Here is a 55,973-nt window from a genome sequence, read left to right as displayed (position 1 = left end):
CTCGGGCGTGAGGCGGCGGTGCATCGCGCCATCGTGGCAGGCGAGCCGCAGCGCCATCGAGTCCGCGTGCCCGCGCATCACCGCCACGTCCTGCGACGAGGCCTTGCGCGGGGGCTCGGGCAGGCGCGCCCGGTCCGACGTGAGGAGCGGCCGGTCGGAGGCGTAGGTCACCTCGAGCTCGGGCGTGCGCGCGATGGCGCGCAGGCAGGCGGCCACCGAGCGCTTGATGCCCTCGTTGGGCGCTTCCCGCTTCTCGCCGGGCTTGCGGTTGGAGATGGCCATGCGGACCCTGTCGCTGCTAGCTGCCGTGCCTCAGGAGAGCGCGACGTTCGCGGCGCTCTCCGGCAGCTCCTTGCCGAACGAGCGCTGGTAGAACTCGGCGACCAGGTTGCGCTCGAGCTCGTCGCACTTGTTGAGGAAGGTGAGGCGGAAGGCGAAGCCGACGTCGCCGAAGATCGCGGCGTTCTCCGCCCAGGTGATGACCGTGCGCGGGCTCATCACGGTGGAGAGGTCGCCGTTGACGAAGGCGTTGCGGGTGAGGTCGGCGACGCGCACCATCTTGTTCACCGTGTCGCGGCCCTTGTCCGTGCCCTGCCAGGACTTGACCTTCGAGAGCACGATCTCGACCTCGCGATCGTGCTCGAGATAGTTCAGCGTCGTGACGATCGACCAGCGGTCCATCTGCGCCTGGTTGATCTGCTGGGTGCCGTGGTAGAGCCCCGACGTGTCCCCGAGACCGATCGTGTTCGCCGTCGCGAACAGGCGGAACGACGGGTGCGGGCGGATGACGCGGCTCTGGTCGAGCAGCGTGAGGCGGCCCGAGCTCTCCAGCACGCGCTGGATCACGAACATCACGTCCGGGCGCCCCGCGTCGTACTCGTCGAAGACGAGGGCGACGTTGTGCTGGTAGGCCCAGGGCAGGATGCCGTCGCGGAACTCGGTGATCTGCTTGCCTTCCTTGAGCACGATCGCGTCCTTGCCGACGAGGTCGATGCGCGAGACGTGGCTGTCGAGGTTGACGCGCACGCACGGCCAGTTCAGCCGCGCCGCCACCTGCTCGATGTGCGTCGACTTGCCGGTGCCGTGATAGCCCGTGACCATCACGCGGCGGTTGAAGGCGAAGCCCGCGATGATGGCGAGCGTCGTCTCGCGGTCGAAGATGTAGTCCGGATCGAGCTCCGGCACGTGCTCCTCGCCCGCGGAGAAGGCCGGCACCTCGAGATCGCTGTCGATGCCGAAGGTCTGGCGCACGGACAGCTTCAGGTCCGGGATGCCGCTCGTCGTCTCGGCTCGGGTGTCGGTCGTCGCCTGCATGAACGCCTCTCTCTCGCGGACCGGTGCGCCGGCGCGCTCCTCGCGCCGCCCGCGTCTCGCGCTCGCGGTCCTGGTTACGCCCCGTCGCTGCGCCATGCAACGCCGGGGCCGGTTTCGACGCCGGTGCGTCGGCTCATGATATGGGTCGGTCTCCTAGCACAGGCCGGCTGCCTTGAGCGTGTCGTGGGCGCGGATGATGTCGCGCAGCCGCTCCTCGTAGGCGCGGTCGCCGCCGTGGGCGTCCGGGTGGAAGCGCTTCACCAGCGACTTGTAGGCCGCCTTGATGGTCGCCGCGTCCGCGCCCTCCTCGAGCCCGAGAACGTCGAGCGCCTGGCGCACGGGGCCGGAATAGCGCGGCCGCGGCGGCTCGGGCGCGCGGCGGGTCTCGCCGACGCCGCCCTCGCGCAGCACGTCGAACGGGTCGTGATAGGCCCAGTCCCGCTTGTAGCCGCCGGCGCGCGCGCCCTCGGCCGCCCGCTCGCGGGCGGCGGGGTTCACGCCCATCGACCAGGTGGGGCGATGGCCGATGATCGACTCCTTCTGGTACGCGGCGACGGCCTCGTCGGGCATGTCCTTGAAGTAATTGTACGACGCGTTGTAGGCGCGCACGTGGTCCATGCAGAAGCGCCAGTACTTGCCTTCCTGCCCGCGGCCCTTGGGCGCGCGGTAGAGGCCCTGGCCGTCGCAGCCGGGATGCTCGCAGGTCGGCGCCTGCGCGGTCTTGGCATCGTCGTCGACCTTCTCGGCCTTCGGCTTGATGCGGATGCGGTCGAACAGGGGCGAGTTCAAGTCCATGGTCCGATGATTATGAGCCATGACCGCGCGCGGGCAAGGGCCGTGAGATGCGCGAGCGTCGCAAAGAAAGCTTGACGCGGCGGCGCGAGGCGGCGACGCAGGGCAGGCATTCCCCGCGCGCGGAGAGCCGGCCCGGCATGAGCGATACGACGCCCACGATGAAGAGCCTGATCGAGACGCGGCTTTCCGACGCGTTCGCGCCGGTGCGCCTCTCGGTCGTCGACGAATCCCACCTCCACGCCGGCCATGCCGGCTGGCGCGAGGGCGGCGAGACCCATTTCAGGCTAGAGGTGGTCTCCGACGCCTTCGCCGGCAAGAGCCGGGTCGAGCGCCACCGCATGGTCAACGCCGCACTGCAGGAGGCGTTCGACCGGGGGCTCCACGCGCTCGCCATCAAGGCCGACGCGCCCGCTCCCTGAACGCCGCCGTCACCATCCCCTCGGGGAGGCAGGCCGAGCGCGGCCGCGACCCGAGGGGTCGCGGGACCGATCCGGCCGACCGCGGCTCGCCACCGCACGCCCGTCCCGCGGACCGGCGAGATCGGCTGCGGCGCGGTGGTGCGTCACTGCACGAGGCGCGGGCCGCCCATCGGGACGCCGTCGGTCTCGGCGAGGATGCCGAGCCGGCGCGCCACTTCCGTGTAGGCCTCGATCAGGCCGCCGAGGTCCTTGCGGAAGCGGTCCTTGTCGAGCTTCTCGGCGGACTTCATGTCCCACAGCCGGCACGAATCGGGTGAGATCTCGTCGGCGACGACGATGCGCATCATGTCGCCTTCCCACAGCCGGCCGCACTCGATCTTGAAGTCGACGAGGCGGATGCCGACGCCGAGGAACAGGCCGGACAGGAAGTCGTTGACCCGGATGGCGAGCGCCATGATGTCGTCGATCTCCTGCGGCGTCGCCCAGCCGAAGGCGGTGATGTGCTCCTCGGAGACCATCGGGTCGTCGAGCTTGTCGTTCTTGTAGTAGAACTCGATGATCGAGCGGGGCAGCTGCGTGCCCTCCTCGAGCCCCAGGCGCTTCGCCAGCGAGCCGGCGGCGACGTTGCGCACCACGACCTCGAGCGGGATGATCTCCACCTCGCGGATCAGCTGCTCGCGCATGTTCAGCCGGCGGATGAAGTGCGTCGGCACGCCGATGTCGTTGAGGTGCTGGAAGACGAACTCGCTGATGCGGTTGTTCAGCACGCCCTTCCCGTCGATCACTTCGTGCTTCTTGGCGTTGAAGGCGGTCGCGTCGTCCTTGAAGTGCTGGATGAGCGTCCCGGGCTCCGGCCCCTCGAAAAGGACCTTCGCCTTGCCCTCGTAGATCCGACGGCGGCGATTCATGGGCGTGTACCGTGGCTTGTTGAAATCCATGGGAAGGCCTGAGGCTCCTGGCTCTCGAACGGCCCGCCGCCGGGGGAACAGGAGGTGGCGGGCACGGTCGAGCGGCAATGAGGGCCGCCCGTTCGCGGGCGACCCTATCCGAAGAGATGGGGATGCACAACGCGCCTTTCACGCCCGGGTAAACGCCCGCGGGAAGGCCCCGCGTGGCGTCCTACGCAGCATGCCGGGTGGCGCGCGCGGGACGGGGGCGATATACGAACCTCGCGGGCACGGGCCCGCGTGTCGCAACGCGCATCGGATCGGACCATGACCACCTTCGACGACCGCGAATCCGCCTTCGAGAACAAGTTCGCGCACGACGAGGAGCTCCGCTTCAAGGCGATCGCCCGCCGCGACCGGCTCGTGGGGCTGTGGGCGGCCGAGAAGCTCGGCAAGACGGGCGCCGACGCCGACGCCTACGCCCGCGACGTGGTCTCCGCCGACCTCAAGAAGCCGGGCGACGCGGACGTCTTCGAGAAGCTGCGCGCCGACCTGCCGGCCGACGTCGGCGATGCCGAGATCCGCCAGCAGATGCTGGATCTGCTGGCGCGCGCGGTGCAGGAGATCGAGACGCAGTGAGGGGCAGGCGCGGCGCGCGCTCCCCCTTCCCGGCCGGGTGAGGGGAGTTCGCGCCGGGTTGCGCTCGATCAAGGCGCCGCCTCCCCGCGGCTCCCATGCTCCGTATCGTCACCAACCGGGAGACGAAGCGATGAAGAGCATGATCGACGGCCTGCGCGGCGCCGCCGGGCGCCCCCGCCTGATGGGGGAGATGATGCGCCGGCTCGAGCTCGAGCCGGACATCCTCGCGGCGCGCGGCCTCGACGTCGCGCTCGCCCAGGCCGCGCGGCGCTGCGCCGGCTGCGAGCACGAGGGGGCCTGCCGCTCCTGGCTCGCCGAGCACGAGCGCGCGGAGCACGCCCCCTCCTTCTGCGCCAACGACCGCTTCTTCGAGAGCGTCAAGGCCGGCGGCTGAGCGGCATCCGGCCACCCACCGCCGGCAACCGGCTCGCCGGTCAGCGGATGTCCGAGAGCAGCGGCGACCAGGTCGGGTCGGAGGCGTAGCCCGGCGTCGGGATCGGCACCTCCACCCGGCCGGTGATGTCGACCATGTAGAGCTGCCCGCCCGACTGCCCGCCGGGGTCGCGGAAGAAGACGATGTACTGCCCGTTCGGCGCCCAGGCCGGGCTCTCGTTGTGGAAGCCCTCCGTGAGGATGCGCTCGCCCGAGCCGTCGGGACGCATCACGCCGATCGAGAACTGTCCGCCGCGCATCTTCGTGAACGCGATCCAGTCGCCGCGAGGCGACCAGACCGGCTGCGAGTAGGTGCCCTCGCCGAAGGAGATGCGCTGCGGGTTCGAGCCGTCGGCGCCCATCGTGTAGAGCTGCTGCGAGCCGCCGCGGTCGCTCTCGAACACGATCTGGGTCCCGTCCGGCGAGAAGGACGGCGAGGTGTCGATGGCGAGCGTCGAGGTGAGCCGGGTCATCGTGCGGGAGACGAGGTCGATCAGGTAGAGGTTGGCGTTGCCGCCCTGCTGGAGCGTCATCACGATCGAGCGCCCGTTGGGCGAGAAGCGCGGGCTCGACGTCATGTCGGGGAAGTTGCCCACCGCCTGGCGCGCGCCGGTCTCGAGGTTGAGCACCTGGACGCGGGGCTGCTCGCCGGAGACCTGCGCCATGAAGGCGATCTCCTGGGTCCGCGGCGAGAAGCGCGGCGTCACCACGGAGTTGTCGCCGGGCGTCAGGTAGCGCACGTTGGCGCCGTCCTGGTCCATGATGGCGAGGCGCTTCAGGCGGTTCTCCTTGGGCCCGGTCTCGTCGACGAAGACGATGCGCGTGTCGAAGAAGCCGGCGAGGCCCGTGATGCGGGTGAAGACCGCGTCGGAGATGATGTGGCCCACCCGGCGCCAGTTGTTCGGATCGGTGAAGAATTGCTGGCCGGTGATCTGCTGGCCGGTCTGGACGTCCCAGAGCCGGAACTCGGTGCGCAGCCGCCCCTGGCCGTCGCGGGTGACGCGGCCGGTAACGAGGCCCTGGACGCCCGCCTGGCGCCACAGGTCGAACTGCGGCGCGGCGTCGAAGGCCGGCGTGCGCTCGGGGAAGCGGCTGCCCTCCAGCGGCGCGAAGTAGCCCGAGCGGGCGAGGTTCGCCGCGACGATGCCGGAGATCTGCGGGCCGAGATTACCCTCGCCGACGAACTCGGCGATGGCGATCGGCATGGGCTGGAACTGGCCGCCCTGGATGTCGATCACGAGCTCCGCGCGCGCGGGCGTCGGCGCGAGCGCCGGAATGAGGCCCGCGGTGGCGGCGACGCCGACGGCGAGGAGGCCGATCCGCAGGGCGTTCAGGACGAGGCGCATGGTCGGATGTCCGAGGTTCGCGGCCGGGAGGGGCCGCCTGTCGAGGGGTCTGTGGTCGGGAAGCCCGTGGCCGGGAAGCCCCCGGCCGGGAAGTCCCTGGCCGAGAGCGCGCGGGCGCCGGTCTCGCCGGCGTCGTCACGAGAACAGTGGATTGAAGTTCACCGTCAGGTTCCTCCAGTCCTCGTAGTAGGGGGCGAATTGGGCCGGAATCTGGAGCGGCGCGCACCGCCGCGTGGCACGCAGCGCGGAATCCGCCACCGACCTGAACAGCGGGTCCGGGGAGGTGTTCGTCACCTGCGGCTCCGTCACCAGGCTGCCGTCCTGGCCGAGCGCCATGCGCACGGCGGCGACCGGCGGGTTCTGCATCGCCTGCGCGGCGATCGGCACGTCCCAGCACGCCCGCAGCTGCGCCGTGATCAGCCCGACGAGCTGGTCGCGCATGCTCGGGTTGAGCCGCGGCGCGGTGCCGGTGTCGGTGCCCAGCGACGCGGTCCGGTTGATCTGCGCGGCGGCGGCGCCGGTCGAGGCGGCCTCCTCCGTCGAGCGCAGGATCGAGGCGATGTCGGACGGATCGAACCGGTCCGCCTCCTCGGCGACGCGGCTCGCGCGCGCCTCCTCGTCGTCGCGCCGGCGCGCCTCGGCGAGGCGGGCGGTGTCCGCCCGCTCGCGCGCCTCGCGCTCGCGGCTCTCGGCCTCGGCGACCCTCCGACGCTCCGCTTCGGCGGCGACCCGCCGGGCCGCCTCGGCCTGCGCCTGCTGGCGCGCGGCGCGCGAGGGCGGGAGCGGCGGGGGAACGGGGGCGGGCGCATCGGCCACGACCGGCGCGGGCGCAGCCGGCGTCGGCGGAGCCGGGTCGGGCGGCGGCGGGGGCGCCGGCGGCACGGGGGCCGGCTCGGCCACCGGCGTCGGGACCGGCGGCGCGGGGGGCGGCGGCGGGGGTGGGGGCGGCTCGCTCGCCGCGGCGACGGGCCGGTCGGCGACCTCCATGTCCGCGGGGCGGGTCGCCGGCGTCTGCGTATCGCGCGCGTCCTCGCCGGCGGGCCGCAGCTCCTGCTCGTCCGCGACACGCTCCGCGCGCGGCGCCGGCACCGGCTGCACCTCGGCCGCGTCCCGCTCGCCGCGGGTGATCTCGGAGAACTGGCTCTCCGTGATCATCTCGACGGCGATGCCCTCCTCCACCGACGGCAGCTCGGCCACGTCCGACACGACGACGAGCCCCGCCACGATCAGCGCGACGTGCGCCACGCCCGACAAGAGGAGACCCGGCTCGCGAAGGGAGGGGAGGCGGCGCAACGCCATGGCGTCAGGGACCGTCCGGCAGGGTGACGAGGGCGACGCGCTCGAAGCCGGCCTCGGTCACGAGCGCCATGATCTGGGCGACGCGGCCGTAATCCACCGAGCGGTCGCCCCGCACGAAGACCCGCGGCTCGGCCCCCTCCTCGATCCGCCCGGCGATCGCCGAGGCGATCTCGCCGTCCGCGATCGCGACGTCGTCGAGGTAGACGCGGCCCTCCGCGTCGATCGAGAGCGCGACGGGCTTCGCGTCGACGTTGAGCTGGCCCGCGCTCGCCTGCGGCAGGTCGAGGGGCACCCCCGCGGACAGGAGCGGCGCGGAGACCATGAACACGATGAGCAGCACCAGCATGACGTCGATGAACGGCGTCATGTTGATCTCGTTGATGGCGCGCGCGCGCCCGCGGCGCCTGCGCCGCCCGCCGCCGCCCGTCCCGGGTCCGCCGTGGGAGAACATGGCTGCCTCTTCCCCTTACGCCGCCGTGGCCAGGCGCTCGTCGACCTGGCGCGCCAGGATCGCCGAGAACTCGTCGGCGAAGCCCTCGAGCCGGATCTGCGCCTTGGCCACCTCGGCCTGGAACTTGTTGTAGGCGATGACCGCCGGGATCGCCGCGACGAGGCCGATCGCGGTGGCGAACAGCGCCTCGGCGATGCCCGGCGCGACGACCGCGAGCGAGGTGTTCTGCGAAGCCGCGATGGCGACGAAGGAGGTCATCACGCCCCACACGGTGCCGAACAGGCCGAGATACGGCCCGGCCGAGCCCACCGAGGCGAGGAAGATCAGCCGCGATTCGAGCCGCTCGACCTCGCGCTGGATGGTGACGTCGAGCACCTTGTCGATGCGCGCCGGCAGGCTCGCGACCGAGCGGCCCGAGCCGCCGAAGGAGCGCTTCCACTCGCGCATCGCCGCCACGAAGACCGAGGCGAGGCCCGTCGTCGGGCGCTCCTCGAGCGAGCGGTAGAGCTCCTCCAGCGAACGGCCCGACCAGAACACCTCCTCGAACCGATCCATCGCCCGGTGCAGGCGGCGGAACAGCAGCGTCTTGTCGATGATGATGGCCCAGCAGTAGACGGAGGCGACGACGAGCCCGATCATCACGAGCTTGACGACGATGTGCGCCTGCCAGAACAGGCCCCAGAGCGAGAGATCGGTCGTCATCCGCGATTGTCCTCGAGGTCGTCCGGGCGCGGGATCGCGCCGCCGGGGCGGGGTTGGTTCCGAATGAGGCTTGGTGGGTCCGAACGCGCCCGGGACACGTGGTTCGCGCCGCAACATGTCGAAAATATGAGCGTTTTCCCGCGCCGCCGCGACGCCCCGGCGCTGTTGCGATGAGGACACGATCAGGGTTAACGGACGCTTACGGGGCACGCGCGCGGGGGTGCGACGCAGGGGCGCCCCGGGCGCCCCGGGCGCCCCGGGCGCCCCGGGCGCCCCGGGGGGCGGCGCGTCCCCGGTCGTGACCTCGTCCGGATGGCGGTGGCGTTCCGGGCGCCCCTCGCGCACGATGGGCCCGCGGTTCGGGGGACCGCGCGAAGGGGGAACGAGGATGACGACTTCCGAGCTGATCGCGCTCGCCGGCTTCGCCGGCGCGGCCATCGCCATGCTGCTCGTGACGCAGACCAAGGAACGGGTCGCCTGGCCCGCATGGCTCGTGCCCGCCGGCGCGGCGATCCTCGTCGCCGCCGGAACCGGCGTCGCCGTCGCGAAGGACGGCCTGTTCGGGTTCTGGGAGGTCGTGGTCGCCTCGCCGTGGGGCGTGCAGATCTGGCTCGACCGCCTGGCGAGCACGACGGCGGCCTTCTTCCTCCTTCAGAACCGGGCGCGCGCCATCGGCATGAAGTCGGAGGTCTGGGTGCTCGTCGTCGTCTTCACCGGCTCCATCGGCCTTCTCGCGATGCTGGCGCGGACGGTCCACCTGGAGCGCCGCAAGGCGGCGTGAGGCCGCCCTCAGCCGCCGAGCCGCGCCCGCAGGCCCTCCGGAATGCGCGCCGGGCGCCCGTCCCGGATGGCCGCCACCTGGACGGAGGCGCTCACCAGCACCTCCTCGCCGCGCAGGATGCGCTGGGCGATCTCGATCGAGGCGCCCTTGACCGCGAGCGTGCGCGTCTCGACGGTGAGGATGTCGTCCATCCGCGCGGGCCGCGCCCAGTCGATCGCCATGCGCCGCACGGCGAAGGCGAGCCCGCCACCCTCCGCGTGCAGCGCCGACTGCGCCACCCCGGCGAGCCGCAGCTGGTCCGTGCGGCCGCGCTCGAGGTATTTCAGGTAGTTGGCGTGGTAGACGATGCCGGAGAAATCCGTGTCCTCGTAGTAGACGCGCACCACGAGCAGGTGCGCACCGTCCTCGAACCGGCCGGAGATCGGGATCAACGGGTCACGCATGGTGTCGCTCATGGCGCGGCGTCGTCCCCGCTCGGGAACAGCCCGAACTGCGTTCGGCCCGGGTCCCGGGACGGCTCCGGGAGCCCCAGGTGCCGGAAGGCGTGGGGGGTGAGCAGGCGCCCGCGCGGCGTGCGCTGCACGAAGCCCTTCTGGATCAGGTAGGGCTCGATGATCTCCTCGATCGCGTCGCGCGGCTCGGAGAGCGCGGCGGCGATGGTCTCGATGCCGACCGGCCCGCCGCCGAAATTGGTCGCGACCATGGTCAGGTACTTGCGGTCCATCACGTCGAGGCCGACCGGGTCGACGTCGAGGAGGCCGAGCGCCTTGTCGGCCAGCGCGCGTTCCACCGTCTCGGTGCCCTCGACGACCGCGAAGTCGCGCACCCGCCGCAGCAGGCGCCCGGCGATGCGCGGGGTGCCGCGCGCGCGCTTGGCGATCTCGTTCGCGCCGGCGTCCGACATGCCGAGCCCGAGCACGCGGGCTCCGCGCTTGACGATGAGCTCGAGCTCGCCGACCTCGTAGAACTCGAGCCGGACCGGGATGCCGAAGCGATCGCGCAGCGGCGTCGTGAGCAGGCCGGCACGGGTCGTCGCGCCCACGAGCGTGAAGCGCGGCAGCTCGATCTTGACCGAGCGCGCGGCGGGCCCCTCGCCGATGATGAGGTCGAGCTGGAAATCCTCCATGGCGGGGTAGAGGATCTCCTCGACCGCCGGGTTGAGGCGGTGGATCTCGTCGATGAAGAGCACGTCGCGCTCCTCGAGATTGGTGAGCTGCGCGGCGAGATCGCCCGCCTTGGCGATCACCGGCCCGGAGGTGGAGCGGAAGTTCACGCCGAGCTCGCGCGCGATGATCTGCGCGAGCGTGGTCTTGCCGAGCCCCGGCGGGCCGACGAAGAGCACGTGATCGAGGGCGTCGCCGCGCGCCTTCGCCGCGTCGATGAAGACCTGGAGGTTGGCGCGCGCCGCCTTCTGCCCGGTGAAGTCGGCGAGCGAGAGCGGACGCAGGGACGTGTCGAGGTCGTCCTCGCGCTTGATCGGGGAGACGAGTCGGTTCGGCTCGGTCACGGGCGTCTCGGTCTCCGGCGGGCAACGCGTGGCGCGGCTCGGCCGCGTCGCAGATCTCGTCTTTTACAGGCTCGCGCGCCGCGAGCCACCCCCCGCGCGTTTCCCGCGCCGGCCCTCGAGGGCGCAAACAGGGATGATCCCGGCTTTCCTCCCCAAGGCCAAGCCTTTGGAAGCACGACCGTTTTCACGTGCGAGCCGTTCGTGCGCCCCAATTTTCCGGGCCGAAAGGAAGCAATTCTCGGAACACGAATCCCGTCGTGTCGTTGGTGGGGCATTCCGGCGCCGCGCTCTGCCGTGGCGCTCCCGATATCGATGGAGGACATCCATGAAGTACATCCTCATGACCACCGCCGCCGCCCTGATGTTCGTCGCGCCGGCGAGCGCCCAGACGACCGCGCCCGAGCCCGTGGTCGATTCGGCCCCGGCCGTTCCGCAGACCGCGATCGGCGTGCAGGAGCGTCGCCGCCTGCTGACCGACGACGATGCGACGGCCGCCCCGGCCGGCATGCTGATCGGCGAGGAGACCAGCTCCTGGTACGTGGACTGCACGGATCCGGGCGTGGTGTGCGAGAACTACGAGAACCTCGCCACCGGTTCCGTCGGCACGATGGGCGCGCCCGAGCCGGTCGTCGATTCGGCCCCGGCCGTTCCGGAGACCGCGATCGGCGTGCAGGAGCGCCGCCGCCTCAACACGTCGGACGACGATACCGCGGCCCCGGCGGGCCAGCTGATCGAGCGTCAGTGACGCGCGACGCGCCGCCCCTCGGGGCGAGTGACGCGAGACGGAGAAGCCCCGGCGCGAGCCGGGGCTTTTTCGTGCGCGCGGGCTGCGATCCGGGTGCAGTGGCACGGATCGGCTGCGGACGCATCGCCAAAGAAAAAGAGCCCCGGCTTTCGCCGGGGCTCCTCTCGAACCGTGCGGGACGGATCAGAAGTCGCGCTGGATGCGCAGACGGCCGGCCCAACGCGAGCCGTCGTCGTTCGTGGCCGTGACGGACTGGACGCCGTTGTTGTAGACCCACACGCGGTTCTCGGTGTCGATCTCGGTGTAGGCGACGTCGGCCGAGAAGGTCAGGCCGGACACCGGACGCCAGTTCAGGCGGGTGCCGAGCTGCCACCAGGTGTAGTCCTGCACCGTGCCGGTGACGACGATCGCGCCCGGAGCGGCCTGGAACGCGGCGGTGGTCGGAACGTCGACCTCGCCGTACGCACCCTGGATGTCCTGCCAGATGGTGGGGGTCCAGTAGTGACGGAAGGCGGCCGCGAGCGACCAGGCCTCGGTCGTGACCAGCGAGGTGCCGAGCACGTTGACGTAGGCGTCGTTCAGGCCGACCGAGAACTCCGACACGAGGTTCGGGGCATCGGCGTAGGAGACCGCACCGTCGGCGTAGACCGCCTGCAGCCACAGGGCGTCGCCGGCCGCGATCATCGGCAGGCGGATGTTGATGCCGGCGCCGATCGCCCAGCCCAGCTCGTCGTCGATCGCGACGTTCGGGACGTTGTGACGGACCTGATGCAGGGCACCCATGACCTGCGCCGAGCCCCACGCCTGAGCGACGTTCAGGTTGGCGACGAGGTCCGGCAGCTCCTGGCCGCCGTAGATGTTCACGCCCGCAGCGTTGAGGATGTTCGTGCGACGCGCACGGCCGTCCTCGACGGCCACGGTGGCCGAGAAGCCCGACCCGAAGGTCGCGGTGTAGGCGAGGACCTCGACGGACGGATCCGAGAGACCCTCGGACGCGGTCATCAGGTTGCCGCCGAAGAACGAGAAGAACGACGTGATGCGACCGGCGGTCAGACCAGCGAACTGGATGAAGCCCTGGTCGAGCACGGCGTTGCCGGCGCCGTCCGTACGGTCGGCGTTGATGCGGATGAACGAGCGCAGCGTGCCCATCTCGGTCGCCGTGCGGGCGTCGAACGCGATCGAGCCGCGGGCGAAGAAGTTGATGTCGTCCTGCGTGCGGTTGACGGCCGTGTCGAGGTTCTCGGCGAAGCGATACTCGGCGCGGACGTAGCCGGAGATCTGCAGGCAGGTCTCCGTGCCGGGGATCACGAAGAAGCCCGTGCCGCCGATCGGGGCGTTCGGGCAGGTGCGGACGTAGTCGACCGGCGCCGCGGCGCGGACCGGAAGATCGGCAGCTTGAGCCCCGGCGACCGCGACGAGACCGGCGGCAGACCCGAGGAGAAGGCTCTTGGCGAGCTTCATTAGATGACCTCCAAAGTTTCGAGACCCTGGGGGGCCGGGTGTTTCGCCACGAGAACTCTTCGAGACTCGGAAGCTGTCCCTTTTCCCCTGTGACCCGCCGCCGAGCCGTTGGCGCCGACGACGAGCTGCGACCGAGGACCCCCCGTCGCGAGAAGAGGTTTGCCGTGCACCCCGCGCCGGATCAAGCGCGATTGCGCCCCCGCGCCGGCCGAAGGGCCTCTTCGGAGGGCTGTGTTGCACAAAGGCCACGAGAATGGCCGCTTCCAGGCAGGAAAACGGCGGTGTCGGGCGGCGGAACGGCCCGCCGCCACGGCTCGGGCGGCGATCCCGAGCCGTCGCGGAGCACGGCGCGGCCTTCGGCGCCTCGCGGGTGTGCGCGCGTGCGGGCGCGTTCGTTCGCTGCTCTGTCTCGCCGGCTTCGCGGAAGGATCGTCGCCGAAGTATCGCCGCGACGTAGCGTCTCCGCACGTGGACGCGGGCCCGCATCCCGCGAATCACCCGCGATACGGCGTGCGGGCGCGACGGCGCAGCCATCGAATGCGCAGAGAGCCGCGTCGAGCCACGGCGCGCCAAGGATTACCGAAGCTTGTCCACCGGGCCTTATTCTTGCCGTGAGCGGCGTGGCACCGTTGCCGCAAGCGTCCCCGGGATGAGCGGCCGGGCCTTACCGTGAGATGAACTGTTTTTGATTCGCAGAGGACTTGTCGCGAGGATGAAACTCACGTACCTGAAAGACCTGACGTCATAGACGACGCGTGAGCGGGATCGCGATTCGGTGTTCGGTGACACGCCGCATGCAGCTCCGCTCGCTCTCGATCCCTTGTCACGAGATTAGGACCGGCTCAATGAGCGACACGACTCAACCGAACAACTACATCGAGCTCGCCGCGGAGATCGTCTCGGCCTACGTGAGCAACAACTCGCTGCCGACGGCGGAGCTGCCCGGCCTGATCGATGCCGTGCACGGCGCGCTGACCAAGGTCGCCACCGGTGCGACGGAGCAGCCGGTCGAGGCGCCCGTCCCCGCCGTGCCGATCAAGAAGTCGATCACGCCGGACTACATCATCTGCCTGGAGGACGGGAAGAAGTTCAAGTCGCTCAAGCGCCACCTGCGCACGAAGTACGACATGACTCCCGACCAGTACCGCGCGAAGTGGGGCCTGCCGGCGGACTACCCGATGGTCGCGCCGAACTACGCCAGCGCCCGTTCCGAGCTCGCCAAGGCGATGGGCCTCGGCGCGCAGCGCCGCAAGGCGGAGCCCGAGGCCGCCCCGGCGCCGGCCCGCGGCCGCGGCCGCAAGAAGGTCGCCTGAGCGAGGCTCGCGCGCACGATCTCCGCCGTTTCGGCGACGCATGTGGGAAGGCCGCCTCCGGGCGGCCTTCTCGCGTTCGGAGACCTCACATCCCGCGTCGGGATCTGGCCGCCTGCAGCGTGTTCGCGAGCAGGCAGGCGATCGTCATCGGGCCGACGCCGCCCGGCACCGGCGTGATCGCGCCCGCCACCGCGGCGGCCTCGGCGAAGGCGACGTCGCCCACGAGGCGCGTCTTGCCCGCGCCCGCCTCCGGGTTCGCCACCCGGTTGATGCCGACGTCGACGACGATCGCGCCCGGCTTGATCCAGTCCCCGCGCACCATCTCCGGACGCCCGACCGCGGCGACGAGGACGTCCGCGCGCCGGCAGACGGCGGCGAGATCGCGGGTGCGCGAATGGGCGATCGTCACCGTCGCGGAGCGCTGGAGCAGGAGCTGCGCCATGGGCTTGCCGACGATGTTCGAGCGCCCGATCACCACCGCCTCGAGGCCGGCGATGTCGGTGCGCACGGACGAGATCAGCATCGCGGCGCCGAGCGGCGTGCACGGCACGAGGCCCGGCATGCCGGTGGCGAGGCGCCCGACGTTGACCGGGTGGAAGCCGTCCACGTCCTTCTCCGGCACGATCGCCTCGATCACCGCCTGCGCGTCGATCTGCGGCGGCAGCGGCAGCTGCACCAGGATGCCGTCGACGGCCGGGTCGGCGTTGAGCGTGGCGACGAGCGCGAGCAGTTCGGCCTGGCCCGTCGAGGCCGGCAGGCGGTGCTGGAAGGAGCGCATCCCCGCCTCCACCGTCTGCGCCGCCTTGTTGCGCACGTAGACCTGGCTCGCCGCGTCCTCGCCCACGAGCACCACCGCGAGGCCGGGCACGACGCCCCGCGTCGCGAGGCCGCGGACGTCCTCCGCCACGCGGGCGCGCAGGCCGGCGGCGTAGGCCTTGCCGTCGATGAGGGTGGCGGTCATGAGGCTCTCCCGGCGTGGGCGACGCGGCCCCTCCGGGCGGCGCACGCCGCCTCCAATGACCCGTTCGCGGTGTGGTTTCAAGCCCTCGCGCCGAGGCGAACTCCGCCCGGCGGAAGCCGTCGCCGGAGGCGCCGACGACTGCCGATCTTCCGGTCCGCGCCGCGGCGCCGGTCGACTACGTCCGCACCTGCCCGAACGCCCCGATCGGCGGCACGGGCTTCTTCGTGATCCCCGGCACGGAGACCTGCCTGCAGATCTCCGGGTATGTTCGGGTGGACTATCGCTTCCAGGAGCAGGACGAACGCACGATCGATCGTCGTGAGGACGACGTCGAGTTCTTCGCGCGCGGCTCGATCGCGTTCGACGCCCGCACCCCGACCGAGTACGGCACGCTGCGCTCTTTCATCCGCATCAATGCCGATAGCTCGCTGACGCGTGGCTCCGCCGGGTGGGCGGCTAACTCCGCGACCACCAACGAGCGGACCTGGACCGCTTCCTCGCAGGGGCAGGGCGCCGCGCTCGACCAGGCATTCATCCAGTTCGCTGGTCTGACCGCAGGCCGCATCACGTCGTTCTTCTCCTTCTGGGGTGGGAACATGATGTCGGTCAACAACGGTGTGTCCGATCCGTCGACCGAGGTTCTGGCCTATACTGCGACCTTCGGCTCGGGCTTCTCGGCTACCGTGTCGATCGAGAACGGCGTCACCCGTCGTGAGGGCATCGGCGACAATACGGCTCTGATTCCGGCCGGTCAGGTGCCGCTCGGCTATGGCGGCCAGGAGCTGCCGGACCTTGTCGCCAACCTGAACGTGGCCCAGGCTTGGGGCTCTGCCCAGGTCATGGGTGCCCTGCACCAGGTTCGTCACAACCAGCCGGTCGCCGTCGACGACGAGATGGGTTGGGCGATCGGCGCCGGCGTCAACATTCGCCTGCCGATGATCGCCGCTGGCGACGCTCTCTGGCTGCAGGCGACATACGCCGACGGCGCGGTCGACTATGTCAATCCGCCGACGACCGTGTCCGAGTTCGGGCTGCGGGCGCGTGACGCGAATGCGAACACCGTGAACGGCGTGACGTCGCTCGACACCACGCAAGCCTGGTCGGTCGCGGCTGGCTTCCGCCACTTCTGGACCCCGGCCTTCTGGCAGGACATCCAGGGCGCTTACGGCGAGGTCGAGAACGAGTGGTTCCGTGCCGCTGTTCCGGCGAGCGTCGCCAACAACAGCACTCAGGATTACACCTGGTGGCAGCTCGGCACCGCTCTCAACTGGCGCCCGGTTACCGGCCTCTTGTTCCGCGCCGACGTCGTCTACACTCAGGTCGACACCGACATCCCGGTCCAGCTGAACAACTGGACCGCCGCGAACAACCTCATCGATGACGAGGGTTCCCGTTGGGTCGGCCGTCTGCGCATCCAGCGCGACTTCTGATCGGTACCCGCAGATCTTTCGAAGCCCCGGCCTGATGCCGGGGCTTCTCTCGTTTCCGAGACGCCCAGCCCGCCTGCCAATACTCCAGCGTCACCCCCGCCGCCCCTCCACCTTCCGCATCTCCTCGTGGAGATCGTCGGTCCGCAGGTGCCCATATCGCGCGCTCATCTGCAGCGTGCGGTGCCCCAGCACGCGGCTGAGCTTGTACAGGTCCCCGCCGGATTGCACCCACCACGATGCGAACGTGTGGCGCAGGTCGTGGAAGCGGAAATCGGCGATGGCGGCGCGCTCGCAGGCGGCGCGAAAGCCCTTCTTGTTGCAGAGGATGCGCGTCCCGTCGGGCTTGCAGAACAGGAAGCGCGACGACGGCCGCCCGGGCCTCGCGATCAAATCCGAGATCGTCGCGATCGCCGCATCCGAGAGCGGCACCCGGCGCGGCGAGTTGGTCTTCGTCTCCTGGAGGTGGATCTCGCGCCGGCGCAGGTCGATCGCGTCGAGCGTCAGTGAGAGCAGCTCCTCCTTGCGCATCCCCGTCTCGACAGCCAGGACGAGCTGCGGCTTGAGCGTCTCCGACGCCGCCGCATGCAGCCGCTCGAACTCGCGGCGCGTCAGGAAGCGCGTGCGCGGTGGCGCCTCCTTCAAGAACTTCTTGCTCAGCGCCGTGATCGGGTTCGCCTCGAGCCATCCCCACGAGATCGCCATCGAGCAGACCGTCCCGAGAAAGGCGATATCGCGGCGGATGGTCGTGTCGCAGACACCCTGATCCTTGCGTCGCGACACGAAGAGCGCGAGCGTCGACCTGTCGATCTCGTGGAGGCGCAGGAGCGGAAAAGCAGACAGCCAGTTCTTCGCGTTGGAGCGATAGGTCCGGCGCGTACCCTTCTTCACGGTCGCCTCGCGAAAGAAGCGATCGATCGTCTCGGCGAGCGACTTCGCGTGGGAGCGCGACGCCCGCGAAAGGCGTCCGGTCTTGACCGGAGCCGACGGCAGAAGAGAAGGACTCGACGTTTTGAGAGAAGATCGCAGTCCATGCGATCTTCTACTCTTAGTTTTTATTGTCGTCGCGGACATTCTTTTTCCCTTATTGCGCTCCTGGCGATGTCGGACACTAGCTCCCTTGCGTTCGTACTTCGAGATCGGCGGCCGATTCCCTGCGGTCGGCCGCTCTGCAATTCGTTCGCGTCTACGGCGAGATAATCGGCCCTGCGGAAGGACGGCAAGTAGCGGAATACACGAGGAACGTGTGTGGATACGGCTTCCTCCGCCTGCATCCTCCGGGATGTCTCGACGTGGGCGCGCGTCGGACGGAAATCTATATATATGTGGATTACAATTAAAAGTAGCTTTCGCCACAAACGTAAAAAGACGTGGAGGAATGTAAGCGACACAAGCCGCGACGTTCTGTCGCAGTAATAACACCGCGTTCTACACGCACACGGAGGCAGTGTGCTGAAATAGCAACAGCATAAATCGGTGTGAACGCCAGGATCGAATCGGAATGGCGTGCGCCAACGTGATTTGATGCAAGCTCGAGCGTGACGCTCGGCCCGTCGTCCATGCAGCCGGAATCCGCGTTGGCCATCCGGTGCCACGCTTGCGAGGGGAGCGGATGCCGCCACTGCGGGTCGGCGCCGCGTCGGCCTCGCACGCGTCGTCCGCCGCCGTTGGCCGGCGGCGCGCCGCGACCCGTCGACGAGGTGCACGAGCCGGCGTGCCGTCCGTGCTGCACGAGCCCCAGCGCCGCTCTTCCTGCGGCCGCTCGACGACGCTTCGACGACGGGACGGCATGCGCGTACGCGAGTTTTCCTTCCGGCGTCGGGCGTGTATTGCGGGGGAGCCCGCGTCAGGCGCGGGCGGTCGGCTCGAGCCAGGAAAGGGACGGGGGATGGCAGCGCGCGCGAGGAAGACGCCGGCCCCGGCGGATGCGGCGCCCGCGCCCGCCGCCGAGGCGCAGGACGCGGCGGCCAGGCCGGCGCGCAAGCGCCCCTACGTCCTCGAGTCTCAGATCGGCTTCCTCATCCGCAAGGCCCATCAGCGCCACCTCAGCATCTTCGCCGCGCACATGCCCGAAAGCCTCACGGCGCAGCAATTCGCGGTGATGGCGAAGCTCAACGAGGTCGGCCCCGCCTCGCAGAACTCGCTGGGGCGGCAGGCGGCGATGGACAATTCCACGATCAACGGCGTCGTCGTGCGGCTCGTCGAGCGCGGGCTCGTCGAGAAGGTGCCCGCGCCGGAGGATCGGCGCATGCACCTCGTCCAGCTCACGGCGGAGGGCCGTCGCACGATCGGGCGCGTGCTGCCGATGGCGAGCGAGATCACCCGGATGACGCTGGCGCCGCTCTCGCGCACGGAGCAGGCGACGCTGGTGCGGTTGCTCAAGCGGCTGGGCTAGCCTGGATCGGGGGCCGCGATCAGAGCAGCGCCAGCGACAGCCAAGGGAACAGCGCGAGCAGCACGAGCGCGACGCAGCTCACGAGGAAGAAGGGGATCGTCACGGCGAAGACGCGCATCGCGCTCACCCCCGAGACGCTCGCGGCGACGTAGAGACCGATGCCGACGGGGGGCGAGAGCAGGCCGAGGATCAGGTTGACCGAGACGAAGACGCCGAAGTGCAGCGGGTCGATGCCGTAGACCTCGGTCGCGATCGGCAGGAGGATCGGCACGACCATGATCAGGCCCGGGATGCCGTCGATGACGGTGCCGATCACCAGGAGCGCGACCAGCACGAGGAGCATGAACGCCGTCGGCGTCGTCGCGATGTCCTGGATGTACCCGGCCGCGGTCTGCGGCACCTGGCCGAAGACGAGCACCCAGGAGAACACGCCCGCCGCCGCCACGAGGAAGAGGACCAGCGCGGTGTTGAGCCCCGTGCGGACCAGGATCTTCGGGAAGTCGGCAAGCCGCAGCTTGCGGGTGTAGAGGAGCCCGATCAGCGTCGCGAGCACCGCGCCGATGGCGGCGCTCTCGGTGGGCGAGGCCACGCCGCCGACGATGGTGCCGACGATGACGCCGGGGATGGCGAGCATCGGCAGGGCCTCGAGCACGGCGCGCAGGCGGGCGCTCCAGGGCAGCGCCTCACCGCGCGGGTAGGCGTACTTGCGCCCCAGGAAGGCGATCGTGCCCAGGAACAGGCCAGACAGCATCAGGCCGGGGATGATCCCCGCCACCAGCATGTCGCGCACCGCGACCTGCGCCAGCACGGCGTAGACGACGAAGACGATCGAGGGCGGGATGATCGGCCCGAGCAGGCCGCCGAAGGCGGTGATGCCGACGGCCAGCCCCTTGTCGTAGCCCGCCTTCGTCATCTCGGGCACCATCACCTGGCTCATCATGGCGATCTGCGCCGTGGCGGAGCCGAGGATCGAGGCGACCAGCATGTTGGCGAGAAGGTTGACGTAGGCGAGCCCGCCCTTCACCGCGCCGACGAAGGCGGCGGCCAGCCGCACGAGCCGGGTCGTGATGCCCGCCGCGTTCATGATCTCGCCGATCAGGATGAAGAGCGGGATGGCGAGCAGGCCGAAATTGTCGAGGCTCTGGAACAGCTGGAGCGGGTAGGAATCGAGGAGGACGGCGTTCCCCGAGCCGTAGATGAACGCCACCGCGGCCCAGCACAGGACGAGGCCGATCGGCACGCCCAGCACGAGCAGGACGAGGAAGACGGCGGCGGTCATGGGCGTGTCGCGGTCATGGAGGGATACGCGCTCCTCGGGGTCTTCAGCCTTCGCCGACGATCGCGTCCTCGCCGCCGACGAGGGGCTCGACGAGGCCGAGCTCCTCCATCAGGTTCGTCGCGGCGTGGACGGTCGCGGTGAGGGCGAACCAGGGGACGATGAGGAAGAAGACCGCCTTGGGCATGCCCAGCACCGGCGTCACCTCGGTGTAGATGAAGTTGAACGTCGCGCCCTCGAAGGCGGAGACGTCGAAGCCGGCGGCGGCGAGGCGCGGCAGGTCGAACCAGCGCCAGCAGGTCCAGAACAGGAAGACGCCGAAGGCGAGGGCGACGATCGCGACGACGATCCGCAGGAGCCGGGCGGCACCGGGCGAGACCACCTCCTGGAGGAGGTTCACCGACGGGTCGCTGCGCGCGCGCAGCATCAGCGAGGCGCCCACGAACCCGGTCATGATCATCATGTAGACGGCGATCTCGTCCGCCCAGGCCAGGACGACGCCGCCGAGACGAAGCGCCACGTTCGCGGAGACGAGGAGCGCCATGCCCGCGACGAGGCCGATCAGGAACAGCCTGTCGAGGCGCGCCAGGAGATCGGACAGGCGGCGCACGGCGGTCGCGGTCGGCACGGGCGGCTCCTCCTCGGCTCCGTCGGGGCGATCGCCCGCCGCGGGGCGGGCGATCCGATCCGTGACTGGCTCAGAGCCCGGCGGCGAGCTCGCGCAGGCGCGCGACGTAGGGCGTCTGCTCGGCCCACATCGCATCCCAGCGCGCGACGACGTCGCCGAAGAACTCGGGGCCGACGTCCTTGACGATGGTCAGCCCGTCGACGTCCTCGAGCCGCGCGAGCTTGTCGTCCTCCTCGGCGACGAAGCGGTCGATGATGCGGTCGCAATGCGTCTGCACCGCCTCGCGCACGATCGCCTGGTCCTCCGGCGGGAGGCCGGCCCAGACGCGGCCGGAGACGAGCGCCACCATGCCGAACATGTGGTGGTTCGTCACCATCATGAACGGGGCATGCTCGTAGTAGCGGAAGTTGATGATCGACTCGAAGTCCATGTCGATCGCGTCGATCTGCCCGTTGGCGAGCGCGTCGTAGACCTGGGTGAGCGGCATCGGCGCCGGGGCGGCGTCGAGCAGCTCGAAGAAGGTGCGGATCGCGGGCGCCGGCGTGATGCGGAAGCGCTTGCCGGCGAGGTCGCCGACATCCTCGATCGGCTGGCGGGTGAGGAGCTGGCGCATGCCGGTCATGGCGAAGCACGGCCCGACCGTGCCGGTCGCGGCGGGGAGCTTCTCCAGCATCTCCTGCGCGGGCTCGCTGCGCAGGATCGCGGCCGCGCCCTCGATGTCCTCGACGAGGAACGGCGCATGCAGCGCGGCGATGTCCGGCACGCGGGTCGTCACCTCGGCGGTGGTGAGCCAGGCCATGTCGAGGGCGCCGGTCTGGAGCTGCTGGAGCATGGTCGATTCGTTGCCGAGCTGCCCCGAGGGGAAGACCGCGATCGAGAATCGCCCGTCCGAGAGCTCGGAGAGCGTCTCGCCGAGGGCCGCCGCCTCCTGGTTCCAGACGTGCGCCGGCGGTGTGATCATGCCGATTCGGAACTCGCGCTGCGCCTGCGCCTGCGCGCCCCCGGCGAGGCCGACCGTCGCGAGGACGACGGCGATCGCCGTGCTGGTGAGATGCTTCATGGTCCTGCTCCCGTTCTCGTCTCGATGCCGCTGTTCTCTTCGCGGGTTCCTCTGCCGACACGCCGCGCTGCGGAGGCGTCGTCGATCAGCGTTGGCCGTCGCGCACCGTGATGCCCTCGGGCGTCAGCCCGCCGATGCGGGCGTGGACGCGCCCGCCGGTGGTCATCACGAGCACGTAGGCGAGCTCGTCCGGACGTGGCGCGTCCGGCACGCCGACCTCCATCGCGTCGAAATGCGAGCGCACGTAGGAGGCGTCGACATGGGTGATCGGCACGTCGAGCCGCGCCCCGGCGGCGCCGACCTTCTTCGTCGACGGCACGATGGCGAGCGCGCCGCCCAGCGCCTCGCGCATGGCGTAGCCGCCCGGCACGTGCCAGAGCGCGCCGTGCTCGATCTCGCCGGCGACGCCGACGATGGCGCCCTTGCCGTAGCCCTGGATCGCCTTCGGGTCGCCGCCGAGCGCGTCGATGAGCTTCATCGCCATGGCGACGCCCAGCGGCTTCAGGTCGTCCATGAAGCCCGCGATGTCCGGCGCATAGGCGCCCGCGAAGGGGTTCGCGATCACGGTGAGGATCGCGCCCTTCTTCAGCGGCTGCGAGGCGGGCGGGCCGCCCTCGTGCCGGATCTCCTCGATGATCAGGACGTCCTTGCGGACGGCGATCTCGGCCATGGCGGCATCCCCCTGTTCGTCTTCTCGTTGTCGATCCACCGGAGCGGCGGGTGTCCCACCACGCGCACGACGCCGCCCAGCACGACGAGCGCGCCCGCGATCAGCCCCGCCGCGACGTAGTCATCGGCCATTCGCTCGCCCGCGTCGAGGGCCGATTCGACCTCTTTCGACGACAGAGGCCCGACGCCGACGGTGACGAGCCGCTCGCCGAGGTCGGAATCCGGCGAAAGCGTCGAGGCGGGTGCGCGCCGCACCGCGGGGTGGCCGGGCAGGTCGACGGCGTTGGCGACGAGCGTCGCGGCGACGTCGGCGACGGCCGCGGACGACGCCACCACGGTGACGCTGTCGGCGATGCCGAGGGAATGGCTGCGCCCGTGCCGGCCGCTGGTGGCGATGCCGCGGATGGGCGAGCCGGCGGCGACGACGAGATCGCCCGGGCTCCGCGGCGCGGCGGGATCGACGGCGATGTGGGCGCCGAGCGGCTCGGCCTCCGGCGCGAGGTGGAGCGCGATGTCCCCGCCGTCGTTGACGTAGGCGCGGGCGATCGCCGGGTCCGCGGTCGTCGCCGCGAGCACCGTCTCGGCGACGGCGCCCGCGACGCCCGCCATCGGCGTGACGAAGGCCGGGCGGAAGCGCGCGGCCGCGCACCACATGATCCGGGCGGTTTCCCCGGTCACCGGTGCGTCGCCTCCGACGACCGGGCGGCGCAGCAGGGGCAATTCCGCGACGAGCTCGTCCAGCACCGTCTCGAAGCGGGCGACGGCTCGCGCATACGCCATCGCGACGGCCGCCTGCGGCCCGAACGCCTCGGCCACGATGTCGATCGGCCCGTGGTGCAGGTGCAGGCGCCGCCCGTCCGGCAGGATGCGGTGAGCGGCGCGCTGCATCAGCGGGGCCCCCGGCCGGCGCGTGCCCTCGACGAACGCGCCTTCGGGAAATGCCGCGCTTCCATCGGCCACGCCTCGCCGTCGGCGGCGGGCACGGCGACCTGCCGCTCGACCCCGCCGAGCGAAGAGAGCGGGCGCACCGCCTCCATGTAGCCGCCGAGCGCGCGGTAGTCCTCGAGCGTCATGGTGAACTCGATCGGCGCGACGAGCGCCGGCGTCGGCACATGGCCGAAGGCGTTCTCGGGCAGGCGCGTCACGTCGACCATGTAGGTGATGCCGCCGCCCGGCCAGACGTAGACCTCCGCCCCGCCGCTGGTGACGCGCGTGAGGGCGTCCTTCACCGAGCGGGTGAGCCGCACGGGGTTCTCGGTGACGCCCGCGCGCAACGAGCCGCCGGCGCCGCCGATGAACAGGACCGAGCACAGGGCCGGCTCGCAATTCTCCTGCACCCGCTCGACGCTGGCGCGCACCGCATCGGGCATCGGCGTCTCGACGGGGCGCAGAGCCTCGTCGAGGACGAAGAAGGCGGCGTGGTCGCCGGTGGTCGAGACCATGAGCAGGGTCGTACCGGGACGCGCCACCTTCGGGTCGAACGACTCCAGGATCGTCAGCGGGTCCTCGATGTCCGTGCCGCCCCAGCCGGAGCCCGGCTCGGCGACGCGGAAATAGCGGCCGGGGGTCGAGCGGCGGCCGCGCAGCTTGATCCCCGTCGGCGGCACGTCGAGGAGCTTGCCGGCCTGGTGCTCGGAGAGCACGCCGGTGATGTGGTCGTCGACGACGACGACCTCGTCGACGTGCTCGAACCATTGCTTGGCGAACATGCCGATGGCGGCCGAGCCGCAGCCCACCCGCATGCGGTGCTCGACGACCCCGTCGATGACCGGCGGCGCGCCGGCCTGCACCACGATCGAGACGCCGTCGTCGACGGCGAGCTCCACCGCCTGCTTGTTGCACAGCGCCAGCAGCGCCTCGCAGGTCATCCGGCCCTCCTTCTTGGAGCCGCCGGTGAGGTGGTGGACGCCGCCGAGCGAGAGCATCTGCGAGCCGTACTCGCCGGTGGTCACGTGCCCGATCGGCTCGCCGCCGTAGCGCACGAGGGCGCGCTCGGCGCCGAGATGCCGGTCGGTGTCGATCTTCGCCTTGACGCCGCAATAGCTGAAGATGCCCTCGGTCACGACGGTGACCATGTCGACGCCCTCGACCCGCGAGGACACGATGAAGGGCGCGGGCTTGTAGTCCGGGTACGTCGTCCCGGCGCCGACGGCGGTGACGAAGCGCGACGGCGACGGTGCCAGGGCCCCGTCCCACTCCGCACCCTCTCCGAGGAAGGCCGTCACGGCATCGCCGTGCTCGACGGCCTTCTCCAGCAGCACCAGCGGGTCGACGCGGGTGAGGACGCCCTCGACATTGGCGTAGCGGTCGCAGGCGCCCGAGCGGCCCTCCGCGATGTAGCAGAGCACCGGGCAGGCGTCGCAGCGGATCTTGCCCGGCGGTGGCGGCGCGACCGTGCCGGCGCCGTCGATCTCGGGGGCCTCACGGGTCATGGCCGGGCTCCCGCGGCACGGGCCGCGGCGAGCGCGGCGTGGACCTTGCCGGGCGTGGCCGGCAGGTCGCGGATCAGCACGCCCGTCGCGTCGCGGATCGCGTTGAGGATCGCCGGCGCGGTGGGGATCAGTACCTGCTCGCCGATGCCCTTGGCGCCGAAGGGGCCGTGCGCGTCCGCCTCCTCGACAAGGATCGAGGTGACCCGCGGCATGTCGCCGACCGTGGGGATCAGGTAGTCGTGCAGGTTCTCGGTGCGGCCGGGGATGTATTCCTCCATCAAGGCGAGGCCGAGCCCCTGTGCCGAGCCGCCCTCGATCTGGCCCTCGATCAGCGTCGGGTTGACGGCGCGGCCGACGTCGTGGGCGCAGATCAGCGCGAGCACCCGCACGCGGCCGAGCTCGACGTCGACCTCCACCTCAGCGAGATGTGCGCCGAAGCCGAAGGCGGCATAGGGCTCGCCCTGGCCGTTGGCGTCGAGCGGGCTCGTCGGCGGGTCGAACGTCTCCTCGGCTGCGAAGACGAAGCCGTGCGCGTCCGGCTCGAGGCCGGCGAGATCGAGGCTCGCCGAATCGCGACGTCCATCGTCGGCGCGCAGCATCGTGCCGTCGAGCGAGAGCCGGGCGTCGGGACCGGCGTTGAGGCGAAGCAGCAGCGTCTCGCGCAGCGCCGCCCCGGAGCGCAGCGCGGCGGCGCCGGTGACGAAGGTCTGGCGCGAGGCGCTGGTCTTGCCGGCGTCGGGTGTCAGGTCCGTGTCGGCCCCGACGAGGGCGACCTGACCGACCGGAAAGCCCAGCGCGTCGGCGAAGATCTGCGCGACGACCGTGTTCGAGCCCTGCCCGATGTCGACGGCGCCCTGATGCAGCACGAGCCGCCCGTCCGGCCCGAGCCCGGCGCGGATGGTCGAGGGGTTCGACATCGAGGTGTTGCCGCAGCCGTACCACATGCCAGCGACCCCGACGCCGCGGCGCAACGGGCCGCCGGCCGTCGCGTTGAACGCCCGCGCCGCCGCGCGCCGTTCCCGCCAATGCGGCACGAGCGCCTCGAAGCAGGCGCGGATGCCGACGCCCTGCGCGAACACCTGGCCCGTCACCGTGGGCGCGCCGTTGGTCAACGCGTTCCGGATCCGGAAGTCGAGCCGGTCGAAGCCCAGCGCGTCGGCGAGCTCGTCGAGCAGCGTCTCCTGTGCCACGGCCGCCTGCGGCACGCCGAAGCCGCGGAAGGCGCCGGCCGGAACGGTGTGGGTGTGGATCGCCGCCGTGCGCGCCTCGTAATGCGGCACGAGGTAGGGCCCTGAGGCGTGGACCGGCACGCGGTTCGCGACGGTGGGCCCCCAGGAGGCGTAGGCGCCGGTGTTGAAGGTGCCCTCGAAGCGCATGGCGTGGAGCGTGCCGTCGGCCTTCGCGCCGATCCGCACGGTGATGGCGGAGGGGTGGCGCTTCGTGGTCGAGGCCATCGACTCGGGGCGCGTGTAGACGACGCCCGCGGGCCGCCCCGTGACCCAGGCGGCGAGCGCCACGAAGGGCTGGAGCGAGAGGTCGAGCTTCGATCCGAAGCCGCCGCCGACCGCGGAGGGAATGATCCGCACGGCGTCCGGCGGCAGCGCCATGATGGCGGCGAGGTCGTCGCGGTCCATGTGCGGCGCCTGCGTGCAGGCGAAGACCTCGATGCGGTCGCCGACGCGCCGGGCGAAGCCGGCTTCCGGCTCGATGTAGGCGTGCTCGACGAAGCCCGTCGTGTAGGCGCCCTCGACGACGACGTCCGCGTCCGAAAGCGCCGCCTCGGCGTCGCCACGGCGCACGAGGCCGCGGACGAGGACGTTGCCGGCGCGCGTCTCGTGGACGAGGGGGGCGTCGGGCCTGCGCGCATCGTCGGGCGTGAGCACGGCCGCCAGCGCGCTCCAGGTCACCGGGAAGGTCGCGAGGTCGAGGGCGCGGATCGCCGCCCGCTCGCCGACGATCGCCGCCACCGCCTCGCCGCGGAAGCGCGCGACGCGCTCGGCGAAGACGGGTTGGTCGGCGAGGGGCGGGATCACGCCGTGGATGTTGCGGCCGGGGATGTCGGAGGCCGTGAGCACCGCGACGACGCCCGGGTTCGCCCGGCGCCACGCGTCGAGATCGCCGAGCGCGAAGGCCGCGTGGTGGTGCGGCGAGCGCACCACGCGCACGAGGAGCGTGCCCTCGGGCCAGGCGTCCGCGCCGAAAGCGTCCGTGCCCATCACCTTGGCGCGCCCGTCGAGCCGATCGATCCGCGCGCCGACGGCGGCACCCACCTCCGCCCCGACGGCGGGTGCGGTTGTCGCGTCCGCCGCGCAATCGAGCACGGCGTCGACGATCTTGGCGTAGCCCGTGCAGCGGCAGAGCACGCCGGCGAGCGCCTCCTCGACGTCGGCCCGCGTCGGGCTGGCGGTCCTGCGCAGCAGCGCTTCGGCGCTCGTCAGCATGCCGGGCGTGCAGATGCCGCACTGGGCCGCGCCGCGCCGCCAGAACGCCTCCTGCAGCCGCCCCGGTCGCCCGGCCTCGGCGAGCCCTTCGACCGTTACGATCTCGACGCCGTCGCAGCGCGCGGCGGGCACGAGGCAGGCGCAGACCGCCTCGCCGTCCAGGATCACCGTGCATGCCCCGCAATCGCCGGCGTCGCAGCCGACCTTGACGCCCTCGATACCCAGCCCCTCGCGCAGCACCTCGGAGAGGCGGGCGGTGGGCGGCACGCGAAGCGTGTGCGGCTTGCCGTCGACGGTGAAACCGACCCGCGGCTCGGCGGCATCGACGAGGGCGGTGTCGCGGCTCGACAGCGAGGTCATCGGGCGGCCTCCGCGCAGGCGGCGAGGGTGCGGCGCACGAGCGTGATCGCCGCGTCGCGGCGGTAGCCGGCGCGGGCGCGCACGTCGTCGATGGGGGAGAGGACGTCCGCGTCGCTCGCGAGCACGACGTCCGCCGCCTGGGCCGGCGGGACGCCGACGAGTCGCGCTTCCAGCGCCGGCAGACGCCGCGCCACCGGCGAGCAGGCGCCGACCGCGATTCCCGCCTCGGCGATCATGCCCGCGTCGTCGAGATCGACGACGGCCGAGACCATCGCGATCGAGATGACGAGGTAGCGCCGCGCGCCGAGCTTCAGGAACGAGGACCGGCTCTTCGCCGGACGATCGGGCACGAGCAGCGCGGTGACGATCTCGCCCGGCTTCAAGGCGACGCTCCGCACGCCGGTGACGAAGTCGCCGAGCGGCATCACCCGGCGGCCGTCGGATCCGGCGATCTCGACGCGGGCGTCGAGTGCCATCAGCGCCACCGTGCCGTCCGCCGCCGGGGAGGCGTTGACGACGTTGCCCGCGAGCGTGCCCGCGTTCTGGATCTGGATCGCGCCGACCTCGCGTCCGGCCAGCTTCAGCCCGTCGAAGAAGGCCGGCAGCGGCGCGCGCACGACGTCGCTCCAGGTCGTCGCGGCGCCGATCCGCCAGGCCTCGTTCTCGCGCGTGATGCCGCGCAGGCCGGGGATGCGGACGATGTCGAGGAAGGCGGCGCGGGCGGCGGCCTCGCCGAGGCTCGGATAGACGTCGGTGCCGCCGGCGACGATCCGCAGGGCGGCATCCGTGGACAGGAGGCCCACGGCCTCGTCGATGCTCCCGGGTCGAAGATAACGGCTCATCGCGCACCCTCGAAGCGCGCCCCTGCGCCGGCCGGATGCCCGGTCGAGGGGCGGATGATCGTCTGTGTACGACCATTCTAGGGTGGAGCATTCCAGACCCTCGACCGCGTGGCAAGCGCTTTTCCGCAGGGTGAGGGAATTTCGTTCGCGCTGCCGCCGGCCCGCGCGGATGCTGCTCGAATCCGCGGCAGAACGCCGTCCCGTATGGGTTTCGGCCGCCGATCCGCCATCCGGGGAGGCCGGCGAGGCGTGCCGCGGCCGGCGCTCCGCGCGCCCGGCCCGGCCGGCGCGCCCGAGCCCGCGGCGCGCTGTGAATCTTGTTTGTGTACGGACAAACTTCGTGGCACGATGGTCGCGCCGGACACGGGAGACGAGACGATGCGCGCCGCCACCGCCGAGGCCATGGACCGCCCCGACTGCCACCTCGAGACCGTCACCGAGGTCGAGCACTACACCGACCGCCTCTTCCGGTTCCGCACGACCCGACCGGCATCCCTGCGCTTCCGCTCGGGCGAGTTCGTGATGATCGGACTGCCCGGTGGCGAGAAGCCCGTCTTCCGCGCCTACTCGATCGCGAGCCCCAACTGGGACGACGCGCTCGAGTTCTTCTCGATCAAGGTCCCCGGCGGCCCGCTGACCGAGCGCCTGCAGAAGATCGTCCCCGGCGACGGGCTGTGGGTGAAGAAGAAGCCCACCGGCACGCTCGTGCTCGATGCGCTCGCGCCGGGCCGGCGGCTGTGGATGCTCGCGACCGGCACCGGCGTCGCGCCCTTCGCGAGCCTCGTCCGCGACCCCGAGACCTGGGAGAAGTTCGAGGAGGTCGTGCTCACGCAGACCTGCCGCACCGCCGCCGAGCTGCGCTACGCGGAGGAGATCGTCGCGGGGCTCGCCGAGGACCCGCTCGTGAGCGAGCTCGCCGCCGGGCGCGTGCGGCTCTACACGACGGTGACGCGCGAGCCGCATCCGCGCCCGATGCGGATCACGACCGCGATCGAGAGCGGGCGCCTGTTCTCCGACCTCGGCACGGCGCCGTTCTCGGCGGGCACGGACCGGGTCATGATCTGCGGCTCGATGGAGATGCTGCGCGACTGCCGCGCGCTCTGCCTCGCCGCCGGCCTGACGGAGGGCTCGAACGCCCGCCCGGCGGAGTTCGTCGTCGAGCGCGCCTTCGCGGGCTGAGGCCGCGCCTCAGCGCAGCCCGTCCTCGCCCTTCACCTCGTCCTTCGTCAGCCCGCCCACCCGCGGCAGCGGGCGCCCGGAATCGGCGACGGCGACGGCGACCATGATCTCGCCCGCCCGCGGCGCGTCGTTGACCCGCACCTCCATGCCGTCGAAGTGCGAACGGACATAGGCCGCGTCCTTGTGGCCGAGCGGGATGTCGAGGGGCTGGCCGGGGCCGCCCATCTTCTTCGAGGAGGGCACGAGCGCCGCGCCCTTCTCCACCGCCGCGCGCAGCGGCTTGCCGAGCCGTGGATGCAGGATCGCGGCGGCGTGCTCGAGCTCGCCGTTCTCCCCCACCATCGCCGCCTTGCCGTAGCTCTCGATCGCGGCGGGCGCGACGCCGAGCGCCGCGACGGCGCGGCGGCCGAGGAGATCGCCGAGCTCCTCGCCGATCGCCATCAGTGCCTCGAGGTCCTCCTCGTAGCGCCCCGCGAACGGGTTGGCGATGATCGCGACGGCGGCGGCGCGGCGGGTCGGCGGGGCGATCTCGCGCCCCATCTCGCGGCGGGTCTCCTCGACGACGACGACGATCTTGCGGATCTGCGCGGGCATGACGGGATACCTCCGGATCGGGACGCGTCAGGCGACGCTCGGCGCGCGGGCGGCCGGCGGCGTGGCGCGCGAGCGGCGCGCGCGGATGTTGCCGTCGATCATCACCATGCCGATGCCGGGAATGTCCCCCGTCGCCATGGCGCCGAGCACGTCCTCGCCGGAGGACGCCTCGGGCCGGTCGAGGAAGACGAGGTCGGCGCAGCGCCCCGGCTCCAGCAGCCCGACGTCGGCGAGCTTGCGCTTCCTCGCGACATTGCCGGTGGCGAGGCAGATCGCCTGCTCGGCCGGCAGGCCGCCGAGGCTCGCCATCAGCGTGATCATGCGCAGCATGCCGTTGGGCTGCACGCCGGAGCCCGCCGGCGCGTCGGTGCCGATCAGCATGTCGGCGAGCCGCCCGCCCGCGCGGACCGCCTCGAGGCAGGCGAGCGCGGCCTTCTCGTTGCCGTTGTGGACGACCTCGACGGCGCCCGTCGCCCGCTCGCACAGCACGCGCACGTCGGCGAGCGCGATCGCCGTCGGCCCGCCGTTGATGTGGCTCACCACGTCCGGCTGGGCCTCCAGCACGTCGTCGCGGTCGACGAAATGCGAGCCGGCGATCGAGGGCCCGCCGGTGTGCATGATCGATTCGAGCCCGAGCTCGCGGCACCAGGCCGTCACGCGCGCCGCGTCCGGGCCCTTGGCCACGGTGCCGAGCCCGATCTCGCCGATGTGGCGGATGCCCGCCGCCGCGAGCTGCGCGTACACCTCCCGGCCGAAGCCGAGCTCGGGCACCGGCGCGCCGGCGATCACCTTGGCCCCGGCGGGCTTGAAGTTGGAAAAGCAGCGCTGCGCCGTCATGGCGAGCGCGACGACGCCGGCGGCGTCCTTCGGCCGGCCGGGCAGGTGCACCTCGCCGGCGGAGAGGAGCGTCGTCACCCCGCCGTTGACGCCCATCTCGATCCAGCCGAGCTGGTTCTGGCGCGGCGTCCAGTCGCCGAAGACCGGGTGGCAGTGCGAATCGATCAGGCCGGGGCAGACGGCGGAGCCGGCGGCGTCGACCTCCATCGCGGGATCGTCGCAGTCGAGGTCGGCGGCGCGGCCGACGCCGGCGATGCGCCCGTCGACGACGACGATCGTGTCCGCGTCGAGGATCGGCCGCGCGAGATCGCCCGAGAGGACGATGCCGAGATTGCGGATGACGATCTTGCCCGCGAAGGGGCCGGAAGCGACCTCGGCGGCCATCGGCGTGTCTCCCGAGTTTGTACGTACTCGAACGAGATCATGCGCCGCCGCCGCGCCCGAGGCAAGCGCTGGTTCGCGGGAGCGCGCGTCGTCGCCGCCACGCCTACCGGAAGCTCTCGGAGATCGTGCGCAGGTGGTTGAGGCCGCCGCCGCTCGGCGCGCCGCCGCCGAAGCCCGAGCCGCCCCCGCCCCCTCCGGAGGGGCGCGGCGGCGGGGCCGTCGGCTCGGAGCCGTCGGCGAGGCGCATGCCGACGAACTCGCGGCGCCCGTCCGGGTGGACGCGGTAGGTCCGGTAGAGCGCCTCTCCCGCCCAGGTCGTCTCCCCGGTCGGGCTCGGGCGCATCATCACGAAGCCGCCGGAGCGCTCGAAGGCGATGGCGGCGTCGTCGAGCGCGGTCGCGGTCGCGGTCGGCTCGGGCGGCGCCGCCAGGCGCAGCGCGACCACGGTCGCGACGACGAGGACCGCGGCCGCGATCCCGCCGAGGAGGGCGGGCTTCCCGAGGACGGCCGGGCGCCGGCGGGCCTTCGGCGCCGTGCGGCGCTCCTTGGGGCGGCTCGTGATCACCGCGGTCCAGTACTCGCTCATCGCCGTGGCGAAGGCGGCGCGAACCGATGCGGGCGTGCGCGCGAGCGCGGCGATGCCGTCGCCGATCGGGGCCTCGCCGTAGGTCTCGACGAGGCGTGGCGGCGCCTCTTCGCGCTCGGCGACGACGATCACCGCCCCGCCGCCGCTCTCCACGAAGCCGGAGATCAGCCGCGCGCCGTCGAGGGCCCGTCGCTCGTCGGCGTGCGCCTCGACCACGCACCACGTTTCCGGCGCCAGCCCCTCGACCGGCGGCGTGTCGTAGCGCACGGCGACGACGAAGGTCGTCGAGGCGCCGCGTCTCTCGCGGGTGGTGGGCGTCTCGTGCTCTTGCTCGTGCTCCGCCATGGCGCACCTCTCGGGCACGCGCGGGGGTGTGCCGGCTCGCGCATGCTCGAGTCGGACGCTAGCACCGAAACCTTGCGTCAACCTTGACGCGCTCCGCCCAACCCGCCACGACGGCGGGCGCTCAGACCATCACCGCCCGGCGCACCGCCTCCCGGTCGAGCGCCGAGGCCGCGCCGGAGAGCACGACCTCGCCGCGGTCGAGCACGACGATCGCGTCGGCCAGCGCCGCGGCGAAGTCGAAATACTGCTCGACGAGCACGATCGCCATGTCGCCGCGCGCCCGCAGCGTCTCGATGGCGCGGCCGATGTCCTGGATGATCGAGGGCTGGATGCCCTCGGTCGGTTCGTCGAGGATGAGCAGCGAGGGGCGCGTCACCAGCGCGCGGGCGATGGCGAGCTGCTGCTGCTGGCCACCGGAGAGGTCGCCCCCGCGCCGGCGCAGCATCGACTTCAGCACCGGGAACAGCGTGAAGACCTCCTCGGGCACGGTCTTCTCCGCGCGCCCGTCGAGCGCGGCGAAGCCGGTGCGCAGGTTCTCCTCCACCGTGAGCAGCGGGAAGATCTCGCGGCCTTGAGGCACGTAGGCGATGCCGCGGCGCGCGCGGGCGAAGGGCTCGAGCCGCGTCACGTCCTCGCCGCGCCACCGGACCGAGCCGCCCGACGGCCGCACCTGGCCGACGAGCGCCCGCATCAGCGAGGTCTTGCCGACCCCGTTGCGGCCCATCACGCAGGTGACCCGCCCCGGCTCGGCCGTGAGCCCGACGCCCCGCAGGGCCTGGGCCGCGCCGTAGTGCAGGTCGATGTCGCGCGCGTCCAGCATGGCCCTCACCGTCCCAGATAGACCTCGATCACGCGCGGATCCGCCGAGACCTGGTCGAGCGAGCCCTCCGCGAGGACGGAGCCCTCGTGCAGGACCGAGACCTTGACCCCGAGCGCACGCACGAAGCTCATGTCGTGCTCGACCACGACGACGGTATGGTCGACGTTGATGCGCCGCAGCAGATCGGCCGTCATCTCGGTCTCGGCGTCGGTCATGCCGGCGACCGGCTCGTCGACGAGGAGCAGCGACGGGTCCTGCGCCAGCAGCATGCCGATCTCGAGCCATTGCTTCTGGCCGTGCGAGAGCGCACCGGCGGGCTCGGGGCGCCGGTCCTCCAGCTTGACGATCTCGAGGATCTCGGCGATCCGCCGCGCCTCCTCCGCGCTGCGGCGGTGGAACAGCGTCGCGCGCACGCCGCGCCGGCCCGCGAGCGCGAGGACGAGGTTCTCCTCCACGGAGACCATCTCGAACACGGTCGGCTTCTGGAACTTGCGGCCGATGCCGAGCTGGGCGATCGCCGCCTCGTCGAGGCGCGTGAGGTCGTGCACGCCCCCGAGCAGGACCGTGCCCGTGTCGGGGCGCGTCTTGCCGGTGATCACGTCCATCATCGTGGTCTTGCCGGCGCCGTTGGGGCCGATCACGGCGCGCATCTCGCCGGGCTCGATCACGAGGGAGAGGTTGTCGAGCGCCTTGAAGCCGTCGAAGGAGACGCCGACCGCGTCCAGGTAGAGCAGCGCGTCGGTGGTGCGCGGGGCGGCGTCGCGGGGCTTCTCGAGGATCGTCGTCATCCGCGCACCTCCGCCGGCTGCGCGGACGTCGCCTGCGCCGCGCGGGCGCGCCGGCCGAGCCGCACGCTGCGCAGGGCGCCGAGGATGCCCTTGGGCAGGAACAGGGTCACCGCGACGAACAGGAAGCCGAGCACGAACAGCCAGGCCTCCGGGTAGGCGCCGGTGAGGAAGCTCTTCGCCCAGTTCACCAGCACCGCCCCGAGCGCCGCCCCCGACAGCGTCCCGCGCCCGCCGACCGCGACCCAGACCACCGCCTCGATGGAGTTCGCGGGGGAGAATTCGCTCGGGTTGATGATGCCGACCTGCGGCACGTAGAGCGCCCCGGCGAGCCCCGCCATCATCGCCGAGAGCGTGAACACGAACAGCTTGAAGCGCTCGACCCGGTAGCCGAGGAAGCGCGTGCGCGCCTCCGCGTCGCGGATGGCGACGAGCACGAGCCCGAGCTTCGATGTGACGATCGCCTGTGCCAGCAGGAGCCCGCCGGCGAGCGCCAGCGCCGAGAGCGCGAACAGAGCCGCGCGCGTCCCGTCCGCCTGCAGCGAGAAGCCGAGCACGTCCTTGAAGTCGGTGAGCCCGTTGTTGCCGCCGAAGCCGAGCTCGTTGCGGAAGAAGGCGAGCATCAGGGCGTAGGTGCCCGCCTGGGTGATGATGGAGAGGTAGACCCCCGTCACCCGCGAGCGGAAGGCGAGCCAGCCGAAGACGAAGGCGAGCAGCCCCGGCACGAACAGCGCCATGAAGGCGGCCCAGGCGAAGACGTCGAACCCCCACCAGGCGATGGGCAATTCCTCGAAGCTGAGGAAGACCATGAAGTCCGGCAGGACCGGGTGGCCGTAGACGCCGCGCGGGCCGATCTCGCGCATCAGGTGCATGCCCATCGCGTAGCCGCCCAGCGCGAAGAACGCGCCGTGGCCGAGCGAGAGGATGCCGCAATAGCCCCAGACCAGGTCCAGCGCGACGGCGAGCAGCGCGTAGGTCAGCCACTTGCCGAGCAGCACCACGGTGCCCGTCGGCACGTGGAGCGGATGATCGGCGGGGAAGACGAGGTTGGCGATCGGCACCAGCGCCGCCGCCGCGACGAGGGCGAGCACCGCCGGCGCGATGTGCGGCGCCATCAGCCGGAAGAGGATGGGCTTGCGGGTCATGGCGCGTGTCCCTCCTCAGCTCTCGACCGCGCGCCCCTCGAGGGCGAACAGGCCACGAGGGCGCTTCTGGATGAAGAGGATGACGGCCACCAGGATGACGATCTTGGCGAGCACCGCGCCGGCGAGCGGCTCGACGAGCTTGTTCGCAACCCCCAGCGACAGCGCCGCGACGAAAGCGCCCCACAGGCTCCCCACCCCGCCGAAGACCACGACGAGGAAGCTGTCGATGATGTAGCTCTGGCCCAGGTTGGGCGAGACGTTGTCGATCTGTGACAGCGCCACGCCCGCGACGCCCGCGATGCCGGAGCCGAGCCCGAAGGTGAGCGCGTCGATCCAGGGCGTGCGGATGCCCATCGAGGCGGCCATGCGCCGGTTCTGGACGACGGCGCGCATGCGCAGGCCGAAGGAGGTCGCCTTCATGGCGACGAGCAGCGCGAGGAAGACCGCGAGCGCGAAGACGATGATCCACACCCGGCTCCAGGTCAGCGCGATGCCGAAGAGCTCGAGCGATCCGGACATGAAGGACGGGTTCATCACTTCCCGGTTGGTCGGACCGAAGAGCGAGCGCACGGCCTGCTGCAGGATCAGCGACACGCCCCAGGTGGCGAGCAGGGTCTCGAGCGGGCGGCCGTAGAGATGGCGGATGACGAGCCGCTCCAGCGCCACGCCGACGAGGCCCGCCGAAAGGAAGGCGAGGGGCAAGGCGACGAGCAGCGACAGGTCGAGGAGGCCCGGCGCGAAAGTGCGCATCAGCTCCTGCACCACGAAGGTCGCGTAGGCGCCGATCATCACCATCTCGCCATGGGCCATGTTGATGACGCCCATCACCCCGAACGTGATGGCGAGCCCGATCGCGGCGAGCAGCAGGACCGAGCCGAGCGACAGGCCGAAGAAGATGTTCTGCACGTGCGCCTGCATCGCGAGCCGGCGGTCGATGGCGGCGATCGCCGCGGATGCGGCCTCCCTCAGCGCCTCGGGCGCGTCGGCGGGAAGGCCGAGCAGCAGCGCCCGCGCCGAGGCGTCGCCCCGCTCCGCGAGCCGCGCGATCGCCGCCAGGCGATCGGCCTCGGCCGCGCCGGTGTCGGCGATGGCGAGGCCGGCGAGCGTGTCGTCGAAGGCGCGCTGGACGTTCGGATCGGTCTCCTCCGCCCGCGCGGCGGCGAGCGCGTCGCGCTGGGAGAGATCGCGGGCGCGCAGGATCGCGGCAGCCGCCTCGATGCGCGTCGCCGGGCTCGGCGCGCGCAGGGTGAGGCTCGCCATCGCCGTCTGCACGGCGCGGCGCACGGCGTTGGAGACGCGCACGTCGGTGGTGGCGCCCGGCGCCGCGACGGGCGCCCCGGTCAGCGCGTCGTAGTATGCGCCGCCCGCGTCCTTCCACAGCACGCGCCGCCCGGCGGCCTCGACGACGAGGCGCCGATCCGACAGCGCCGTCAGGATCTCGGCCGCGTGCGGATGGCCGGACGCCGCGAGCGCGTCGATCGCCGCCAGAGTCGCCGGGAACTGCCCGCGCGTGAAGCCCGCGAGGATCGTGGCGACCTCCTCCTGCGCGGCCTGCGCCGCCGCTGGCGTCGGTGCGGTCAGCGTGGCGGGCGCGAGGACGAGCGTGAGCGCGAGGAGGACGAGCCGCGCGAGGCGGATCGGCGTCCGGGCGTGATGCGCCATGGGGACGGGCCCTTCGGATCGATCGCGGGTGGGGGAAAGCGCGGCGGCGCCCGGGGGCGCCGCCGCGATCGGGCGCGCGTCACGCGCCGCCGCACTGGCCGCTGACGACGTTGAAGTTGCCGCAGTTCATCGGGGCCTGCCAGTCGGACATCAGGTCCTTCGACCCCTCGAGGTGGTCCGACCAGGCGTCGCCCGGCACGAGGCCCGCGGTCTCCCACACCACGGCGAACTGGCCGTCGTCCTGGATCTCGCCGACGAGCACGGGCTTGGTGATGTGGTGGTTGGGCATCATCGCCGAGTAGCCGCCGGTGAGGTTCGGCACCGCGACGCCGATCATGGCGTCGATCACCGCGTCGGCGTCGGTCGTCCCGGCCGCCTCCACCGCCTTCACCCACATGTTGAAGCCGATGTAGTGGGCCTCCATCGGGTCGTTGGTGACGCGCTTCGTGTCGCCGGTGAAGGCGTGCCATTGCTCGATGAAGGCGCGGTTCTCCGGCGTGTCCACCGACATGAAGTAGTTCCAGGCCGCCAGGTGGCCGACGAGCGGGCCGGTGTCGATGCCGGCGAGCTCCTCCTCGCCCACCGAGAAGGCGACGACGGGGATGTCGGTGGCGGCCACGCCCTGGTTGGCGAGCTCGCGGTAGAACGGCACGTTGGCGTCGCCGTTGATCGTCGAGACCACCGCGGTGCGCTTGCCCTCGCCGCCGAAGCGGCGGATGTCGGAGACGATCGTCTGCCAGTCGGAATGGCCGAAGGGCGTGTAGTTGATCAGGATGTCCTCGGGCGCGACGCCCTTGGCCTGGAGGTAGGCCTCGAGGATGCGGTTCGTGGTGCGCGGGTAGACGTAGTCGGTGCCCGCCAGCACCCAGCGCTCGACGCCCTCGACCTCCATCAGGTAGTCGACGGCGGGGATCGCCTGCTGGTTCGGTGCGGCGCCGGTGTAGAAGACGTTGCGCTGGCTCTCCTCGCCCTCGTACTGGACGGGATAGAACAGGATCGAGTTCAGCTCCTCGAACACCGGCAGCACGGACTTGCGCGACACCGAGGTCCAGCAGCCGAAGGTCGCGGCGCAGCCGCCGGTGATCAGCTCGCGCGCCTTCTCGGCGAAGAGCGGCCAGTCCGACGCCGGATCGACCACGACCGCCTCGAGCGGCCGGCCGAGCAGGCCGCCCTTGGCGTTCTGCGCCTCGATCAGCATCAGCATGACGTCCTTCAGCGTCGTCTCGGAGATCGCCATCGTCCCCGAGAGCGAGTGGAGCACGCCCACCTTGATCGGCTCGCCCTGGGCGAGCGCGGGCACGCCGCGGAACATGGATGCGCCGGCGAGCGCCGCGCCGAGGCCGAGCACGTGTCTACGCGTGAAGGTCATGGAAGCCGTCCCCCTGTCGTTGCATCGGGACGCCGCCCCCCGCGGCGCCTCGACGTGCTGCGGTGCAAGAGAGGGGCCAGCGTGAACGGCTCCGGGTTTCCCCTCGGTTCGCCGCCGAATCGGGCAGGATCGCCGCGCGCGGTTGCGCAACGGGTGCGCTGTTGCACAGCGAAGCGGCGGCGCCGGACGAGCGTGCGGCGCTCACGACATGGTGTCTTCCGGACGTCGGTGTCGCCGTCCACGATGGCCGCACCCGGCCGAGCGCGGAGCATGCCATGACCACGGACACGCCGAACACGGATACCCCGACGACGGACCCGCTGACGATCCTCGTGCTCTACGGCTCGGTGCGCACCGCCCGCCGCGGCATCGGCCTCGCGCGCCTGCTCGTGCGCGCCGTCGAGGCGCGGGGCCATCGCGCCCTCCTCGCCGACGCCGCCGAGATCCCGCTGCCGCTCCTCGACCGCATGTACAAGGAGTTCGCGCCCGGGGAGGCGCCGGAGCCGATGGAGCGGCTCGCCGGCATGATCCGCGCGAGCGACGCCGTCGTCGTCGTCTCGGGCGAGTACAACCACGGCATCCCGCCGGCGCTGAAGAACATGCTCGACCACTATCTCGAGGAGTGGTTCTTCAAGCCAGCCGGCATCGCCTGCTATTCCGCCGGGCGCTACGGCGGCGTACGCGCGGCGATGCAGCTGCGCATGACGCTGGCCGAGCTCGGCATGCCGACGATCTCCTCGCTGCTGCCGGTGCCGCAGGTCCAGGACGCCGTCTCGCTCGAGGGCGAGGACCGCACGCCCTTCCTGGCCAAGGCGATGGCGAAGTTCCTCGGCGACCTCGAGTTCTGGGCGCTCGCGGCGCGCGCCCGCAAGCGGGAGGCGGGGACGCCCTACTGACGCCGCGCCTCACGCCAGCCGCGTGCGCGCGATCCGGTCGAGCAGGCTCGCGCCGACGGGCAGGACCGCGTCGTCCAGGACGAAGCCGGGGTTGTGCAGCGGCACGTCGCCGCCGTGGCCGATCCAGACGTAGGCGCCCGGGACGGCGCGCAGCATGTCGGCGAAGTCCTCGCTCGCGACGCTCGGCGGGTAGGCCGCGTCCACCCCGTCCTCGCCGAGGATCTCCCGTGCCGCCGCCGCGGCGGCCTCGACGGCTGCGGCATCGTTCTCGAGCACCGTGAAGATGTCGCGGATCGAGACCTCGATCTCCACCGCGTAGGCTTGCGCCAGGCCCCGCGCCAAGGCCTCCAGCCGCTCGACCAGCACGGCGCGCGTCGCGTCCGAGAAGTAGCGCAGCGTGCCCGCGAGCCGGGCCTCGTCGGGGATGACGTTGTAGGCCGCGCCCGCCTCGATGCGCGTGATCGAGAGGACGGCGGGCGAAAGCGGGTCGACGTCGCGGGCGACCACGCTCTGCGCGGCCTGTGCGAGCGCGGTCGCGACGAGGACCGGATCGCGCGCGAGATGCGGCATCGCGCCGTGGCCGCCGCGCCCACGCACCAGGATGTCGAAGAAGCTCGCCCCGGCCATGCCGGCGCCCGGCGTGACGCCCACCGACCCGAGCGGCAGGGCGGGGGCGTTGTGGAGCGCGTAGATCTCGTCGCAGGGGAAGCGCGCGAACAGGTCGTCCGCCAGCATGGCGCGCGCGCCGCCGAGCCCCTCCTCGGCGGGCTGGAAGATCAGCACGACGCTGCCGGCGAAGTCGCGGTCCTGCGCGAGGGCGCGCGCGGCGCCCAGCAACATCGTGGTGTGCCCGTCGTGACCGCAGCCGTGGAACAGCCCGGGGCGCGTCGAGCGGAAGGGAAGGTTCGTCGCCTCCTCCATCGGCAGCGCGTCCATGTCCGCGCGCAGGCCGATGCTGCGGGTGCCCGGCCGCGCGCCCCGCACGATGCCGACGACGCCGGTGCCGCCGATGCCCTCGTGCACCTCGTCGACGCCCCACTCGCGCAGCAGCGCGGCGACCCGCCCGGCGGTGCGCGTCTCCTCGAAGCCGAGCTCGGGGTTCGCGTGGAAGTCGCGCCGTATCGCGGTGAGCGCGTCGGCGAAGCCGGCGATGGCGGGCGGGATCGTCGGGATGCCGGTGCTCACGGGACGTCTCCTCCTGATGGGGGCGTGAAGGCCGGCCCGTTCGGCTCGAGCCGCAGCCCGGGCCGCAGGCGGCCGAAGGGAAGGTCGCCGGGCCGCACGGGCATCGGGCCCGGCGCGGCGGCGACGAGGATCGCGCGCGCGATCGGCGCGAAGTCCGCACGGAAGTGCACGGAGCTCTTCACGCAGACGATGTCCGTCTCCTCCGGCGCGATCCCGACGTAGCGGAACATCGCCCGGTCGGCGGCCTGCGCCTTGTGCGAGGCGACGACGACGCGCACCCCGCCGATGCGCAGCGCCGCGCTCGGGCCGAGCCGCATCGTGGTGCCGCCGTAGTACGGTCCGTCGGCGACGAAGACGCCGTCCGAGAGCCGCTCCACGACGGCCTGCGCGGTGAACCGCAGGTCCCCGGGGAGCCCGCTGCCGGGCAGATCGAGCGTGATCCGCGCGCCTTCGCCCGCCGCGTGCGCCGCCGCCGCGGCGGCGCGGTCGACCATCACGCCGAGCGCGGCGTTCGGCGCGTCCGCCGCGACGAGCGCGTGGAGCATGCCCGTCGTGTCGGCGTCGCCGCCCGCGCCGGGATTGTCCTGCGTGTCCGCGATCACCACCGGCCCGCCCCGCTCCGCGACGATGGCGCGCGCGCGGGCGATCGCGGCATCCGGCGCGAGCGCCTCGCCGGCGAAGGCGTCCTCGGCGGCGAGGAAGGCCTTCTCCAGCGCCTCCGCCGCCGCCTCCGCGGTCGCGGCGTCCGTCGCGTAGGCGAGCACGCTCGGGCCGCAGTCGGGGATGTCGGCCGCGGGAAAGCCCATCATCAGCGAGAGCGCGGCGATCGCGGGATCCGCCTCCAGCGCCTCGAGCCCGGCGTAGAGCGTGCGCGCCGGCTCGAGGCGCGAGCATTGCCACGGGACCGGCACGAGGAAGGGGAGGGGGCGGAAGGCGCGCGCCAGGCGCTCGCCCGCCATGAGCCGCCCGAGCAGGGCCGCCGCGCGCTCCCCGGTCCGCGCCATGTCGACATGGGGATAGGTGCGATAGGCCACGAGCGCGTCCGCTGCCTCGACGAGCTGCGGGCCGATGTTGCCGTGCAGGTCGAGGCTCGCGACGATCGGCACGCCCGGCCCGACGAGGGCGCGCACCCGCGCGACGATCTCGCCCTCGCCGTCGTCGACGTGCTCGGCCACCATCGCCCCGTGCAGGTCGAGCAGCACGCCGTCGAGGGGCGCTTCCGCCTGCGCCTCGGCGATGCGGGCGACGAGGCGCTCGGCGATCGTCTCGTAGGCCTCGCGCGTGACGTGGGCCGACGGGCTCGCCGCCGCCCACAGGGTGGGCACGATCTCCCAGCCGGCGGATTCTGCGGCGGTGATCGCGCCCGCCATGCCGACATTGACGCCCCGCGTCGCCGCGAGCGCGTCCGCCCCCTCCGAGAGCGGCGGCCAGCCGCCGCCGTGGCGGAAGGCGTCGAGGTCGGCCTTCGTCGCCGCGAACGTGTTCGTCTCGTGCATGAAGCCGCCGATCGCCACGCGCTTGGCTCCGGCTCCAATGGCGACCCCGTTCATCGGCGCGGTTCTCCTTCGTGCGTGACGCAGCACGCGTGCCTGGCGCATCGTGTCCGCCCGGCGGATCGTCTGGCGGGAGAGAGGGTAGCGTCGCCGCACCGGCACGTCGATGCCGCGGGGTCTGCGCGTGCGCCAATACGCATTCGGTCATGCGCGTATTTCGCCACGCGGCGCGCTCGGTCTAGCCTACGCTCGCGTAAACGACCGAGCGGAGGGCGCCGCGATGGCCGACATCCACGAGATGACCGCAGCCGAGCTGACGGCGGCCTATGCCGCGGGACGCTGCTCGCCGGTGGAGGCCGTGGAGACGGTGATCGCGCGGCGCGACCGGTTCGAGGGTGCGATCAACGCCTTCGTCCACGTCGACGACGCCGCCGCGATGGAGGCCGCCCGCGCCTCCGAGGCGCGCTGGCGCGCCGGCATGCCGCTCGGCGCCGCCGACGGCGTCCCCGCCACGATGAAGGGCAACGTCGCCGTCGCCGGCTGGGAGATGCACCGCGGCTCGAAGGCGCTGCCGCCGACGACGCCGGATTTCGACGCGCCGGCGACGCGGCGCCTCAAGGAGGCGGGGGCCGTCCTCGTCGGCTACACGAGCCTTCCCGAGCTCGGCTGGAAGGGCCTGGGCGACAGCCCCGCCCACGGCGTCACGCGAAACCCCTGGGACCTCTCGCGCACGTCGGGCGGCTCCTCCGCCGGCGCGGCGGCGGCGGGGGCGCTCGGCATCGGCGTGCTGCACGTCGGCACCGACGGGCTCGGCTCGGTGCGCATTCCCTGCGCCTTCTGCGGGCTCGCGGGGCTGAAGCCGACCTCCGGCCGCATCCCCGCGTTCCCGGCTTCGCCGATGGGCGTGCTCGCGATCCTCGGGCCGATGGCACGCACCGTCGCCGACGTCGCGCTCCTGTTCGAGCTGATGGCGATCCCCGATGCGCGCGACACGCTGGCCACGGCCGAGGCGCCGCCGGCGGCGCGCGCGCTGCTGGGCCGCTCGCTCGCCGGGCTGAGGGCGGCATTCAGCCCGGACCTCGGCTATGCGAGGTTCGTCGATCCCGACGTCGAGGCCGCCTGCCGCGCCGCCCTCGCTCCCCTCGCCGCCGCGGGCGTGCAGGTGAGCGACGGCGATCCCGGCATCGAGGACCCGCTCGACGTCTGCAACGTCTTCTGGCTCGCGGGCTCGGCGAGCCTGTGGGCGAAGATGCCGCCCGAGCGCCGGCACCTGTGCGACCCCGGCTTCGCCCGCTCGGCGGAGGCCGGCGCACGGCTGCCGGCGTCGGCCTATGTCGACGCCCTCGCGGCGCGCCAGGCCTTCGCCGAGCGCATGCGCCGCTTCCACGAGGAGGTCGACCTGCTGATCACGCCGACGATGCCCATCGGCGCGCCGACGGTGGACGGTCGCCCGACCGGCCCCGGCGTGCCGGAGCGCTTCGACGGGCCGTGGAGCGACTGGTCGCCCTTCACCTACCCGTTCAACCTCTCGGGGCAGCCCGCCGCGACCGTGCCCGTCGGGTTCAGCCGCGAAGGCCTGCCGGTCGGCCTCCAGATCGTCGCGCGGCGCGGCGAGGACGCGCTCGTCCTCGCCGCCGCCGCCGCGGTGGAGGCCGCGGTGAATTTCCCCGCGCTCGATGCACCGCGGGGGAGTGCCGATGGCGTGCGGCTTGCATGACCATCGTCATCGGATGGGCGACACGCGCGCTGGGGAGGACATCGCGCAGTCTCCGATCCGTCTGCGGCTCGTCCGCACACGAACGAACCAAGAGGGGAACCGACGATGACCTTCAAGCTGACCAGGCGCGATCTACTCGCGGGTGCCGCCGCGACGGCGGGCATGAGTGCCTTACCCTTCGGCATGGGGCGTGCGCGTGCCGCCCCTAGCGGCGTCCTGCGGGTGATCCCGCACGCCTCGCTGACGATCCTCGATCCGGTGGCGACGACCGGCTATATCGTCCGCAATCACGGCTACCTGATCTACGACACCTTGTTCGCGCAGGACGCCAACCTCGAGGTGAAGCCGCAGATGGCGAGCGGCGTCGAGATCTCCGACGACAAGCTCACCTACCGAATCTCGCTGCGCGACGGCCTCGCCTGGCACGACGGCAGCCCCGTCACGGCGGAGGATTGCGCGCTGTCGCTGATCCGCTGGGGCCAGGTCGACGGCATGGGCCGGCGGCTGTTCTCCTACATGGAGAGCTGCACCCACGACGGCACCGACACGATCGTGCTCAAGCTCTCGCGTCCCTACGGCCTCGTGCTGCAGTCGATCGGCAAGCTCTCGACCAACGTGCCGTTCATGATGCCCAAGCGCATGGCGGAGAAGCCGACATCCGAGCGTCTCACCGCCGAGGAGCAGGTGGGCTCGGGCCCGTTCCGCTTCGTCGGGAGCGAGTTCCGCCCCGGCGCCCGCGTGGTCTACGAGCGCAACCCGGACTACGTCCCGCGTGACGAGCCCGCCTCCAACGCCGCCGGCGGCAAGGTGGTGCATCTCGAAGGCGTGGAGTGGATCAACTTCCCCGACCCGAACACCCAGCTCAACGCGCTGATGACGGGCGAGGTCGACTATTGGGAGCAGGTTCCCGCCGACCTCGCGCCGATCGTCGCCGGCATGCCCGGCGTCAAGGTCGAGAACTTCAACCCGCTCGGCAACATGGGCATGGCGCGCTTCAACAGCCTCGTGGGCGCGAGCGCCAACCCGGGCGTGCGCAAGGCGATCGTGCGGGCGCTGGACCAGACGGCGCTGCTGCAGGCGGCAGTGGGCTCGCCGGAATACTACAAGGAGTGCTTCTCGGTCTTCCCCTGCGAGACGACCTTCGCCAACGACGCCGACGCGGGCTTCATCCAGGAGCCCGACCTCGAGGAGGCGAAGAAGCTTCTCGCCGAGAGCGGCTACAACGGCGAGCCCTTCGTCGTGCTGGCGACGACCGACATCCCGGTCCAGACCAACTACATCCAGGTCATCGTCGACACGATGCGCCGCATGGGCATCAACGTCGACGCCCAGGCCATGGACTGGGCGACCGTGCTCCAGCGCCGTGCCAGCAAGAACCCGATCGAGGACGGCGGCTGGAACATGTTCGTGACCTGGTGGGAGGGCGCGGACCTGCTCGACCCGGTCGTGCAGTTCGCCATGTCGGCGGCGGGCGATACCGCCTGGGTCGGCTGGGCGCAGGACGACGTCATCGAGGGCCTGCGCACGGAGTTCGCCGAGGCCGGCTCGATCGACGACCAGAAGGAGATCGCGCGCAAGATCCAGTCGCGCTTCTTCGAGCAGAACTTCCACGCGGTGCTCGGCCAGTTCTTCACGCCCACCGGCTATCGCGACAACGTCTCGGGTATCCTGGAGGCGCCGCCGTTCTTCTGGAACATCCAGAAGAGCTGATCGGTCGAGAACGCGCTCGCCCCGAGACCTCACCTTCGGGATATACTCGGGGGAGGCGGGCCGAGCGCAGCGAGGATCGGTGGGGGCGAGCGGCGCGTCCGTTCGCTCCCACCCGTCGGCCCGCGGCCGCGACCTCCCCTCGGGGACGGTGGCGGGCGCGGGCGACGGCCGTACCCGATGAGGACCACCATGCCCCTGCTCGTCCTGCAGCGCCTCGTTTCCACGATCCCCGTCCTGCTCGTCGTGGCGGTGATCGTCTTCCTGATGCTGCGCATCTCCGGCGACCCCGCCGCGATCCTCGCCGGCGACACCGCGACGAGCGCGCAGATCGAGGCGGTGCGCCAGGCCTTCGGCTTCGACCGGCCGATCTGGGAGCAGTTCCTCGGCTGGATCGTCCAGGTGCTCCAGGGCGACCTCGGCGAATCGCTGTTCACCGGGCTCCCCGTCACGACGCTGATCGCCCAGCGCATCGAGCCGACCCTGATGCTCGCGCTCACCACGATCGTCTTCTCGGTTCTCGTCGCGGTGCCGCTCGGCGTCCTCGCCGCATGGCGCTCGGGCACCTGGATCGATCGGGCGGTGATGGTCTTCGCGGTGCTCGGCTTCTCGGTGCCGGTCTTCGTGCTCGGCTACGGCTTCATGTACGTGTTCTCGATCGAGCTGCGGCTCCTGCCCGTGCAGGGCTACACCAGCCCCTTCGTGGATCCCGTCGCCTTCGCGCAGGGCATCATCCTGCCGACGCTGACGCTCTCGTGCATCTACATCGCGCTGATCGCCCGCATCACCCGCGCGAGCGTGCTCGAGACCCTGAACGAGGACTACATCCGCACCGCCCGCGCCAAGGGCCAGGTCGAGCGCACGGTCCTCTTCCGCCACGCGCTGCGCAACGCCGCGGTGCCGATCGTCACCGTCATCGGGCTCGGCGTCGCGCTCCTCATCGGCGGCGTGGTGGTGACCGAGAGCGTGTTCAACATTCCCGGCCTCGGCCGCCTCGTCGTCGACGCCATCACCCGGCGCGACTACCCGATCATCCAGGGCCTGATCCTGTTCTTCGCGCTGATCTACGTGGTGCTGAACCTGATCATCGATCTCGCCTACACCCTGCTCGACCCGAGGATCCGCTATTGACCGCCGTCGTCGACAAGACCGCCGAGGGGGCGATCCCGCCGGGCGACGAGCCGACGCCGGCTCCCGCCGCGCCCGCCTCCCATCTCGCCGGGACGCTGAGGCGCTACCCGCTCGCGGCGTTCGCCGCGCTCGTCCTCGCGCTCATCGCGTTCGGCGCGGTCTTCGCGCCCCTCGTCGGCACGACCGACCCGACGGCGCTGAACCCCGCCGCGCGCCTCCAGGGCGCGTCGGCGACGCATTGGCTCGGCACCGACCATCTCGGACGCGACGTCTGGAGCCGGCTCGTCTACGGGGCGCGGGTGTCGGTCGTCGTCGGCCTCGCGGTCGCGGCGCTCGCCGTGGTGGTCGGGCTCGTGATCGGCCTCTTCACCGGCTTCATCCGCTGGCTCGACCCGATCGTCATGCGCGTCATGGACGGGCTGATGGCGATCCCCGGCATCCTGCTCGCCATCGCGCTCGTCTCCGTCTCGGGCGCGAGCATCGTCACCGTCATCGCCGCGATCGTGGTGCCGGAAGTGCCGCGCGTCGTGCGCCTCGTGCGCTCGGTCGTGCTCTCGGTTCGCGAGGAGCCCTATGTCGAGGCCGCGGTCTCGGTCGGCACGCCGCTGCCGAAGCTGCTCTGGCGCCACGTGCTCCCCAATTGCGTGCCGCCGCTCATCGTGCAGGCGACCTACGTCGCCGCCTCCGCCATGCTGACGGAAGCGATCCTGTCCTTCCTCGGCGCCGGCACGCCGCCGATCGTGCCCTCCTGGGGCAACATGGTCGCCGAGGGTCGCCTCCTCTTCCAGATCGCGCCGATGAACCTGCTCTATCCCGGCATCGCGCTCGCGATCACCATCCTCGCGGTGAACATCCTCGGCGACGCGCTGCGCGACCGGCTCGATCCGAAGCTCGCCAAGCGCGTCGGCCAGCGGTGAGGAGCACGTCATGACAACGCATCAGGGCGACGGCCCCGTCCTCTCCATCCGCGACCTGGCCGTGGCGCTCCCCGCGGGCGCCGACCGGCGCTACGCGGTCGAGGGCGTGAGCTTCGACGTGGGGCCCGGAGAGATTGTCTGCGTGGTGGGCGAATCGGGCTCGGGCAAGTCCGTCACCGCCTTCTCGGTGATGGGCCTCCTCGCCAAGGGCGAGCTCCACGCCGAGCGCGGCCAGATCCTGCTCGAGGGCGAGGACGTGCTGAAGGCGACGCCGGAGCGCCTGCGGGACCTGCGCGGGACGCGCATGGCGATGATCTTCCAGGAGCCGGCCACCGCGCTCAACCCGGTCATGACCATCGGCGACCAGATCGACGAGGTGCTCCAGATCCACACGAAGCTCTCTCCGGCGGAGCGCCGGGAGAAGGTGATCGCGATCATGGAGGCCATGCACCTGCCGGATCCGCAGGCGCTTTACGACCGCTACCCGCACCAGCTCTCCGGCGGCCAGCGCCAGCGCGTGATGATCGCCGCCGCGATGGTGCTCGACCCCGTCATCCTCATCGCCGACGAGCCGACCACCGCCCTCGACGTCACCACCCAGGCGCAGATCCTCCAGCTGATCAAGGAGATGCAGGAGCGTCGTCGCACGGGCGTGCTCTTCATCACCCACGACTTCGGCGTCGTCGCCGAGATCGCCGACAAGGTGGTGGTGATGCGCTACGGCAAGGTCGTCGAGCAGGGGCCGGCGGCGGAGATCTTCGCGAACCCGAAGGTCGCCTATACCCGCATGCTGATCGCCTCGGTGCCGAGCCTCGAGCCGCCGACGCGCACGGCGGCCTCGGGCGAGGTGGCCGTGCGGACCCGCGATCTCGTCAAGGGCTACGGCGGCAAGAGCTGGCTCGGCCGCGCGACGCAGCCCTCCGTGCTCGCGGCGAAGGACGTGAACCTGGTCGTGCGCCGCGGCGAGACGCTGGGCGTCGTCGGCGAGAGCGGCTCGGGCAAGTCGACCGTGGCGCGCTGCATCGTGCGGCTCGTCGACCCGACGAGCGGGGCGATCGAGATCGCCGGCGTCGACATCGCCGGGCTCTCCACCCGCGCGCTGACGCCCTATCGCCGGCGCGTGCAGATGGTCTTCCAGGACCCCTACCGCTCGCTCAACCCGCGCCGAACGGTCGGCGCCTCGGTGATGGAGGGCCCGATGAACTTCGGGCTGCCGCGCGAGGAGGCGCTCGCCCGCGCGCGCCGGCTGATGAGCCTCGTCGGCCTCTCCCCGGACGCGCTCGACCGCTATCCGCACCAGTTCTCCGGCGGCCAGCGCCAGCGCATCGCCATCGCCCGCGCGCTCGCCATGGAGCCGGACGTGCTGATCGCCGACGAGGCGGTCTCCGCCCTCGACGTCTCGGTGCAGAAGCAGGTGCTCGAGCTGCTCGACCAGGTGAAGCGCGAGTTCGATCTCGCGCTCCTGTTCATCACCCACGACCTGCGCGTCGCCGCCCAGATCTGCGACCGCATCGCGGTGATGCGCCGGGGCGAGGTGGTGGAGGAGGGTCCGACGCGCGAGCTGTTCCTCGACCCGAAGCACGAGTACACCCGCACGCTGCTGGCCGCCGCGCCGGGGCGGCATCTCGGCCCGGCGGTGGCGGCGGAATAGGCGTCGTCTCAGCCGGGCGCGCCGGGCGCGTACCCGAACGGAAACACCGGGGTCGCCGCGGTCTCGATCCAGAGGCTCTTGGCCTGCGTGTACTCCGCTATCACCTCGGCGCCCGACGAGCGGCCGAAGCCGGAGCCGCGCATTCCGCCGAAGGGCGCCTGGACCGAGAGCGTGCGGTAGCCGTTCACCCACACCGATCCCGCCCGCAGGCCCCGCGCCACCCGCAGCGCCTTCGCCCCGTCGCGCGACCAGACGGCGCCGGCGAGATCGAAGTCCGTGCCGTTGGCGAGGGCGAGCGCCTCCTCCTCGCCGTCGAACGGCAGGACGGCGAGGACCGGGCCGAAGATCTCCTCGCGGGCGAGCGCCGCGTCGGGTGCCACGTCGGCGAAGATCGTCGGCGCGACGAAGTAGCCGGGTCCCTCGCCGAGCGCCGCCGGGCGTGCTCCCCCGAGGACGAGCCGCGCGCCGGTCGCGCGCCCCGCCGCGATCGTCCCGCGTACGCTCGCGTATTGCCGCGCGTTCTGCAGCGGCCCGACCTCGGTCGCCGGATCGAGCGGATCGCCGACCCGCAGCTTCGCCGCCCCCTCCGCCAGCCAATCGAGGACGCGCTCGTAGACCGGCCGCTCGACGAGGAGCCGCGAGCCCGCGGTGCAGCTCTGCCCCGCGGCGGCGAAGATGGCGCCCTGGGCGCAGGTGGCGGCGGCGGCGAGATCGGCGTCGGCGAAGACCACCATCGCCGACTTGCCGCCGAGCTCCAGCAGCGACGGCCGCCCCGCCGCGGCGGCGAGCGCCGCGACCTTGCGCCCGCTCGGCACCGAGCCGACGAACACCGCCTTGCCGCAGCGCCCGTCGGACACGAGCGCGGCGCCGGCCGTGTGCCCGAAGCCGGCGACGACCGAGACCGCGCCCGCCGGGACGCCGGCCTCGATCAGGAGCCGGCCCAGCATCAGCGAGGTGACGGGCGTCCATTCCGACGGCTTCAGGATCGCCGCGTTGCCGGCGGCCAGCGCCGGTGCGAGCTGCCAGCCGGCAGTGAAGAGCGGGGCGTTCCAGGGCGTGATCTGCACGACCGTGCCCAGCGGCTCCGGCGTGACGAGGGTCAGATGCCCCGAGGCGACGGGCACGACGCGGCCCTCGATCTTGTCCGCGAAGCCGGCATAGTAGCGCAGCATCTCCGCCACCCGTCCGGCCTCCGCCCGCGCGTCGCGGATCGGCTTGCCGGCGACGAGCGCCTCGACGGTGGCGAGCGCCTCCGCATCGCGCGCGACGAGGTCGGCCGCGCGCATCAGGATCTCGCCGCGCCTCGAGGCCGAGAGCGCCCGCCACGCCCCGCCGCCGCGCTCGGCCGCGGTGTGCGCGCGGGCCGCGACATCCGCGCCGGCATCGGCGTAGGACGCGAGGAGCTCCTCCGTCGCGGGGCAGACGAGCCCGATCGCCTCGCCCGTGCCCTCGACGATCTCCCCGTCGATGAGGCTGCCGATCGGTCCGGGCCAGTGCTTCGCCAGGATGTCCGCCCGCATCACGCCTCTCCCCGTCCGAGATCGACCAGCCGGTTGAAGTCCGCCGCGGCGCCGAAGCGCGCCTCCCCCTGCGCCACGCTCGCGGCGGTGGCGCGCGAGAGCGGCCCGAGCGCCGCCACCGCCTCGCCGAGCGCGCGGGCGAGGCGCACGTCCTTCGCCATCAGCCCCATCGTGAAGCCGCTGTCGTAGGTACCGGAGAGCACCCAGGCGGGCAGGTTCGTCTCGATCGCCGCCGAACGCCCGGAGCCCGCGGCAAGGACCGCGGCGAGCGCCCGCGGGTCGAGTCCCGCCGCCTCGCCGAGCGCCAGCGCCTCTCCCGCGAGCAGGAGATGCGCCGAGCAGAGCAGGTTGTTGACGAGCTTCGCCACGTTTCCCGCACCCGGCCCGCCGCAGCGCACGACCTGCCGGGTCAGCGGGGCGAGGAGCGCCTCGGCCCGGTCGAGGTCCGCATCCGCCCCGCCGAGCATGGCGAGGAGCCGTCCCTCGGCGGCGCCCGTGGCCCCGCCCGAGACCGGCGCGTCCACGAAGGCGACGCCGCGCTCGGCGGCGCGGGCCTGGATGGCGCGCGTCGAGAGCGGGTCGGCGGTCGAGGTGTCGACGACGAGGAGCCCGGGCGCGGCCCGTGCGAGGACCCCCTCCATCACGGCCTCGACGGCCGGGCTGTCCGGCAGCGACAGGAGAAGCGCGTCGGCGCCGGCGACGAGCTCCGCGAGATCCGCCGCCGGCATTGCGCCGTCGGCGCGGCGGGCGGGATCGCGGTCGAGCCCCGCGACCGCGTGCCCCGCGGCGGCGAGCCGCTCGGCCATCGGCCGCCCCATGGCCCCGAGCCCGATCGATCCGATCCGCATGCCGTCCTCCCTCGCGCCGCGTCGGCCCGAGCGTAGCAGAGAGCGTGCCGAGGGCTGCGCGATCGTGCGCACGACGGGGATCGGGAGCGGTGCACGGGGGCCGTCTGCCGCCTACCGATCCACCGGCAGCCCGCTCGGCACGCGCTCGGGGATGCCGAGCCGTCCGGCGATCGCGGCCTCGTCGGTGAGGCTGTCGAGGAAGGCGAGGAGCGCGGCGATCTCGTCGTCGTCCAACGCCAGCCGGGGACGGGCCGCGGCGGCGGACGTGATGGCGGCGGTCTCCGTCGGGTCCTCCAGCGCGGCGAAGTCGGGCTTCGCCGGCGCGAAGGCGGGGAGGGTGGCGTCGGGCGCGTAGGCGGCCAGCCCCGCCGCGGGATCGGCGTGGAAGCGCAGGAAGCCGGCGAGATCGGAATGGCCGCCCGCGTGGCCCCAAGGGCCGGTGCGCGCGACGTTGCGCAGCGACGGCGTGCGGAAGGCGTAGGCGTCGGCGGGGTCGTTCGTCACCCGCATGCGGCCGACGTCGCGTGCATGGCTCTCGAAGCGCTCGGCCTTGCCGGGGCCGAGCTGCGGCGCGCCCATGGCGTGGAAGCCGTGGTCGGTCTGGAACGGCCCGGAATGGCAGGCGGCGCAGCCGGCCTCGCCGTAGAACAGCGCCATGCCGGCCCGCGCCGGCCCGGGGAGCGGTGCCTCGCCGCGCAGGTGGGCGTCGAAGGGCGAGGCGTCCGAGCGCCATTCGAGCTCGATGAAGGCGCCGATGGCGTTCGAGATGTCGGTGAAGGCGATGGCGCGCCCCGCCGCGATCTCGGGATAGGCGGCCTCGAACAGCGCGCGGTAGTCCGGGATCGCGGCCACGCGCCGCGAGATCAGGTCCCAGGCCCCGCCCTCGCCGGTGATCAGGCCCTGGCGCACCGCCCGCGAGATCTCGTTCTCGGAATAATGCCCCGCCATCTCGTCGGGCGAGAGCACCGGGAACATGGTCTGCGCGGACAGCAGCGTGTCGAAGCCCGCCACCATCTCGTCCTCGAGCGGCGTGCGCAGGCCGGACGGGCGCGAGGGGTCCTCCTCGATGCGCCCGTCGTGGAACATGACGGTGAACTCCCGGGCGCCGAGGTTGAACAAGGCCGGCGCGTTGCGGGGGATCCGCTGCTCCGGGAGGTTCTGCGGATCGACGGCGCGCTCCGGCCCGAGCCCGACGCCGCCCTCGCCCATCCCGAGCGAGAGTCCGTCGGAGGTGGCGAATTTCGGGTGATGGCAGGTGCCGCAGGAGATGTTGCGGTTGCCCGACAGGATCGGGTCCCAGAACAGCAGCCGGCCGAGCTCCGCCTCCCGGCGGTCGACGGGGCGGTAGTCGACGTCGGTGGGGGCGCGGGGGAGGTCGAGGGCGGCGGCGGGGGGGGCTGCGGGGGTGGCGAGCAGAAGAAGCGCGAGACCGAGCGCCGCCACCTGTCCCTCCCTGTAGGGCAGGGGACGGCTCGCGAAGCGAGCCAGGGGTGGGGTCCGGAGCCCGGCCCGTTTCGGCTTCGCCGAACGCGCCTTACGGCGCGCCCCATCCGTCTCGCCGCTGCGCGGCGATCCACCTTCCCCTACAGGGAAGGAGAACGGGTCGCGCGTCTCGCCCATCGCCGTCCCTCCTCACACGAAGCGGTTCACCCAGTTCTCCAGACGCTCCTGCCGGCCCGAGCGCGGCTGCGGGTCGATGCCGTCGCTCTCGACGCGCGCGGCGATCGATGCGAGGTCGGACGTCAGCATCGCCTGCGCCTCCGGCGCGTCCCAGCCGGCGTAGCGCTCGGCGCGCAGGCGCTCGAGCCCGCCGTCCTCCAGCATGGCGGCCGCCGCGATCAGCCCGCGGGCGCACACGTCCATCCCGCCGACATGGGCCGCGACGAGGTCGACCGGATCGAGGGACTGGCGGCGCAGCTTGGCGTCGAAGTTCGTGCCGCCCGTCGCGAAGCCGCCGGCGCGCAGGATCTCGTAGTAGGCGAGCGCGACCTCGGGGTGGTTGTTGGGGAACTGGTCCGTGTCCCAGCCGGACTGGTAGTCGTTCCGGTTCATGTCGATCGAGCCGAAGATGCCGAGGCTGGAAGCCAGCGCGATCTCGTGCTCGAACGAGTGCCCCGCGAGGATGGCGTGGCCCTGCTCGATGTTGACCTTGACCTCGTTCTCGAGGCCGAAGCGGCGCAGGAAGCCGTACACCGTGGCGACGTCGTAATCGTACTGGTGCTTCGTCGGCTCCTGGGGCTTGGGCTCGATCAGGATCGTGCCCTCGAAACCGATCTTGTGCTTGTACGCGACCACCATCGACAGGAAGCGCCCGGCCTGCTCGGATTCGCGGCCGAGATCGGTGTTGAGCAGCGTCTCGTAGCCCTCGCGCCCGCCCCAGAGCACGTAGTTCTGCCCGCCGAGCCTGTGGGTCGCGTCCATGCAGGACTTCACGGTCGCGGCGGCATAGGCGAACACGTCCGGGTCCGGGTTCGTCGCGGCGCCCGCCATGAAGCGCCGGTGCGAGAACAGGTTCGCCGTGCCCCACAGCAGCTTCGTCCGCGACGTCTCCATCTTGCCGGCGAAGTAGTCGACGATCTCCTCCAGATTGCGGCGGCTCTCGGCGAAGGTCGCGCCCTCGGGGCGCACGTCCGCGTCGTGGAAGCAGAAGAACGGCGCGTCCAGGATCTCGAACAGCTCGAAGGCGCCGTCCGCCTTGAGCTTCGCCGCCTCCATGCCGTCCGAGAACCAGGGCCGCTCGAAGGTCTGCCCGCCGAACGGGTCCCCGCCCGGCCAGGCGAAGGAGTGCCAGTAGGCCACCGCGAAGCGCAGGTGGTCCTCGAGCCGCTTGCCCATCACGACCCGATCGGGGTCGTACCAGCGGAAGGCGAGCTCGGCGTCGCTGTCGGGGCCTTCGTAGCGGACAGGGGCGATCCCGGCGAAGAAGTCGGTCATCAGAAGCTCCCGATGGCTCGCGCGGCGGCGGCGTAGCGCGCGTGCGCGTCGTCGTAGGCGGTGGTGAGATCGGCGTCCGGCGCGATGCGCCGGGCGATCGGCGGAGGGGTGGCGATTTCCGGGCCGGCCCCGGTCGCGGCCATGAGCGCGAGGCGGGCGGCGCCGAAGGCCGCGCCGAAGTCGCCGGCGGCGGGGACGTCGACCGGCACGCCGAGCGCGGTCGCGATCGTGGCGAGCCAGGTTTCCGAACGGCTGCCGCCGCCGAGCGCGATCAGCCGATCGATGCGGGTGCCGGTCGCGGCGAGCGCGTCGCGGCAGTCCCTGAGCGCGAAGGCGACGCCGTCGAGGACGGCGCGGGTGCCGGCCTCGCGGTCGGTCTCGTGCTCGAGGCCCAGGAAGGCGCCGCGGATCCCGGCGTCGTTGAGCGGCGTGCGCTCGCCGCCGAGATAGGGCAGGAACAGCGTGCGCCCGGGCGCCCTCGGCGCACCGAGACCGGCCGTGAGCGCGGCCGCGTCCGCGCCGACGAGGCGGGCGTACCAGTTCAGCGCGTCGCTCGCGGCGAGGATGACGCCCATCTGGTGCCAGGCGTTCGGCAGCGCGTGGCAGAACGTGTGCACGGCGGTCTCGGGCGCGGGCGCGTAGCCCTCGGCGGCCGCGAAGAGCACGCCCGACGTGCCGAGCGACACGAAGGCCTCGCCCGCACGCACGACGCCCGCGCCGATGCCCGACGCCGCATTGTCACCGCCGCCGCCGGCGACGACGACGCCCTCGGGCAGCCCCCAGCGCGCGGCGAGGGCGGGGCGGAGCGTTCCCGAGACCTGCGAGCCCTCGACCAGGCGCGGCATGTGCGCGCGCGAGAGGCCCGTCGCCGCGAGGAGATCGTCCGACCAGTCGCGCCGGCCCGTGTCGAGCCAGCTCGTGCCGGCGGCGTCGGACATCTCCGCGACGTGCTCGCCCGTGAGCCAGAGGCGCAGGTAGTCCTTGGGCAGGAGGACCTTGGCGATCTTGTCGAACACGCCCGGTTCCCGGCGCGCGACCCAGGCGAGCTTGGGTGCGGTGAAGCCGGGGAAGACGATGTTGCCGGTGATCGCGCGGAAGCGCGGGTCCGCGTCGAGGGCGGCGGCCTCGGCGTGGGAGCGCGTGTCGTTCCACAGGATCGAGGGGCGCAGCACCTCGTCGGCGGCGTCGAGCAGCGTCGCGCCGTGCATCTGGCCCGAGAGGCCGATCCCGCGCACGTCCGAGAGCCCGTGCGGCGCGAGCGCGTCCATGACGCTCTCGGCGGCGGCGAGCCAGTCGGTCGGGTTCTGCTCCGACCAGCCCTCGTGCGGGCGCGAGACCGCGAGCGGCGCCGTCGCCTCCGCGAGCACGGCCTGGCCCTCGTCGACGAGGACGCCCTTGAGCCCGGACGTGCCGAGATCGAGCCCGATGACCTGCATGATTGCGCCGCCTCTTCGTGCCGCCTGGTCCGGTCGCTTCGTCGCTCAGGCGGCGAGATGCTCCGGGCGCTTGCCCGCGATGATCATGCCGAGCAGATCGTCCTCGGTGACGTCCGCGACCTCGACGATGCCGACCAGCGCGCCGTTCTTCATCACGGCGGCGCGGTCGCACAGCTGCTTCACCTGATGGATGTCGTGGTCGATCAGGAAGATGCCGAGCCCCTGGCGCTTGAGCTCGTCGATCAGCTCG

General features: G+C 72.0%; 52 protein-coding genes (2 of these 52 running past the window's edge). 15 read left to right on the top strand and 37 right to left on the bottom strand.

Annotation, left to right across the window (positions count from 1 at the left end):
* The 3 genes from cobT to G407_RS0115240 form a co-directional block, all read right to left on the bottom strand.
* Positions 1–282: the start of a cobaltochelatase subunit CobT gene (gene cobT, locus G407_RS0115250; protein ID WP_029031507.1), read on the bottom strand. The gene continues 1,638 nt to the left of window position 1, outside the view; 282 of the gene's 1,920 nt are visible here — the first part of the coding sequence; it begins with the start codon at positions 280–282; the stop codon falls past the left edge of the window.
* Positions 283–312: 30 nt separating this feature from the next.
* A complete protein-coding gene (gene cobS / locus G407_RS0115245) occupies positions 313–1,314 on the bottom strand; it encodes a cobaltochelatase subunit CobS (protein ID WP_043539899.1) in 1,002 nt (333 codons plus the stop codon).
* A 153-nt stretch (positions 1,315–1,467) separates the two neighbouring features.
* The gene (locus tag G407_RS0115240) at positions 1,468–2,109 is read right to left on the bottom strand and encodes a J domain-containing protein (RefSeq protein ID WP_029031505.1); all 642 of its coding nucleotides are present in this window, start codon (positions 2,107–2,109) and stop codon (positions 1,468–1,470) included.
* 137 nt (positions 2,110–2,246) lie between these two features.
* Between G407_RS0115240 and G407_RS0115235 the strand changes: the two genes are divergently transcribed.
* Complete coding sequence (locus G407_RS0115235; protein WP_029031504.1) at positions 2,247–2,528, top strand: BolA family protein; 282 nt, start codon at positions 2,247–2,249, stop codon at positions 2,526–2,528.
* Positions 2,529–2,671: 143 nt separating this feature from the next.
* Here G407_RS0115235 and purC read toward each other — a convergent pair whose 3' ends face one another.
* Complete coding sequence (gene purC / locus G407_RS0115230) at positions 2,672–3,466, bottom strand: phosphoribosylaminoimidazolesuccinocarboxamide synthase (RefSeq protein WP_029031503.1); 795 nt, start codon at positions 3,464–3,466, stop codon at positions 2,672–2,674.
* 276 nt (positions 3,467–3,742) lie between these two features.
* Between purC and G407_RS0115225 the strand changes: the two genes are divergently transcribed.
* Positions 3,743–4,054 (top strand): DUF1476 domain-containing protein, encoded by a 312-nt coding sequence (locus G407_RS0115225; protein WP_029031502.1) that lies wholly within the window; start codon positions 3,743–3,745, stop codon positions 4,052–4,054.
* Positions 4,055–4,184: 130 nt separating this feature from the next.
* Entirely contained in the window at positions 4,185–4,448 is a 264-nt protein-coding gene (locus G407_RS27990; protein WP_043539897.1) for a DUF6455 family protein, read from the top strand.
* Positions 4,449–4,488: 40 nt separating this feature from the next.
* Here G407_RS27990 and tolB read toward each other — a convergent pair whose 3' ends face one another.
* From tolB to tolQ, 4 genes are all read right to left on the bottom strand, one after another.
* Complete coding sequence (tolB, locus tag G407_RS0115215) at positions 4,489–5,832, bottom strand: Tol-Pal system beta propeller repeat protein TolB (RefSeq protein ID WP_043539896.1); 1,344 nt, start codon at positions 5,830–5,832, stop codon at positions 4,489–4,491.
* Positions 5,833–5,967: 135 nt separating this feature from the next.
* On the bottom strand, positions 5,968–7,131 hold the full coding sequence (tolA, locus tag G407_RS0115210; RefSeq protein WP_156917599.1) for a cell envelope integrity protein TolA: 1,164 nt from the start codon (positions 7,129–7,131) through the stop codon (positions 5,968–5,970).
* Positions 7,132–7,135: 4 nt separating this feature from the next.
* A complete protein-coding gene (locus G407_RS0115205; protein ID WP_029031499.1) occupies positions 7,136–7,582 on the bottom strand; it encodes an ExbD/TolR family protein in 447 nt (148 codons plus the stop codon).
* Positions 7,583–7,597: 15 nt separating this feature from the next.
* Complete coding sequence (gene tolQ, locus G407_RS0115200) at positions 7,598–8,284, bottom strand: protein TolQ (RefSeq protein ID WP_029031498.1); 687 nt, start codon at positions 8,282–8,284, stop codon at positions 7,598–7,600.
* A 388-nt stretch (positions 8,285–8,672) separates the two neighbouring features.
* Here tolQ and G407_RS27985 point away from each other — a divergent pair, with 388 nt between their 5' ends.
* A complete protein-coding gene (locus G407_RS27985; protein WP_052341425.1) occupies positions 8,673–9,065 on the top strand; it encodes a hypothetical protein in 393 nt (130 codons plus the stop codon).
* Positions 9,066–9,073: 8 nt separating this feature from the next.
* On the opposite strand, the gene ybgC is transcribed toward G407_RS27985, so the two are convergent.
* Positions 9,074–9,520, bottom strand: a complete 447-nt coding sequence (gene ybgC / locus G407_RS0115190; RefSeq protein ID WP_084327560.1) for a tol-pal system-associated acyl-CoA thioesterase — start codon at positions 9,518–9,520, stop codon at positions 9,074–9,076.
* Entirely contained in the window at positions 9,517–10,572 is a 1,056-nt protein-coding gene (gene ruvB / locus G407_RS0115185; protein ID WP_029031496.1) for a Holliday junction branch migration DNA helicase RuvB, read from the bottom strand. The genes ybgC and ruvB overlap by 4 nt, the downstream gene beginning before the upstream one ends.
* 325 nt (positions 10,573–10,897) lie before the next feature.
* On the opposite strand from ruvB, the gene G407_RS0115180 reads away from it, so the two are divergent.
* Positions 10,898–11,317 carry a hypothetical protein gene (locus G407_RS0115180; protein WP_029031495.1) on the top strand — a complete coding sequence of 140 codons (420 nt, stop codon included), beginning with the start codon at positions 10,898–10,900 and terminating at the stop codon, positions 11,315–11,317.
* Positions 11,318–11,500: 183 nt separating this feature from the next.
* On the opposite strand, the gene G407_RS27980 is transcribed toward G407_RS0115180, so the two are convergent.
* Positions 11,501–12,778 carry a porin gene (locus G407_RS27980; protein ID WP_052341424.1) on the bottom strand — a complete coding sequence of 426 codons (1,278 nt, stop codon included), beginning with the start codon at positions 12,776–12,778 and terminating at the stop codon, positions 11,501–11,503.
* 845 nt (positions 12,779–13,623) lie between these two features.
* Between G407_RS27980 and G407_RS0115170 the strand changes: the two genes are divergently transcribed.
* Positions 13,624–14,091: a Ros/MucR family transcriptional regulator gene (locus G407_RS0115170; protein ID WP_029031494.1), complete on the top strand. Its 468-nt coding sequence runs from the start codon at positions 13,624–13,626 to the stop codon at positions 14,089–14,091.
* Positions 14,092–14,176: 85 nt separating this feature from the next.
* Here G407_RS0115170 and folD read toward each other — a convergent pair whose 3' ends face one another.
* Positions 14,177–15,052 carry a bifunctional methylenetetrahydrofolate dehydrogenase/methenyltetrahydrofolate cyclohydrolase FolD gene (gene folD, locus G407_RS0115165; protein ID WP_029031493.1) on the bottom strand — a complete coding sequence of 292 codons (876 nt, stop codon included), beginning with the start codon at positions 15,050–15,052 and terminating at the stop codon, positions 14,177–14,179.
* A 71-nt stretch (positions 15,053–15,123) separates the two neighbouring features.
* Between folD and G407_RS27975 the strand changes: the two genes are divergently transcribed.
* Positions 15,124–16,482 (top strand): porin, encoded by a 1,359-nt coding sequence (locus G407_RS27975; RefSeq protein WP_052341423.1) that lies wholly within the window; start codon positions 15,124–15,126, stop codon positions 16,480–16,482.
* A gap of 90 nt (positions 16,483–16,572) precedes the next feature.
* Here G407_RS27975 and G407_RS27970 read toward each other — a convergent pair whose 3' ends face one another.
* Positions 16,573–17,370 (bottom strand): tyrosine-type recombinase/integrase, encoded by a 798-nt coding sequence (locus G407_RS27970; protein WP_052341422.1) that lies wholly within the window; start codon positions 17,368–17,370, stop codon positions 16,573–16,575.
* Positions 17,371–18,367: 997 nt separating this feature from the next.
* Here G407_RS27970 and G407_RS27965 point away from each other — a divergent pair.
* Entirely contained in the window at positions 18,368–18,874 is a 507-nt protein-coding gene (locus tag G407_RS27965) for a MarR family winged helix-turn-helix transcriptional regulator (protein WP_084327558.1), read from the top strand.
* Positions 18,875–18,893: 19 nt separating this feature from the next.
* Here G407_RS27965 and G407_RS0115145 read toward each other — a convergent pair whose 3' ends face one another.
* From G407_RS0115145 to G407_RS0115110, 8 genes are all read right to left on the bottom strand, one after another.
* The gene (locus G407_RS0115145) at positions 18,894–20,153 is read right to left on the bottom strand and encodes a TRAP transporter large permease (protein ID WP_029031492.1); all 1,260 of its coding nucleotides are present in this window, start codon (positions 20,151–20,153) and stop codon (positions 18,894–18,896) included.
* Positions 20,154–20,196: 43 nt separating this feature from the next.
* Positions 20,197–20,778: a TRAP transporter small permease gene (locus G407_RS27960; RefSeq protein ID WP_043539895.1), complete on the bottom strand. Its 582-nt coding sequence runs from the start codon at positions 20,776–20,778 to the stop codon at positions 20,197–20,199.
* Positions 20,779–20,848: 70 nt separating this feature from the next.
* Positions 20,849–21,838: a TRAP transporter substrate-binding protein gene (locus G407_RS0115135; RefSeq protein ID WP_029031491.1), complete on the bottom strand. Its 990-nt coding sequence runs from the start codon at positions 21,836–21,838 to the stop codon at positions 20,849–20,851.
* An 85-nt stretch (positions 21,839–21,923) separates the two neighbouring features.
* The gene (locus G407_RS0115130; RefSeq protein WP_029031490.1) at positions 21,924–22,508 is read right to left on the bottom strand and encodes an amino acid synthesis family protein; all 585 of its coding nucleotides are present in this window, start codon (positions 22,506–22,508) and stop codon (positions 21,924–21,926) included.
* Positions 22,475–23,395, bottom strand: coding sequence for a UPF0280 family protein (locus G407_RS0115125; RefSeq protein WP_029031489.1), 921 nt, complete (start codon positions 23,393–23,395; stop codon positions 22,475–22,477). Before G407_RS0115125 ends, G407_RS0115130 begins: the two co-directional genes overlap by 34 nt.
* The gene (locus G407_RS27955; protein ID WP_052341421.1) at positions 23,395–24,939 is read right to left on the bottom strand and encodes a hypothetical protein; all 1,545 of its coding nucleotides are present in this window, start codon (positions 24,937–24,939) and stop codon (positions 23,395–23,397) included. Before G407_RS27955 ends, G407_RS0115125 begins: the two co-directional genes overlap by 1 nt.
* Positions 24,936–27,740 (bottom strand): molybdopterin-dependent oxidoreductase, encoded by a 2,805-nt coding sequence (locus tag G407_RS0115115; protein WP_029031488.1) that lies wholly within the window; start codon positions 27,738–27,740, stop codon positions 24,936–24,938. The genes G407_RS27955 and G407_RS0115115 overlap by 4 nt, the downstream gene beginning before the upstream one ends.
* Positions 27,737–28,582: an FAD binding domain-containing protein gene (locus G407_RS0115110; protein WP_029031487.1), complete on the bottom strand. Its 846-nt coding sequence runs from the start codon at positions 28,580–28,582 to the stop codon at positions 27,737–27,739. The genes G407_RS0115115 and G407_RS0115110 overlap by 4 nt, the downstream gene beginning before the upstream one ends.
* Before the next feature lie 378 nt (positions 28,583–28,960).
* Here G407_RS0115110 and G407_RS0115105 point away from each other — a divergent pair, with 378 nt between their 5' ends.
* Positions 28,961–29,761 (top strand): ferredoxin--NADP reductase, encoded by an 801-nt coding sequence (locus G407_RS0115105; protein ID WP_043539922.1) that lies wholly within the window; start codon positions 28,961–28,963, stop codon positions 29,759–29,761.
* A 9-nt stretch (positions 29,762–29,770) separates the two neighbouring features.
* On the opposite strand, the gene G407_RS0115100 is transcribed toward G407_RS0115105, so the two are convergent.
* The 8 genes from G407_RS0115100 to urtA form a co-directional block, all read right to left on the bottom strand.
* Entirely contained in the window at positions 29,771–30,355 is a 585-nt protein-coding gene (locus tag G407_RS0115100) for an amino acid synthesis family protein (protein WP_029031485.1), read from the bottom strand.
* Positions 30,356–30,382: 27 nt separating this feature from the next.
* A complete protein-coding gene (locus G407_RS0115095) occupies positions 30,383–31,576 on the bottom strand; it encodes an amidohydrolase family protein (protein WP_029031484.1) in 1,194 nt (397 codons plus the stop codon).
* Positions 31,577–31,679: 103 nt separating this feature from the next.
* A complete protein-coding gene (locus tag G407_RS0115090) occupies positions 31,680–32,507 on the bottom strand; it encodes a hypothetical protein (RefSeq protein ID WP_029031483.1) in 828 nt (275 codons plus the stop codon).
* Positions 32,508–32,628: 121 nt separating this feature from the next.
* On the bottom strand, positions 32,629–33,327 hold the full coding sequence (gene urtE, locus G407_RS0115085; RefSeq protein ID WP_029031482.1) for an urea ABC transporter ATP-binding subunit UrtE: 699 nt from the start codon (positions 33,325–33,327) through the stop codon (positions 32,629–32,631).
* A 5-nt stretch (positions 33,328–33,332) separates the two neighbouring features.
* Positions 33,333–34,115, bottom strand: coding sequence for an urea ABC transporter ATP-binding protein UrtD (urtD, locus tag G407_RS0115080; RefSeq protein ID WP_052341420.1), 783 nt, complete (start codon positions 34,113–34,115; stop codon positions 33,333–33,335).
* Positions 34,112–35,227, bottom strand: a complete 1,116-nt coding sequence (gene urtC / locus G407_RS0115075) for an urea ABC transporter permease subunit UrtC (RefSeq protein WP_052341431.1) — start codon at positions 35,225–35,227, stop codon at positions 34,112–34,114. The genes urtD and urtC overlap by 4 nt, the downstream gene beginning before the upstream one ends.
* Before the next feature lie 45 nt (positions 35,228–35,272).
* Positions 35,273–36,919 carry an urea ABC transporter permease subunit UrtB gene (gene urtB / locus G407_RS0115070; protein WP_029031479.1) on the bottom strand — a complete coding sequence of 549 codons (1,647 nt, stop codon included), beginning with the start codon at positions 36,917–36,919 and terminating at the stop codon, positions 35,273–35,275.
* A 79-nt stretch (positions 36,920–36,998) separates the two neighbouring features.
* Complete coding sequence (gene urtA, locus G407_RS0115065) at positions 36,999–38,288, bottom strand: urea ABC transporter substrate-binding protein (RefSeq protein ID WP_052341419.1); 1,290 nt, start codon at positions 38,286–38,288, stop codon at positions 36,999–37,001.
* 275 nt (positions 38,289–38,563) lie between these two features.
* On the opposite strand from urtA, the gene G407_RS0115060 reads away from it, so the two are divergent.
* Positions 38,564–39,184, top strand: coding sequence for an NADPH-dependent FMN reductase (locus G407_RS0115060; protein WP_052341418.1), 621 nt, complete (start codon positions 38,564–38,566; stop codon positions 39,182–39,184).
* A gap of 9 nt (positions 39,185–39,193) precedes the next feature.
* Here the strand turns inward: G407_RS0115060 and G407_RS0115055 are convergent, their stop codons facing one another.
* Together G407_RS0115055 and G407_RS0115050 are read right to left on the bottom strand one after the other, a co-directional pair.
* Complete coding sequence (locus tag G407_RS0115055; protein WP_029031476.1) at positions 39,194–40,357, bottom strand: amidohydrolase; 1,164 nt, start codon at positions 40,355–40,357, stop codon at positions 39,194–39,196.
* An 8-nt stretch (positions 40,358–40,365) separates the two neighbouring features.
* A complete protein-coding gene (locus G407_RS0115050) occupies positions 40,366–41,919 on the bottom strand; it encodes a M81 family metallopeptidase (protein WP_029031475.1) in 1,554 nt (517 codons plus the stop codon).
* A 223-nt stretch (positions 41,920–42,142) separates the two neighbouring features.
* Here G407_RS0115050 and G407_RS0115045 point away from each other — a divergent pair, with 223 nt between their 5' ends.
* From G407_RS0115045 to G407_RS0115025, 5 genes are all read left to right on the top strand, one after another.
* Positions 42,143–43,579 carry an amidase gene (locus G407_RS0115045; protein WP_029031474.1) on the top strand — a complete coding sequence of 479 codons (1,437 nt, stop codon included), beginning with the start codon at positions 42,143–42,145 and terminating at the stop codon, positions 43,577–43,579.
* 162 nt (positions 43,580–43,741) lie between these two features.
* A complete protein-coding gene (locus G407_RS0115040; RefSeq protein ID WP_169728791.1) occupies positions 43,742–45,289 on the top strand; it encodes an ABC transporter substrate-binding protein in 1,548 nt (515 codons plus the stop codon).
* Positions 45,290–45,478: 189 nt separating this feature from the next.
* Positions 45,479–46,417, top strand: coding sequence for an ABC transporter permease (locus G407_RS31795; protein WP_029031472.1), 939 nt, complete (start codon positions 45,479–45,481; stop codon positions 46,415–46,417).
* Entirely contained in the window at positions 46,414–47,334 is a 921-nt protein-coding gene (locus G407_RS31790) for an ABC transporter permease subunit (protein ID WP_043539893.1), read from the top strand. Before G407_RS31795 ends, G407_RS31790 begins: the two co-directional genes overlap by 4 nt.
* A 10-nt stretch (positions 47,335–47,344) precedes the next feature.
* A complete protein-coding gene (locus tag G407_RS0115025) occupies positions 47,345–48,985 on the top strand; it encodes an ABC transporter ATP-binding protein (protein ID WP_029031471.1) in 1,641 nt (546 codons plus the stop codon).
* Positions 48,986–48,993: 8 nt separating this feature from the next.
* Here G407_RS0115025 and G407_RS0115020 read toward each other — a convergent pair whose 3' ends face one another.
* The 6 genes from G407_RS0115020 to G407_RS0114995 form a co-directional block, all read right to left on the bottom strand.
* Entirely contained in the window at positions 48,994–50,505 is a 1,512-nt protein-coding gene (locus G407_RS0115020; RefSeq protein WP_043539891.1) for an aldehyde dehydrogenase family protein, read from the bottom strand.
* On the bottom strand, positions 50,505–51,425 hold the full coding sequence (locus G407_RS0115015; protein ID WP_280742450.1) for an NAD(P)-dependent oxidoreductase: 921 nt from the start codon (positions 51,423–51,425) through the stop codon (positions 50,505–50,507). The genes G407_RS0115020 and G407_RS0115015 overlap by 1 nt, the downstream gene beginning before the upstream one ends.
* A 39-nt stretch (positions 51,426–51,464) precedes the next feature.
* Entirely contained in the window at positions 51,465–52,796 is a 1,332-nt protein-coding gene (locus G407_RS0115010) for a cytochrome-c peroxidase (RefSeq protein ID WP_029031468.1), read from the bottom strand.
* Between the two features lie 189 nt (positions 52,797–52,985).
* Positions 52,986–54,290, bottom strand: coding sequence for a xylose isomerase (gene xylA / locus G407_RS0115005; protein WP_425337501.1), 1,305 nt, complete (start codon positions 54,288–54,290; stop codon positions 52,986–52,988).
* Entirely contained in the window at positions 54,287–55,723 is a 1,437-nt protein-coding gene (gene xylB / locus G407_RS0115000; RefSeq protein ID WP_043539889.1) for a xylulokinase, read from the bottom strand. The genes xylA and xylB overlap by 4 nt, the downstream gene beginning before the upstream one ends.
* A gap of 45 nt (positions 55,724–55,768) precedes the next feature.
* A protein-coding gene (locus tag G407_RS0114995) for an ATP-binding cassette domain-containing protein (protein WP_029031465.1) crosses the window boundary here: on the bottom strand, positions 55,769–55,973 show its 3' portion. Its footprint extends 563 nt past the window's final position; only the last 205 of its 768 coding nucleotides appear in the window; its start codon lies off the right edge, out of view; its stop codon occupies positions 55,769–55,771.

The sequence above is a fragment of the Salinarimonas rosea DSM 21201 genome, assembly GCF_000429045.1.
Taxonomy (GTDB): Bacteria; Pseudomonadota; Alphaproteobacteria; order Rhizobiales; family Beijerinckiaceae; genus Salinarimonas; species Salinarimonas rosea.
Note: the sequence above shows the minus strand (reverse complement) of the source record. Positions and strands in the feature narration are given on the sequence as shown.

Coding starts and splice junctions, on each gene's coding strand:
- folD (WP_029031493.1), bottom strand. CDS start 15,052: ATGACCGCCACCCTCATCGACGGCAAGGCCTACGCCGCCGGCCTGCGC.
- G407_RS0115020 (WP_043539891.1), bottom strand. CDS start 50,505: ATGCGGGCGGACATCCTGGCGAAGCACTGGCCCGGACCGATCGGCAGC.
- G407_RS0115025 (WP_029031471.1), top strand. CDS start 47,345: ATGACAACGCATCAGGGCGACGGCCCCGTCCTCTCCATCCGCGACCTG.
- G407_RS0115060 (WP_052341418.1), top strand. CDS start 38,564: ATGACCACGGACACGCCGAACACGGATACCCCGACGACGGACCCGCTG.
- urtB (WP_029031479.1), bottom strand. CDS start 36,919: ATGGCGCATCACGCCCGGACGCCGATCCGCCTCGCGCGGCTCGTCCTC.
- G407_RS27990 (WP_043539897.1), top strand. CDS start 4,185: ATGAAGAGCATGATCGACGGCCTGCGCGGCGCCGCCGGGCGCCCCCGC.
- ybgC (WP_084327560.1), bottom strand. CDS start 9,520: ATGAGCGACACCATGCGTGACCCGTTGATCCCGATCTCCGGCCGGTTC.
- xylB (WP_043539889.1), bottom strand. CDS start 55,723: ATGCAGGTCATCGGGCTCGATCTCGGCACGTCCGGGCTCAAGGGCGTC.
- G407_RS0115235 (WP_029031504.1), top strand. CDS start 2,247: ATGAGCGATACGACGCCCACGATGAAGAGCCTGATCGAGACGCGGCTT.
- G407_RS0115105 (WP_043539922.1), top strand. CDS start 28,961: ATGCGCGCCGCCACCGCCGAGGCCATGGACCGCCCCGACTGCCACCTC.
- G407_RS0115125 (WP_029031489.1), bottom strand. CDS start 23,395: ATGCAGCGCGCCGCTCACCGCATCCTGCCGGACGGGCGGCGCCTGCAC.
- G407_RS0115145 (WP_029031492.1), bottom strand. CDS start 20,153: ATGACCGCCGCCGTCTTCCTCGTCCTGCTCGTGCTGGGCGTGCCGATC.
- tolA (WP_156917599.1), bottom strand. CDS start 7,131: ATGGCGTTGCGCCGCCTCCCCTCCCTTCGCGAGCCGGGTCTCCTCTTG.
- G407_RS0115050 (WP_029031475.1), bottom strand. CDS start 41,919: ATGAACGGGGTCGCCATTGGAGCCGGAGCCAAGCGCGTGGCGATCGGC.
- G407_RS27965 (WP_084327558.1), top strand. CDS start 18,368: ATGGCAGCGCGCGCGAGGAAGACGCCGGCCCCGGCGGATGCGGCGCCC.
- G407_RS0115130 (WP_029031490.1), bottom strand. CDS start 22,508: ATGGCCGAGATCGCCGTCCGCAAGGACGTCCTGATCATCGAGGAGATC.
- G407_RS27980 (WP_052341424.1), bottom strand. CDS start 12,778: ATGAAGCTCGCCAAGAGCCTTCTCCTCGGGTCTGCCGCCGGTCTCGTC.
- G407_RS0115100 (WP_029031485.1), bottom strand. CDS start 30,355: ATGCCCGCGCAGATCCGCAAGATCGTCGTCGTCGTCGAGGAGACCCGC.
- G407_RS0115205 (WP_029031499.1), bottom strand. CDS start 7,582: ATGTTCTCCCACGGCGGACCCGGGACGGGCGGCGGCGGGCGGCGCAGG.
- G407_RS0115170 (WP_029031494.1), top strand. CDS start 13,624: ATGAGCGACACGACTCAACCGAACAACTACATCGAGCTCGCCGCGGAG.
- G407_RS0115180 (WP_029031495.1), top strand. CDS start 10,898: ATGAAGTACATCCTCATGACCACCGCCGCCGCCCTGATGTTCGTCGCG.
- urtA (WP_052341419.1), bottom strand. CDS start 38,288: ATGACCTTCACGCGTAGACACGTGCTCGGCCTCGGCGCGGCGCTCGCC.
- urtD (WP_052341420.1), bottom strand. CDS start 34,115: ATGACGACGATCCTCGAGAAGCCCCGCGACGCCGCCCCGCGCACCACC.
- G407_RS0115045 (WP_029031474.1), top strand. CDS start 42,143: ATGGCCGACATCCACGAGATGACCGCAGCCGAGCTGACGGCGGCCTAT.
- G407_RS0115240 (WP_029031505.1), bottom strand. CDS start 2,109: ATGGACTTGAACTCGCCCCTGTTCGACCGCATCCGCATCAAGCCGAAG.
- G407_RS0115135 (WP_029031491.1), bottom strand. CDS start 21,838: ATGAAGCATCTCACCAGCACGGCGATCGCCGTCGTCCTCGCGACGGTC.
- urtE (WP_029031482.1), bottom strand. CDS start 33,327: ATGCTGGACGCGCGCGACATCGACCTGCACTACGGCGCGGCCCAGGCC.
- tolB (WP_043539896.1), bottom strand. CDS start 5,832: ATGCGCCTCGTCCTGAACGCCCTGCGGATCGGCCTCCTCGCCGTCGGC.
- G407_RS0115090 (WP_029031483.1), bottom strand. CDS start 32,507: ATGGCGGAGCACGAGCAAGAGCACGAGACGCCCACCACCCGCGAGAGA.
- G407_RS0115095 (WP_029031484.1), bottom strand. CDS start 31,576: ATGGCCGCCGAGGTCGCTTCCGGCCCCTTCGCGGGCAAGATCGTCATC.
- G407_RS27955 (WP_052341421.1), bottom strand. CDS start 24,939: ATGACCCGTGAGGCCCCCGAGATCGACGGCGCCGGCACGGTCGCGCCG.
- G407_RS0115110 (WP_029031487.1), bottom strand. CDS start 28,582: ATGAGCCGTTATCTTCGACCCGGGAGCATCGACGAGGCCGTGGGCCTC.
- G407_RS0115115 (WP_029031488.1), bottom strand. CDS start 27,740: ATGACCTCGCTGTCGAGCCGCGACACCGCCCTCGTCGATGCCGCCGAG.
- G407_RS27985 (WP_052341425.1), top strand. CDS start 8,673: ATGACGACTTCCGAGCTGATCGCGCTCGCCGGCTTCGCCGGCGCGGCC.
- urtC (WP_052341431.1), bottom strand. CDS start 35,227: ATGGCGCCGCACATCGCGCCGGCGGTGCTCGCCCTCGTCGCGGCGGCG.
- purC (WP_029031503.1), bottom strand. CDS start 3,466: ATGGATTTCAACAAGCCACGGTACACGCCCATGAATCGCCGCCGTCGG.
- G407_RS0115225 (WP_029031502.1), top strand. CDS start 3,743: ATGACCACCTTCGACGACCGCGAATCCGCCTTCGAGAACAAGTTCGCG.
- G407_RS0115040 (WP_169728791.1), top strand. CDS start 43,742: ATGAGTGCCTTACCCTTCGGCATGGGGCGTGCGCGTGCCGCCCCTAGC.
- cobS (WP_043539899.1), bottom strand. CDS start 1,314: ATGCAGGCGACGACCGACACCCGAGCCGAGACGACGAGCGGCATCCCG.
- G407_RS31795 (WP_029031472.1), top strand. CDS start 45,479: ATGCCCCTGCTCGTCCTGCAGCGCCTCGTTTCCACGATCCCCGTCCTG.
- tolQ (WP_029031498.1), bottom strand. CDS start 8,284: ATGACGACCGATCTCTCGCTCTGGGGCCTGTTCTGGCAGGCGCACATC.